Source organism: Leptolyngbya sp. GB1-A1 (assembly GCF_039962475.1).
Taxonomy (GTDB): Bacteria; Cyanobacteriota; Cyanobacteriia; order Elainellales; family Elainellaceae; genus Leptolyngbya_A.
In genome coordinates this window covers 114,529-172,199 of sequence record NZ_JAMPLI010000009.1, presented here as the reverse complement: position 1 = coordinate 172,199, position 57,671 = coordinate 114,529, and the positions used below count along the sequence as shown (strand labels likewise).

The 57,671-nt window shown below is 50.4% G+C and carries 38 protein-coding genes and 2 pseudogenes; 24 read left to right on the top strand and 16 right to left on the bottom strand.

Features of this window, described 5'->3' with window-relative positions:
* The first annotated feature begins 88 nt into the window (after positions 1 to 88).
* The 3 genes from NDI45_RS12180 (at position 89) to NDI45_RS12170 (ending at position 4,002) form a co-directional block, all read left to right on the top strand.
* Positions 89 to 2,245, top strand: coding sequence for an ATP-dependent RecD-like DNA helicase (locus NDI45_RS12180; RefSeq protein ID WP_348247495.1), 2,157 nt, complete (start codon positions 89 to 91; stop codon positions 2,243 to 2,245).
* 125 nt (positions 2,246 to 2,370) lie between these two features.
* Positions 2,371 to 3,198 (top strand): CPBP family glutamic-type intramembrane protease, encoded by an 828-nt coding sequence (locus NDI45_RS12175; protein WP_190791240.1) that lies wholly within the window; start codon positions 2,371 to 2,373, stop codon positions 3,196 to 3,198.
* 228 nt (positions 3,199 to 3,426) lie between these two features.
* The gene (locus NDI45_RS12170) at positions 3,427 to 4,002 is read left to right on the top strand and encodes a hypothetical protein (protein WP_190791239.1); all 576 of its coding nucleotides are present in this window, start codon (positions 3,427 to 3,429) and stop codon (positions 4,000 to 4,002) included.
* A gap of 466 nt (positions 4,003 to 4,468) precedes the next feature.
* Here NDI45_RS12170 and NDI45_RS12165 read toward each other — a convergent pair.
* Positions 4,469 to 4,603, bottom strand: a pseudogene (locus tag NDI45_RS12165) (IS1 family transposase); the annotation flags it as partial.
* A gap of 477 nt (positions 4,604 to 5,080) precedes the next feature.
* Between NDI45_RS12165 and NDI45_RS12160 the strand changes: the two are divergent.
* On the top strand, positions 5,081 to 11,119 hold the full coding sequence (locus tag NDI45_RS12160; protein WP_348247479.1) for an AAA family ATPase: 6,039 nt from the start codon (positions 5,081 to 5,083) through the stop codon (positions 11,117 to 11,119).
* Between the two features lie 9 nt (positions 11,120 to 11,128).
* On the top strand, positions 11,129 to 13,498 hold the full coding sequence (locus tag NDI45_RS12155; protein WP_348247478.1) for a response regulator: 2,370 nt from the start codon (positions 11,129 to 11,131) through the stop codon (positions 13,496 to 13,498).
* 307 nt (positions 13,499 to 13,805) lie between these two features.
* Here NDI45_RS12155 and NDI45_RS12150 read toward each other — a convergent pair whose 3' ends face one another.
* The 3 genes from NDI45_RS12150 to NDI45_RS12140 form a co-directional block, all read right to left on the bottom strand.
* Positions 13,806 to 15,248, bottom strand: coding sequence for a GTP-binding protein (locus NDI45_RS12150; protein WP_190794429.1), 1,443 nt, complete (start codon positions 15,246 to 15,248; stop codon positions 13,806 to 13,808).
* 270 nt (positions 15,249 to 15,518) lie between these two features.
* Entirely contained in the window at positions 15,519 to 15,998 is a 480-nt protein-coding gene (locus NDI45_RS12145; protein ID WP_348247477.1) for a DUF3291 domain-containing protein, read from the bottom strand.
* Positions 15,999 to 16,163: 165 nt separating this feature from the next.
* A complete protein-coding gene (locus NDI45_RS12140) occupies positions 16,164 to 16,994 on the bottom strand; it encodes an AraC family transcriptional regulator (protein WP_348247476.1) in 831 nt (276 codons plus the stop codon).
* A 150-nt stretch (positions 16,995 to 17,144) separates the two neighbouring features.
* Here NDI45_RS12140 and NDI45_RS12135 point away from each other — a divergent pair, with 150 nt between their 5' ends.
* Together NDI45_RS12135 and NDI45_RS12130 are read left to right on the top strand one after the other, a co-directional pair.
* On the top strand, positions 17,145 to 17,366 hold the full coding sequence (locus NDI45_RS12135; protein WP_348247494.1) for an SMR family transporter: 222 nt from the start codon (positions 17,145 to 17,147) through the stop codon (positions 17,364 to 17,366).
* Between the two features lie 123 nt (positions 17,367 to 17,489).
* On the top strand, positions 17,490 to 18,980 hold the full coding sequence (locus tag NDI45_RS12130) for a 1-acyl-sn-glycerol-3-phosphate acyltransferase (protein ID WP_348247475.1): 1,491 nt from the start codon (positions 17,490 to 17,492) through the stop codon (positions 18,978 to 18,980).
* Positions 18,981 to 19,106: 126 nt separating this feature from the next.
* On the opposite strand, the gene NDI45_RS12125 is transcribed toward NDI45_RS12130, so the two are convergent.
* Complete coding sequence (locus NDI45_RS12125; protein ID WP_348247474.1) at positions 19,107 to 20,891, bottom strand: ATP-binding protein; 1,785 nt, start codon at positions 20,889 to 20,891, stop codon at positions 19,107 to 19,109.
* 156 nt (positions 20,892 to 21,047) lie between these two features.
* Complete coding sequence (phnD, locus tag NDI45_RS12120) at positions 21,048 to 21,956, bottom strand: phosphate/phosphite/phosphonate ABC transporter substrate-binding protein (protein WP_190794434.1); 909 nt, start codon at positions 21,954 to 21,956, stop codon at positions 21,048 to 21,050.
* Between the two features lie 252 nt (positions 21,957 to 22,208).
* Between phnD and NDI45_RS12115 the strand changes: the two genes are divergently transcribed.
* Positions 22,209 to 22,850 (top strand): class I SAM-dependent methyltransferase, encoded by a 642-nt coding sequence (locus NDI45_RS12115; RefSeq protein WP_348247473.1) that lies wholly within the window; start codon positions 22,209 to 22,211, stop codon positions 22,848 to 22,850.
* A 4-nt stretch (positions 22,851 to 22,854) separates the two neighbouring features.
* On the opposite strand, the gene NDI45_RS12110 is transcribed toward NDI45_RS12115, so the two are convergent.
* The 4 genes from NDI45_RS12110 to NDI45_RS12095 all read right to left on the bottom strand — a co-directional run bounded on the left by NDI45_RS12110 (position 22,855) and on the right by NDI45_RS12095 (position 29,321).
* Entirely contained in the window at positions 22,855 to 24,729 is a 1,875-nt protein-coding gene (locus NDI45_RS12110; RefSeq protein ID WP_348247472.1) for an ABC transporter ATP-binding protein, read from the bottom strand.
* Positions 24,730 to 24,842: 113 nt separating this feature from the next.
* A complete protein-coding gene (locus NDI45_RS12105) occupies positions 24,843 to 25,226 on the bottom strand; it encodes a response regulator (RefSeq protein ID WP_190794437.1) in 384 nt (127 codons plus the stop codon).
* Between the two features lie 558 nt (positions 25,227 to 25,784).
* Entirely contained in the window at positions 25,785 to 26,582 is a 798-nt protein-coding gene (locus tag NDI45_RS12100; protein WP_348247471.1) for an alpha/beta hydrolase, read from the bottom strand.
* A 279-nt stretch (positions 26,583 to 26,861) separates the two neighbouring features.
* Positions 26,862 to 29,321 carry a GAF domain-containing protein gene (locus NDI45_RS12095; protein WP_348247470.1) on the bottom strand — a complete coding sequence of 820 codons (2,460 nt, stop codon included), beginning with the start codon at positions 29,319 to 29,321 and terminating at the stop codon, positions 26,862 to 26,864.
* Between the two features lie 1,016 nt (positions 29,322 to 30,337).
* Here NDI45_RS12095 and NDI45_RS12090 point away from each other — a divergent pair.
* From NDI45_RS12090 to NDI45_RS12075, 4 genes and pseudogenes are all read left to right on the top strand, one after another.
* Positions 30,338 to 30,847, top strand: a pseudogene (locus tag NDI45_RS12090) (M23 family metallopeptidase); the annotation flags it as partial.
* An 83-nt stretch (positions 30,848 to 30,930) separates the two neighbouring features.
* Positions 30,931 to 32,064 carry a glycosyltransferase gene (locus NDI45_RS12085; protein ID WP_190794440.1) on the top strand — a complete coding sequence of 378 codons (1,134 nt, stop codon included), beginning with the start codon at positions 30,931 to 30,933 and terminating at the stop codon, positions 32,062 to 32,064.
* A 24-nt stretch (positions 32,065 to 32,088) separates the two neighbouring features.
* A complete protein-coding gene (wbaP, locus tag NDI45_RS12080; RefSeq protein WP_190794441.1) occupies positions 32,089 to 33,531 on the top strand; it encodes an undecaprenyl-phosphate galactose phosphotransferase WbaP in 1,443 nt (480 codons plus the stop codon).
* A 9-nt stretch (positions 33,532 to 33,540) separates the two neighbouring features.
* Positions 33,541 to 34,881, top strand: a complete 1,341-nt coding sequence (locus NDI45_RS12075) for an O-antigen ligase family protein (protein WP_348247469.1) — start codon at positions 33,541 to 33,543, stop codon at positions 34,879 to 34,881.
* A 10-nt stretch (positions 34,882 to 34,891) separates the two neighbouring features.
* Here the strand turns inward: NDI45_RS12075 and NDI45_RS12070 are convergent, their stop codons facing one another.
* On the bottom strand, positions 34,892 to 35,344 hold the full coding sequence (locus NDI45_RS12070; protein ID WP_190794443.1) for a hypothetical protein: 453 nt from the start codon (positions 35,342 to 35,344) through the stop codon (positions 34,892 to 34,894).
* A 110-nt stretch (positions 35,345 to 35,454) separates the two neighbouring features.
* Entirely contained in the window at positions 35,455 to 35,979 is a 525-nt protein-coding gene (locus NDI45_RS12065) for a hypothetical protein (RefSeq protein WP_348247468.1), read from the bottom strand.
* A gap of 192 nt (positions 35,980 to 36,171) precedes the next feature.
* Here NDI45_RS12065 and ruvB point away from each other — a divergent pair, with 192 nt between their 5' ends.
* Positions 36,172 to 37,284 (top strand): Holliday junction branch migration DNA helicase RuvB, encoded by a 1,113-nt coding sequence (gene ruvB / locus NDI45_RS12060; protein WP_348247467.1) that lies wholly within the window; start codon positions 36,172 to 36,174, stop codon positions 37,282 to 37,284.
* A 397-nt stretch (positions 37,285 to 37,681) separates the two neighbouring features.
* Here ruvB and NDI45_RS12055 read toward each other — a convergent pair whose 3' ends face one another.
* Complete coding sequence (locus NDI45_RS12055; RefSeq protein WP_348247466.1) at positions 37,682 to 40,318, bottom strand: ELWxxDGT repeat protein; 2,637 nt, start codon at positions 40,316 to 40,318, stop codon at positions 37,682 to 37,684.
* Between the two features lie 343 nt (positions 40,319 to 40,661).
* Entirely contained in the window at positions 40,662 to 41,735 is a 1,074-nt protein-coding gene (locus NDI45_RS12050) for an FAD-dependent oxidoreductase (RefSeq protein ID WP_190794447.1), read from the bottom strand.
* 133 nt (positions 41,736 to 41,868) lie between these two features.
* Here NDI45_RS12050 and NDI45_RS12045 point away from each other — a divergent pair, with 133 nt between their 5' ends.
* The 9 genes from NDI45_RS12045 (at position 41,869) to NDI45_RS12005 (ending at position 51,104) form a co-directional block, all read left to right on the top strand.
* Positions 41,869 to 42,711: a hypothetical protein gene (locus tag NDI45_RS12045; protein WP_190794448.1), complete on the top strand. Its 843-nt coding sequence runs from the start codon at positions 41,869 to 41,871 to the stop codon at positions 42,709 to 42,711.
* 575 nt (positions 42,712 to 43,286) lie between these two features.
* The gene (locus tag NDI45_RS12040; RefSeq protein ID WP_348247465.1) at positions 43,287 to 43,796 is read left to right on the top strand and encodes a J domain-containing protein; all 510 of its coding nucleotides are present in this window, start codon (positions 43,287 to 43,289) and stop codon (positions 43,794 to 43,796) included.
* A gap of 357 nt (positions 43,797 to 44,153) precedes the next feature.
* A complete protein-coding gene (locus NDI45_RS12035) occupies positions 44,154 to 46,154 on the top strand; it encodes a GspE/PulE family protein (RefSeq protein ID WP_348247464.1) in 2,001 nt (666 codons plus the stop codon).
* 71 nt (positions 46,155 to 46,225) lie between these two features.
* Positions 46,226 to 47,341 (top strand): type IV pilus twitching motility protein PilT, encoded by a 1,116-nt coding sequence (locus NDI45_RS12030; RefSeq protein ID WP_190792263.1) that lies wholly within the window; start codon positions 46,226 to 46,228, stop codon positions 47,339 to 47,341.
* A 157-nt stretch (positions 47,342 to 47,498) separates the two neighbouring features.
* A complete protein-coding gene (locus tag NDI45_RS12025) occupies positions 47,499 to 48,734 on the top strand; it encodes a type II secretion system F family protein (RefSeq protein ID WP_190792264.1) in 1,236 nt (411 codons plus the stop codon).
* A 99-nt stretch (positions 48,735 to 48,833) separates the two neighbouring features.
* Complete coding sequence (locus tag NDI45_RS12020) at positions 48,834 to 49,418, top strand: hypothetical protein (protein WP_190792265.1); 585 nt, start codon at positions 48,834 to 48,836, stop codon at positions 49,416 to 49,418.
* A gap of 496 nt (positions 49,419 to 49,914) precedes the next feature.
* On the top strand, positions 49,915 to 50,124 hold the full coding sequence (locus NDI45_RS12015; RefSeq protein ID WP_190792266.1) for a DUF2997 domain-containing protein: 210 nt from the start codon (positions 49,915 to 49,917) through the stop codon (positions 50,122 to 50,124).
* Between the two features lie 65 nt (positions 50,125 to 50,189).
* Positions 50,190 to 50,588: a DUF1257 domain-containing protein gene (locus tag NDI45_RS12010; protein ID WP_190792267.1), complete on the top strand. Its 399-nt coding sequence runs from the start codon at positions 50,190 to 50,192 to the stop codon at positions 50,586 to 50,588.
* 72 nt (positions 50,589 to 50,660) lie between these two features.
* Positions 50,661 to 51,104 (top strand): ferredoxin, encoded by a 444-nt coding sequence (locus NDI45_RS12005; protein WP_190792269.1) that lies wholly within the window; start codon positions 50,661 to 50,663, stop codon positions 51,102 to 51,104.
* Between the two features lie 105 nt (positions 51,105 to 51,209).
* Here the strand turns inward: NDI45_RS12005 and priA are convergent, their stop codons facing one another.
* The gene (priA, locus tag NDI45_RS12000) at positions 51,210 to 53,774 is read right to left on the bottom strand and encodes a primosomal protein N' (RefSeq protein WP_348247463.1); all 2,565 of its coding nucleotides are present in this window, start codon (positions 53,772 to 53,774) and stop codon (positions 51,210 to 51,212) included.
* 1,051 nt (positions 53,775 to 54,825) lie between these two features.
* Here priA and NDI45_RS11995 point away from each other — a divergent pair.
* Both NDI45_RS11995 and NDI45_RS11990 read left to right on the top strand, forming a co-directional pair.
* Positions 54,826 to 55,986 carry an RpoD/SigA family RNA polymerase sigma factor gene (locus NDI45_RS11995; RefSeq protein ID WP_277879058.1) on the top strand — a complete coding sequence of 387 codons (1,161 nt, stop codon included), beginning with the start codon at positions 54,826 to 54,828 and terminating at the stop codon, positions 55,984 to 55,986.
* Positions 55,987 to 56,102: 116 nt separating this feature from the next.
* Positions 56,103 to 56,606, top strand: a complete 504-nt coding sequence (locus tag NDI45_RS11990; protein WP_190790820.1) for a GNAT family N-acetyltransferase — start codon at positions 56,103 to 56,105, stop codon at positions 56,604 to 56,606.
* An 11-nt stretch (positions 56,607 to 56,617) separates the two neighbouring features.
* Here the strand turns inward: NDI45_RS11990 and NDI45_RS11985 are convergent, their stop codons facing one another.
* A complete protein-coding gene (locus tag NDI45_RS11985) occupies positions 56,618 to 57,367 on the bottom strand; it encodes a HEAT repeat domain-containing protein (protein WP_190790821.1) in 750 nt (249 codons plus the stop codon).
* Between the last annotated feature and the right edge of the window lie 304 nt (positions 57,368 to 57,671).

Sequence of the window (57,671 nt, the reverse complement as noted above, 5' to 3'; positions counted from 1 at the left end):
CGGGAACACTTCAGCCGGGAATCCTTCAGCCGCTAAAGCAAAAGACGAAGCGGGTTCGTATCGTGCGCCCACAGAAGCGTTGCAGGGCGTGGTGGAGCGGCTGACCTTTCACTCCGAGGAGACGGGCTATACCGTGGCGCGAATGAAGGTTCCCCGCACCAGTGAGCTGATTACGATCGTCGGCAGCTTTGCCAATATTCAGGCGGGGCAGACGCTTCAGCTTCAAGGCATTTGGCGCGATCATCCGAAGTTCGGGCAGCAGTTTCAGGTGATGCAGTATCGAGAAACCAAGCCTGCAACGCTAACGGGAATCGAGAAGTATCTGGGAAGTGGGCTGATCAAGGGCGTTGGACCCGTGACGGCAAAGCGGATCGTGGCTCACTTTGGCTTGGAGACGCTGGAAATTATCGAACATCAGATCGATCGCTTGGTGGAAGTGCCGGGAATTGCGCTGAAGCGGGTCAAACTCATCCAGGCCGCCTGGGTCGAGCAAAAGTCGATTAAAGAAGTGATGCTGTTCCTGCAAGGGCACGGCGTTTCGACGACCTACGCAGTGAAGATCTTTAAGCAGTACGGCGATCGATCGATCGAGGTGGTGACAGAAAACCCCTATCAGCTTGCCAGCGACATTTACGGTATTGGCTTTGTCACGGCAGACACGATCGCCCGCAATCTGGGCATTCCTCCAGGTTCCACGTATCGCTATCGCAGTGGCATTTTGCACGTTTTGCGGGAAGCGGCGGACGAGGGTCACTGTTTTTTGCCGCAGGATGAATTGGTCGATCGCACGGTAAAGCGATTGGCAATTGCTGACCACCAGCCTGTTCCCGAAGAAATCGCGCCCCTGGTTGCACAGTTGGCACAGGACGGCGAACTGGTGATTCAAGACAGTTTAGACCGGGGGTATTTGTGCTATTTGCCCACCTTTTACGGCGCGGAGTTTGGCTTAGCCGAGCGATTGCGGCGACTGTTGATCGAGCCGGTTCAGGTAGACCTGCCGCGTGTGCAGCGTTGGATCGATCGCTTTACCGACAAAACCGGGCTTCAGCTCTCAGAGCAGCAGCGTCAGGCAGTCGAGATGGCAGCCCAGCAGCGCGTTCTGATTCTCACAGGCGGACCCGGAACCGGAAAGACCTTTTGCACGCGCACGATCGTCGCCCTCTGGAAAGCAATGGGAAAATCGATCGCCTTAGCATCTCCCACCGGACGCGCCGCCCAACGCCTGAGCGAAATGACCGGACAGGAAGCCAAAACGATTCACCGTTTGCTGGAGTTTGACCCATCGACAATGGGCTTCAAGCGCGATCGCGATAACCCGATTCCGGCAGAGGCGATCGTGGTGGATGAAGCGTCGATGCTCGATATCTTTCTGGCGAATTCGCTGATGAAGGCGATCGACCCAGAGGCGCAGGTGTTGCTGGTGGGCGATATTGATCAGTTGCCCAGCGTGGGTGCAGGCAATGTGCTGTCCGATCTGATTCATTCTGGCGAAATTCCCGTAGTGCGACTGACTCAGGTGTTCCGGCAGGCGCAAACCAGCCAGATTGTGATGAACGCCCACCGCATCAACCAGGGACAGATGCCGCAAGTCGAGCGAGTTTCCAATCAGCCGCGATCGGACTGTCTTTCGCTCAACGCACCTGAACCGCCAGACGGGGTGCAGGCAATCCGCGATTTGATTACCCACCTGATTCCCCCGCTTGGCTTTGAGCCCAAAGAGGTGCAGATCCTTAGCCCGATGACTCGCGGCGAAGTGGGAACTCGCAACCTGAATCAGGTCTTGCAGCAGCTCATCAACCCGCCCGGACTCGGTAAAGCAGAACTCACGCGCGGCGGCACAACGCTTCGAGTCGGCGATCGCATTATTCAGCAGGTCAACGACTACAACCGGGAAGTGTTTAACGGGGACTTGGGCGTGATTGAGGCGATCGATACCGATCAGCAGGAAGTGACGGTTTTGTTTGGCGATCGGCTCGTCAGCTATGATTACGCAGATTTGAATGAAATTGCTCTCGCCTTTGCCATCAGTATCCACAAATCTCAGGGCAGCGAATATCCGGTCGTGATCCTGCCCGTGTATATGCAGCACTATCTCTTGCTGTCGCGCAACTTGATCTACACCGGACTCACCCGCGCTCGGAAACTGGCGATCTTTGTTGGACCTCAAAAGGCGATCGGCTATGCGGTGCGGCAAGTAAAAGATCGAGAACGATATACGCTGCTGATGGAACGATTGCAGACGTAGGTGGGGAAGTGGGAAAATGAGGGGAAATTTGAGCAAGATTACGTTTTGGGTGGAGGCGGCTTTGCCGAAGCTTGAATAGAGCAGAATCTTGACAGAATCTATCGCGCTAGAGAAGATTTATTGCAATGGTTGCAACTGTTCCATCAAAATCGAAACCCTTGAACCGACGGATTTTTCTGACGCTCTGGCTTGCCGGAATTCTGGGCTCGATCGCTCTAATTCCCTATGCACTGACCCTTCAATCTGCTAATTTGGCAACGATTCAACTTCCGTTTTCGCTGCCTGTTGTCGTTGCGCTACAAATCGGACAATCCGCGATCGTGCTGGCAATTACGATCGCCGCAGGCTTATTCTTTGCCAATCGCATAGGGCTAGGGACACCCATCTTACGCGCTCTGCTTCAAGGAGAATCAGAAAGAGAGTCAGTGAGTGAGCGGGTCAAAGCGTTTGTGCTTCCGGCGATCGGTTGGGGCATTGTGGCATCGCTGGCGGTGTTGGGACTTGATGCGTTTGTGTTTGCGCCTGCTTTAGCTCAGCAATTGGGGCAGGCAAGCAGTCCTGTTGCAGCGGCGATTCAGCCTCCTGTATGGCAAGGGTTTCTTGCATCGTTCTACGGCGGCATTAACGAAGAAATTTATCTGCGGCTGTTTGTTCTTTCGTTGATTGCGTTCATTGGCAAGTTTATTGCTCATCGTGCCAATGGTCATCCGACGCGATCGATTTTGTGGATTGCGACGATCAGTGCAGCCATTCTGTTTGGCTTAGGACACCTGCCCGCAACCGCCGCGATTTTGCCGCTTACGCCGCTAGTGATTACACGAGCCATCTTGCTGAATGGATTAGCCGGAATTGGGTTTGGCTATCTCTACTTCACGTTTGGATTAGAGGCGGCGATGCTGTCTCACTTTGTTGCAGATATCGTTCTACACGGAATTGCGCCTCTGTTCCTGTAGAAATCGGCTTTACGCCATGGGCAATCTTCTCAGCTGGCTTGTGGAATGGTCGTCTTGCCCAAATTGGGCAGGCAAGATACCGAGCCCACACGCAATCTGTCGTCTGAGCTGTTAAATTGCAAACCGCTTTCACAAACCACCCTTTCAGCAGAGTTTATGGATCGTTGAGCGGCCAGGAATTGATATCATGCAGACGATCGCTATCTTGATTAAGCAGTGTTCAGTAAAATGATGAGAACAAACTGGCGAGGATATCGAATTGCAGCGTGGCTTGGAGAGCTTGTGCTGTTCATTGCAATTATTGCGGCGATCGCTCAGGGGCAGTGGAACAATGCGATCGCGCTGGCAGGATTCTGGATTGCGGCTCTGGTGTTTATTCTCACCGATGATAAGCTGCCGACCCTGTTTGATTTCCTGTTTGTGATTGCTGCCCTGTTGAATGCAGGCGGTTGGGTGTGGCGATTGTTTTATCAGCCTGGACCCTATGATGAAATTACCCATGCCTTCACTACCTTTGCGATTACGCTGGCACTGGGGTTTTTGGTGTATCGATCGATGCTGTCCGTGTTTCGCCAACATCCCTGGCTTTATGTGTTGACCGTTGCCAGTTTTGGAATTGCGATCGGTGCGATCTGGGAAATTATGGAATGGTCAGCCGGATTTATTTTTAATACTGAAGTGATTGGCGACGTGAACGATACGGTCACAGATTTAATTATGGATAGTTTAGGCGCAGGGTTTGCAGCAATGATTAGTCTTTGGGCACTGCGAGAACGCATCAGCCGACGATCGGTAAAGAGTTAGGCATCGGTTAGAAAAGGGAACCCCTGTAGGGCGGAGCGATGCTGATTCAAGCTATCCATTCAACCTGCGATGTTAGAGCTGAGATAAAAACGGGAAGAATTTGGCGATCGGGTCATTCCCTTCCACACCCTGCTGCTGTGCCCAAAACTCGCTGAGAAGGTGAATTTGCCGCAAGCCAACCACCAGATTCAGTCCGGGAATTGCAATCCACCAGACGGCGAGCGGTTTCTTCATGCCTGCATCCTGATAAATCCGGTTCACGGTGTGGTAGAGGCGAAACTGCACAATATAGATCCACGCAATGCCCAGCAGCGAAAACCAGCCAAACTCGCCCGACACATTGGGGTCAAACATTCGCAAGAGTTGAGGCACTGCCATCCCCAGCACAAACGGCAGCAAGCAAAGCGTTCCCGACCAGCCCGTGCCGTGGTAGCGACGCAGTTCTTCCTGAATAATCCACTTATAGGTAATAAAGCGTGTCGAACGTTTCCGTAAACGTTTGTTGGCAGGTTGGGCATTTGAAGCGTTGGGCACCCTTACGAGTCCGACCGTGTTGATAGATTTTGCTATGGTCGCAGAAGGGACAGCGTATAGCAGACACACTATCACGGCATTGCTTTTATTCTATCTATCCACACTTGTTTAGCGCACAACCCAGATTTGGGTACCTAAATCTGACAGTTTCTTCCCAATTCCTCGTCAATTGCTCTGGGATGCGAAGTCTTATGTCTCAGTTTCAGTAATCCAGTAGATCTCATTTCCGACCTTTGACCCACTCTAATTTACAGTCTCCTTGGAATGCCCTCACCACCTATCTCACACTTGTTTAAGGCATACCAACGTATAGCCTTCCCACCCTATCATCTTCAGGGCATAACTCTGTATTAAGGATTAACAAGTAAAGTATTATTGCTCCCACTACAGCTCCAAAGTATGCCATCTATCGTAGGAATAGAAATGACCGCTCTGCAACTGATTTCATTGCGTCTAAAGGCTAATCAAACTACCTTTGCTGCGTTGGGTACAGATAAAACTCGAGCACTAATCATCTACTCATATCATCAGTACAAAGAAGAAGATGAGTACTACGATCGCTGGCTATCACTTGCTCGAAGTTCTATATGAAGGAGACACTAACCGCGTTTACCGAGCTAAGACAGTGTCTAAGAGCGATCTAGAACCTACCTCTGTCATTATAAAAACACTGAGAGCTGAGTATCCAACAGTTGAGCAATTGACTCGATTAAGACATGAATACCAGATTCTGCAAGACCTAGAACCTGAAGAAATTATTAAGCCTTTAGCGTTAGAAAATAATGGTAACGGGCTAGCCCTGATTCTGGCTGATTTTGATGGCGAGTCGTTAGCTAGAGCGATCGCCACACGACAACTCAACTTAGATATTTCTTTACAGATTATAATTCACTTATCCTCAGTTCTGGCACAGATTCATCAGCAACACATTATTCACAAAGATATTAAAGCTGACAATATTCTGGTTAACACAACAACAGGTGCAGTTAGGCTGATTGATTTTGGTATTGCTACACATTTAACAAGAGAAAAATCAACGATTAACCACGTCAACGTTCTCGAAGGAACGCTCTCCTATATGTCTCCAGAACAGACTGGGAGAATGAACCGATCGATCGACTATCGCACCGATTTTTATTCTCTAGGCGTTACTTTCTATGAAATGCTGACTGGACAGTTGCCGTTTCCAGCAACCGATGCCTTAGAGATCATTCACTGCCACATTGCTAAAACGGCAGTCCCGCCTCATCTTGTCAATTCGGACATTCCAGAGGCAGTGTCCGATATTGTCATGAAGTTACTCGCCAAAACAGCAGAAGACCGTTATCAAAGTGCACTCGGGCTGAAGGCTGACTTAGAGATTTGTCTAAAGATGCTGGAAGCCTCTGGTGCGATTTCCCACTTCAAGGTGGGAGAGTTTGATTTATTTAGCCAATTTTCAATTCCAGAAAAGCTGTATGGGCGCGATCGGGAAGTGAGTTTGTTAATGAGCACTTTCGATCGCGTTAGTACTGGCAAAGCGGAAGCCATACTGGTTAAGGGTTACTCTGGCATTGGTAAATCATCGTTGGTGAACGAAATCCGCAGACCGATCGTTGGTGCGAGAGGATACTTCATCTCCGGTAAATTTGACCAATTTCAACGCAATGTTCCTTACTCTGCGATTATTACTGCCTTTCAGTTATTAGTGAAACAACTGCTGACTGAAAGCGAAACCCAACTGGCGCAATGGCGAACTAAACTTTTAGATGTTCTGGGTAACAATGCGCAAGTCATTATTGATGTTGTTCCAGACGTGGAATTGATTGTGGGCAAGCAACCCGCTGCTGTAGAGCTGGCACCAACGGAAGCACAAAACCGATTTAATCTTGTTTTTCAAAACTTTATCCGTGTTTTCTGCTCACCAGAGCACCCGTTAGTTCTGTTTCTGGACGATTTGCAATGGGCTGATTCTGCCACGCTTAAACTGCTTGCTGTGATTCTAGACGATGCAGAAACAGGCTATTTGTTTTTAATTGGAGCGTACCGAGATAATGAAGTCAGTCCAAGTCATCCCTTGATGATGGCGCTTGATTTACTACGCTCTAAAGCCGTTGTCATTCATGAAATTACCTTAGCTCCTTTAGCCCTCGCAGATATTAGCCATCTCATTGCTGACACGCTGCACAGTAATGTAAGTTCTGTTCAACCGTTGGCCGAATTAGTCATCCGCAAGACATCTGGCAACCCCTTCTTTGTCAACCAATTTCTCCAGACGCTATATCAAGAAAGCCTGTTAACTTTCACAACTCCATTGAATGCAGATAAACCTTGCTGGCAATGGAATATTACCCAAATTGAGGCACTTGATATTACTGATAATGTTATTGAGTTGATGATTCAGAAGTTGCGAAAATTACCTGAATCTACTCAGCAGGTGTTGCAGTTGGCGGCTTGTATGGGTAATACGTTTGACTTGCAGACGCTTTCAATTATTTATAAGCGATCGCCAGTTGACACCCATCAAGATCTTTTGCCAGCTATTGAAGAAGGCTTAGTATTACCAACCTCTGAATTAACGCTTGCATCTGAAGACCTGATTGATACACATCTAGTAAGTCTGGAATTTAGATTTCTCCACGATCGGGTGCAACAAGCCGCGTATGCACTGATTGATCAAAGTTTTAAGCAAGCGACTCACTTGCAAATTGGGCGTTTGCTTTGGCAAAACACGTCATCAGAGACGTTATCAGAAAAGATATTTGAGATTGTTGATCACCTCAACTTAGGAATTGAGCTAGTTACCGATCCAGTAGAACGAGACAGAATTTCTCAGCTTAATTTGATAGCAGGACAGAAAGCAAAGATAGCAATGGCTTATGTTGCAGCTGTTGAATATTTGCAAGCAGGGATTGAATTGTTAGTTGAAGATAGCTGGACTGATCAGTACGAATTAGCATTAGCACTGCACACTGAAGCAGCAGAGTCGGCATATTTAAGCAGTGATTTTGAAGCAGTACAGCGATTCGTTGACATTGTGCAAAACTGCGCTAAAACTTTATTGGAAAAAGTGAAAGTATATGAGATTCAGATTCAAGCTCATGTATTGCAGAACAAACTGCTAGAAGCAATTAATACGGCACTACAAGCCTTAAAGCTGTTGGGAGTGAATTTTCCCGAAAACCCAGTTCCATTTGATATTGGACAAGCACTCTCCGAAACTGCGGTGATTTTGAATGGGAGACGAATTGAGGATTTAGTCGATCTGCCTCAAATGAGTGATCCCTGCAAACTAGCAGCCATTAAACTTTTAGCAAGTATCTTTGCTCCCGCCTATATTGCTGCTCCTGCACTGTTACCATTGGCGGTGTGCAAACAAGTCGATCTATCAGTCCAACACGGTAATGCTCCCGTTTCTCCTACTGCTTATGCCAATTATGGTCTTCTACTTTGCGGAATTGTGGGAGATATTGACTCGGGCTATCAGTTTGGTCAATTAGCTTTAGATCTGCTGTCAAGATTAAATACTCAAGAAATTAAAGCTAAAACGATCGTTATTGTCAATATCTTTATCCGACCCTGGAAAGAACATCTGAGAAAAACGTTAGAGCCTTTGATGTCGGCTTATTCTATTGGGATGGAGACAGGAGATTTGGAATTTGGTGCTTTTGGTCTATTAGTAAACTCCTATTTTGCTTACTACAGCAGCAAAGAATTGACTGCCCTTGCAAGAGAGATGTCAATCAATAGAGATGCAATTGATAAAATCAAGCAAAAAACAGCACTCAATTATCACGAAATCTATTGGCAGGCTACCTTAAACCTGCTGGGGCAAAGTGAAAATCCTTGCCGTCTCCAAGGTCAAGCCTACGATGAACAAATAGGGCTACCACTACACGAGCAAGCAAACGATAGAGCAGCAATTGCTTACACCTATTTGAATAAACTTTTACTTTGTTATTTATTTGAAAATTACTCAGAAGCGATCGAAAATGCCGTAATCGAAGAAGACTATTTAGACGCAGTTATCGCAACACCCCATATTTCTCTCTTCCATTTCTATGATTCTTTAATTAAGCTGGCAGTATATTCTGATGCCCTCCAGTCCGAACAGCAAGAAATTCTTGGCAGAGTAAAAGCTAATCAAGAAAAAATGCAGAATTGGGCGCATCATGCCCCTATGAATTACCTGCACAAATTCTATTTAGTAGAGGCAGAACGGCATCGAGTTTTAGATGAAAAAGAACAAGCAATGGAACGGTATGATCAAGCTATTGCTTTGGCTAAAGAAAACGAATATTTGAATGAAGAAGCATTGGCGTATGAGTTGGCAGGTAAGTGTTATTTAGGATGGGGGAGAGATGCGATCGCTCAACTCTATCTACAAAAGGCGCATTATGCTTATCAGGTTTGGGGTGCTCAAGCTAAAGTTGAGCATTTAGAAGAAAAATACCCTCAATTTTTAACCAGAACTTCAGCTAAAAGCGGCACAAAAGCGACAATTCCTCAAAGAACAACAAATTATCCTGAAGCTAATCACAACCTGGACTTAGCCACCGTCATGAAAGCCGCGCAAGCTCTTTCAGGTGAAATTGTTTTAAGCAATTTGCTAACCACGTTGATGCAAATTCTGCTTGAAAATGCAGGTGCAGAAACAGGGATATTAATTCTAGAAAAAGACTCGAAACTCTTTATCGAAGCCACTGGGCAGGTTAATCAACATGAAATCATCGTTCAACAATTTATTCCTGTAGAGGCAAGTCAGCTACCGCTATCCATCATCAATTATGTGCGGCAAACGCAGGAGAATGTGGTTCTGAATGAAGCGACCCGTGAGGGAATTTTCACAACGGATGACTATATTCTTGATCGTCAGCCCAAATCCGTTTTGTGTGCGCCGATCGTTCATCAAGGTAAGCTCATTGGCATTCTCTATTTGGAAAACAATTTAACAACGGGTGCTTTTACAGCAGAGCGAGTAGAAGTTTTGCAGCTTTTATCCTCCCAGGCGGCGATCTCCCTTGAAAACGCCCGTCTTTATCAAGATTTGGCAGCCGCCAACACTGATTTGAAACGATCGCATGAACAGTTAGAGAATTACAGTAAAACTCTGGAAATGAAAGTAGAAGAGCGAACCCTACAGCTTCAGCAAGAGGTTCGCGATCGCCAACAGGCAGAAGAAATAGCCCAGTCTGCCAACCGAGCGAAGAGTGAATTTCTGGCAAACATGAGCCATGAACTTCGTACGCCACTGAATGGCATCTTAGGATATACACAAATTTGTCAAAAAGACCGCTCTTTATCCGAACTGCAAAAGAATCGCATTGCAATCATTCACCAATGTGGAGAGCACCTACTAACGCTGATCAATGATGTTTTAGATCTTTCTAAAATTGAAGCCCGTAAGATGGAGCTGTATTCAAGAGAGTTTCATTTTGCGGAATTCTTACAAAGCATCGTAGAGATCTGCAAAATTAAAGCTGAACAAAAAGGCATTTCGTTAACCTATCAGACACCATCTTCTCTGCCTAAGGTGATTCGGGCGGATGACAAACGCTTGCGCCAGGTCCTGCTAAACCTGCTTGGCAATGCCGTCAAATTCACTGAAACGGGAACGGTTGTTTTTAAGGTGGGTTATCACGAGCAGAAGATTCGCTTTCAAGTCGAAGATTCCGGTGTTGGCATTGCTGCTGATCAGCTTGATGAGATCTTCAAGCCGTTTCAACAGGTGGGCGAAAATAGCCGTAAGACAGAAGGAACGGGGTTAGGGCTAGCCATCAGCTGTCAGCTGGTTGAGATGATGGGAGGAACGCTTCAGGTCAAGAGTACCTTGGGTGTAGGTAGCACTTTCTGGTTTGATTTAGACCTAGTGGCGGTCCATTCATCGACAGATGCTGCTACCTCAAAGCGCACAATTACTGGGTTCACAGGCGACAGGCGGAAAATTTTAGTGGTGGACGACAAACCGACAAATCGCTCTATCCTTGTGAATCTCTTAGAGCCGATCGGATTTGACGTCATAGACGCTGTGGATGGTGAAGACGGATTGAATAAAGCACAGGATTTTCAGCCCGATGCTGTTCTGATTGACTTAGTGATGCCGAATCTAGACGGCTTTGAGGCAACCCGACAACTCAGGTTAATGCCAGCCCTAAAAGATACCGTTGTGATTGCAGTCTCGGCTAGTGTCTTTGAATTCGATCAGCAACAGAGTCTCAAGGTAGGCTGCAATGATTTTCTGTCGAAACCAATTCGAGAGGCCGACCTCCTCCAGAAATTGCAAGAACACCTGAAATTGGAATGGATTTACGAAAATGAGAGCGACATTCAAGAACCCTTTAAAGAGAGGGACCAGCAGGAAAATAGCCAAGTGAGTTCTGCCTCAGCTGTCCCTAACCTTTCAGTTGATTTTTCGATTCCGCCAGCAGAAGAGGTTGCTATTCTTCTGGATTTAGCCATGCGAGGAGATTTACGAGCCATCGCCAAACGAGTAACCCAGTTGGAGGAGTCAAACCAGCAATGGAGCCCTTTTGCTACCCACTTGCGGCAGCTTGCCAGAGGATTTAAAGGGCGACAAATTTTGGAATTTTTAAAGCAATTTTAGGAGGTGTTTATGAATACAGGAATTGCTGAGAAAGGCGTTATTTTAATCGTGGATGATACGCCCACAAATCTAGATGTGCTGCTCGACTTGCTGGAAGCCGATGGTTTCAAAGTGGTGATCGCTGAAGATGGGGAAAGAGCGATTGCTCTAGCAGAATATGCTCCACCCGACTTGATTTTGCTAGACATTCTCATGCCCGGAATAGATGGGTTTGAAACGTGCCGTCGCCTAAAGGCAAACTCAACTACGCAAGAGATCCCGATCATTTTTCTAACCGCTGTTAGCGATAACGTTGATAAGGTCAAAGGTTTAAATCTTGGGGCAGTTGATTACATCACTAAACCGCTAGATCATGAAGAAGTTTTAGCGCGAATCAATACTCACTTTCGGCTGCAAAACTTGACCAAGCGATTAACAGAGCAGAATGAGCGGCTAGAAAAGGAAATTCAACAGCGTCAGCGGGTAGAAGAAGAACGTGAGCAAGCGTTTAGAGCACTGCAGCGCAGTGACGCCCGGTTCAGACGTTTAATCGAATCCAATGTGATTGGCATTATTTTTAGCCTGGCAGATGGCAGTATTACAGACGCCAATGATGCCTTCCTCCAAATCGTTGGATACGATCGCGCTGACTTGAAAGCTGGGAAGTTAAATTGGCACGCAATGACACCTCCAGGATATGTCCACCTCCATGAAGCCGCACTGGCAGAATTAACCAATACTGGAGCGTTTAGTGCCTTTGAAAAGGAATATTTTCACAAGGATGGATACCGCATTCCTGTCATGGTTGGCGGGGCTTTGCTCGATGAATCTCAGGCAATCGTTGGTTTTGTCCTTAACCTAACTCAGCACAAGCAGGCAGAAGACAAGATTCGGGAACAGGCGGCTCTACTCAACATTACAACCGATGCCATTCTAGTACGAGATTTGGATAACAAAATTCAGTATTGGAACAAGGGTGCAGAGCATCTCTATGGATGGAACGCTGAAGAGGCGATCGACCAAAATGCGACTCAACTGTTGTATCGACCAGACTCACTCAAGCAACTCGAGGTTGCTCAAAGAAGTTTAATTGAATGTGGTACTTGGCAAGGCGAATTGCATCAAGTCAATAAGCAGGGCAAAGAAATTATTGTCACCAGCCGTTGGACCTTAATGCATGATGCCCAGGGGCAACCCAAATCTTTCTTGACAGTTAATACAGACATCACTGAAAAGAAACAGCTCGAAAGCCAATTCCTGCGAACTCAACGGCTTGAGAGTTTGGGTACCCTTGCAGGCGGCATTGCTCATGATCTCAACAACATCCTGACCCCTGTTCTAGCTACAGCACAATTGTTACAGTACAAGTTTCCCAGTGCCGACGAGCAGAGCCAGCATTTATTTAAAATCATTGAAATGAATACTAGACGTGGAGCTGCTCTTGTCAAGCAAGTCCTCCAATTTGCCCGTGGCGTGGAAGGGAAACGGACGAGCGTGCAGGTGAAGCATCTGGTCTACGAAGTTAAGCAAATTGCTGAGAAGACATTTCCAAAATCGATTGAGTTGCTAGCCTATGTGGAACCGGGGCTTTGGTCAGTTTCTGGGGATGCAACTCACTTACATCAAGTGCTGATGAATCTGGTCGTTAATGCTCGTGATGCGATGCCAAATGGCGGTACGCTCATCATCTCTGCTGCAAACGTGATTGTAGATGAACATTATGCCCGCATGAATCTTGATGCATCCATTGGTTCCTACATTGGACTTACAGTCAAAGATACAGGGACCGGAATGTCAGCTGAAATTACGGATAGAATTTTTGAACCGTTTTTTACAACTAAAGAAATTGGTAAAGGGACAGGGTTAGGACTTTCCACGGTGAGAGGCATTGTTAAAAGCCACGGAGGGTTCATTGATGTGGTTAGCAAGCTGGGAGAGGGCACTGAATTTAAAGTATTCTTACCAGCGATAGAAGCATCCGTTTCCCCACGAGTAGAACCTTCTAATCCGCCTAATGGAAATGAAGAATGGATTCTTGTTGTAGATGACGAGACAGAAATTTTAGCAATAACGAAAGCTTCATTAGAAGCCTATAACTACCGTGTGCTGATAGCGAATAATGGAATTGAAGCAATTTCGCTCTGTGCTCAATACAAACATAAGATTACTGTTGCCTTAGTGGATATGATGATGCCATCTATGGATGGTCCAACAACGATTCAGAACCTTCGGAGAATTAATCCGAGGATCAAAGTGATTGCCATGAGTGGATTTATGTCTAACGATAAATTGAGAGAAGCTAGCGAAGTTAAGGACTTTATTGATAAGCCCTATACCATTCAAGATTTGCTAGGAACGTTACGGGCTGTATTAGAACAACCTGTAGAAGCAGGAAATTAGGTTGTTTGGCTGACAGTGAATGTATGTCTACTGAAGGTTGGGTCGCAAAAACTTTTAAAGGCAAACAATTTCTATCGAAACTGTCAGATCTAGGTACTCAAATCACAGCTTTTTCCATCACTTCTCGGGTATGTCAAATAGATTGTGTGTGACCGGATTCTCTGCTGAACTCAGCGGGAAAGGTCTGCTTCCTCAAAGGAATATTAAGAATTGTACAGCTTCTCAAAATTCCCTCTGCTGAATTTGCTGCCGAAGCAATGGTTTTGGCAGCGGAAACACCCGGAAACCCACCGCAATCTAAGCCCGATTAAAGCCTGTTCAACGGTTCGTTCTGAAGGAGTTCCTGCCGCAGACGATAAATCACCGTTTCGCGATCGACCTGATTCAAAATCTCCTGAATCACCGTATCCGCGCCCAGCGGTCCCCAGGTGCAGCCTTGCTCCAGATAAACCTGAGCCGCCTTACCCACGCGATAAGAGCCGAAACCTGCCAGCGTTGCCTGCGCGACTGCTGTTGTGCCGTAGGTCATAATGCCATTGACGCTATCAAATGCCGTTGCCACTGCAGCCCCGCTTTTGCCCATGCCGAGCAGCACTCCGCTCCCCACTTCACCCAACAGCAAGCCACCCGAACTAAACAGAATTGCCTTCAGCAGTTTCCCCGCTTCGTAGCTGGTCATAGGTAGACCGTAGAGCTTAGCGAGCGCGCGGATCATTAGCAGATCAGTGACGGCTCCGCCCATTAGATCCAAAACGGCGATCGGGTTTGCGCCAATGGCGATCGCTTTCCACTTAGCGAACTGCCAAATCAGATCTTCAGTGGCTTGCTCGTGCAATTTCACTGTTTTGCGAGCGATCGAGCCTTCAGTTTCGCTGGCTTGCCGCAGTGCGTTGAGTGCCAGCAGGGATTTGCCTTCGCGATTGAGAATTTCCAGCAGCTTTTCGCGCAGTGGGTCAATTTGCGGTTCTGGTGCGTCCCACTCATACTCGACCCGTCCGTCAGGATACTCGACCCGAACTTCCATCGGTGCGGGTTCTGCCGAAACAAGGACAACGTCTTGCGGACTGAGTCGGGGTCTAAACTCGTCGCTGTCACCGCTTTGGACAAAGAGGGTTTGCAGCTTTTGGAAAATTGACTGGCGATCGACTCGCGGATACAGATCTACCTTGTTAAATACGAGGACGATCGGCTTATTTGCCTGCTGTAGATCAGTCAGTGCCCGGTATTCGGTGCGAGTAATGTCGCCTGCCACCACAAACAGAATGAGATCCGCCTGGTCTGCCACCTGTCGCGCCATGCTTGCCCGCGATTCGCCACCCACTTCATCTAATCCGGGCGTGTCAATTAGCTCAACGGGCATTCCCTCTCGAACCGACCAGTACACCGATCGCGGATATTGCGTTACGCCGTTGATCGGTCCCGTTTGCAGCACCTTTTGCCCCAGTAGCGCATTTACCACCGCCGACTTGCCGCGACTCACTAGCCCAAACACCGCAATCCGAATCAACCCTTGATCCAGCTTTTCCAGACTGGCCGTGAGGCGATCGAGATCCGTCTTCAGGGCTGCCTGTAGCTCCACGGGAGTTCCGGGTCTGCGAATTCGCAATTGCTGGGCATAGCGGCTAATTGCCTGCTTCAAGCTTGTATGGGCGCGATCGAAGTGAAAATCTTGCAGCCGAGCCGGAACCAGCCTGGTATGAGAACTGGCAGACGATTGAGCAGAGTCAGCAGAAGAACGGGGCGTTTCCATAGGAAAGGCGATCGAGATGAGAAATGTAGTTCTATTCTCACTCAGACCAGGGCTTTGGGGCGATCGGATAGTACGAAGGCGGGCGTAGAGAATGCCGTGATCTTGGAAGTTACAGCCTTGTTCAGGCTATTGAAGTACAAAAAATGGGGTGCAGGGGCACAGCCCCTGTGTGGGGGCGAAACCCCCATACCCCCCGTACCTTACGGGAGTGAAAAACGCCGTATCTCTGAGAAGTTAGAAGTTAATGGAGATGAGTGAAGTGAATGGAAATCAGTAATGTGAAACGATCGGCTGCGGATGGGGTTTGGCAAAAGTGAAGGCGGTTTCTGAGTCTCCGTGCTGCCAGAGATGGTCTAGCTTGGCTTTAGCTTCCTCGATCGAAGGAATGTGACCTGCGGGAATCCACCACATCGCGAAATGTGCCCCTGGATATTTCTCAAACCAGGCGCGGCGGCGCACAAAAAAACTACCGTGGAGACTCTGGTAAACATAGGTTTTAAGCGATTCTACATTTTGCCAAACTGATAGGTTCACCAGAATCTGGGGATCATCAAAGGCACGAATATTCGTTGCATTTCCATCGCCGTCTTTTAACCGCCACACAAATCCCTGGCTCTGATCGGCGATCGCGTTGACTGCATTCAGAGCATTTGCAAATTCGGCCATGATTGGGTCGTGAAGTGGAGCTTTCATCAGGGCAATGTTGATTTGGGCAAGATAATAAGCCTGGGATGAATCTTGAGAAGCCATCGGTTGAGTGAAGTGTAATGAACGATGACCTCAGTATTAAACCCTTTCAGAAAACCATCTTGAACGATATTGACATCTGCTTTCAGTATCTTTTTAGACGTGAATTGCTGCCCTGAAATTGATTGCTCTATTCCTGAAGCCCATTCCTGAAACCCATTCCGAAACCTATTGCTGAGAATAAATATGGCGATACTGTCCCGGCGTTACCCCTACGATTCGCTTAAAGTGGCGATTTAGGTGGCTCTGGTCTGCCATTCCAACCGCGATCGCTGTTTCTGCTGCCGACATTCCCTGCCGAAGCAGCTCTTTTGCTTTTTCTACCCGCACCTGAGTTAGATAAGTATAAGGGGGCATTCCGACTGCTTTACTAAACACTCGAATCAGATAAGAACGGTTGAGATGAGTAAGTTCCGCAAGCTGTTCTAAGGAAATATTGGTGTTGTACTGATCGTGTAGATATTCCTTAATTAAACCGATCGCCTGATGTTCCTGATTCGATTGAATCGATCGAGATTTGATACCTGCATGCTGAGTAATGATCAGCGATAGAACATCAATCAATAAACACTGCTGAGTGAACTTATCCTTTGAACATTCAAGGCTGTGCAGCAGCGAAGCGAATTTTTCTGCTAAAGACTGATTTTGAGCGACAGGAATTCTGAAATCAGGAAATCGATCGCCTTGAAGTTCACCTGCAATTTGCTCCATTAACTGCACACTGGGATAAAGCATCTGATAGGTGAGCGGTAATCCCTCGGCAGAATAGCCTGTATGAACCTCTTCTGGATTCATTAAAATCATGCTTTGGGGCGGAGCCAGATGAGTCGCACCTCGGTAATAATTGCCTCCAAGTCCTGCTTCGATTAAGCCGATCGAATAGGTAGGGTGAGAATGACGCGCATAGCGATAGTGAAGTGCCTGTGCCTGAAATAGGTCTAGGTGGTCGAACTCTGAAAATGATAAAAGTTTTGTGCTTTGCTGAATTCGATAACTCATCGCCTACTAATATCCGAGTACAGAGATAGATAGTTTTTGGTTTTCATACTATCGCAGACCGAATTGCAAATCAGTCTGGCGATCGCGTCCGAAATTTTTGCAATGGTCTGTCTCAAACTTGCGAATGGATTCATCAAGCCTGTTTATTGAATTGGCTCGGCGATCGGCTATCCGCTCTCTTTTTTCTGTTTTAGTTTGTTCTTAAAAGAAATTGAAATTAGCGTTGTCTATGCAGTGTGGTCTGGGATTGGCGTGACGGGTATATCCATTCTAAGTGTGCTGCTGTTTGGCGAAGGAATGGGGCTGGGAAAAGTAATTTGTATTGCGCTAATTACGATCGGCAGGGTTGGGCTGAATTTGGGCAAGGGGTAGGTCGGAAGGGAATGAACAACAAATTGAGACAGTGATCGATCGCGGCACAAAGATTGCCCCAGAAGCAAAACCAGCTTGCACAATAAAGACAGCACTAAAGACCGCACTGCTGGAGATTGTCCCTTGCCGAACTTCATCACCCAGGCTCAGCCACCGCTTGAGTTTCTGCCGCCAAACTACGATCCTCTGGTACGTCAAATGACTCATCTTGCTGCGCCTTCCTGGATACGCTGGCGTGAGCAGGTGGTAGACATAGAGGCAAACCAGGTCGAAACACTGGTGAAGCTCTACGAAGAATTTCAGGCGGGTAAGGTGCGCTTTATGATGGCGTTCCGGCATCCCAGCTCGAATGACCCGCTCTGTATGTTTCATCTCGTTTCGCGCTGCGTTCCCCGAACGGCGGCAGCAATGGGCATTCGGCTTCAGGCTCCGGTTCACTCGCACTTTATTTACGATCGCGGCATTCCCCTCTGGGCAGGTTCGCTCGTCTCCTGGCTCTATCCCCGGCTGGGCGGCACGCCGATTCGACGCGGCAAAGTAGATCTCTCTGGGCTGCGATCGGCACGACAGCTTTTTGCGGAAGGACAATTCCCGATCGCTGCCGCTCCTGAAGGCGCAACCAACGGACACAACGAAATCGTTAGCCCGATCGAACCTGGTGTTGCCCAGTTTGGCTTCTGGTGTCAGGAAGATTTGCACAAAGCCGGACGCACCGAGCGAGTGGTGATTTTGCCGATCGGCATTCAGTATCACTACGTCTCGGAACCGTGGGAAGCGATCGATCGCTTGATGACGGAGCTAGAGACAGACTGCGGGCTAGCGGGCGAAGTGGAGGCTAAGAGCGTTCCTCTCCCGGATGAGGCTAAACTCACTCCCGCTCAGGAACGTCAGTATCGCAGGCTGATTCGCCTGGGAGAGCATTTGCTGACGCAGATGGAGCAGTTTTACATCCGCTTTTATCACCGGGAACTGAAAGCCCCGACGACGCTCGAAGCGGGAACAGGCATGATTCCTACGCCTAGCGCGATCGAGGCAAGCGATCCAGCGAATATACGGCTTGCCATGCGGCTGCAAACCCTGTTAAATACGGCTCTTTCCGTCGCCGAGGAATTTTTCAAAGTCGCTCCTAAAGGAACGCTGACCGATCGCTGTCGCCGTCTGGAGCAGGCTGGCTGGGACTGGATCTATCGCGAAGACATCAAAGATATTGAGCAACTGCCGCCTGTGGAGCGAGGTCTAGCCGATCGCATTGCCGAAGAATCCGATTTGCGGCTGTGGCACATGCGCTTAGTCGAAACCTTCGTCAGCGTCACCGGACGCTATGTTCTCGAAAAGCCCACCGCCGAACGCTTTGCCGAAATGCTGCTGCTCGTCTGGGATACGGTCACTCGCCTGAAAGGAAAATTTCCGTTCCCCCGTCCTCGCCTGGGTAAACAAAAAGCCTTTATCACGATCGGCGAACCCATTTCGATCAGCGATCGATGGTCAGGCTATCAAACCAATCGCCGCCAAGCCGTCGCCACCCTGACTCAGGATTTACAGAATGCTCTGGAACAAATGATTTTCTCGCAGGACGAATCGTTTATATCAGCAGAGCAAATCCGTACTAAGTAGGTCATTGTCATTAAATGGCAGAGTAATTAAATGGCAGATTAAGCGGGGTTTGGGGCGAAGCCCTAAGGAGGGGATTGTGCCCCCTCCATCCCCATCTTCATCCATCGTTTAATTGCGCCCAGCTACTTACATGGATCGAATTGGAATTGTTATCACAAATTCCGTCCCTTTCCCCAGCTCAGAAATACACTCTAAACTTCCTCGGTGACGTTCAGTAATGATCTGATAGCTAATTGACATCCCCATTCCTGTTCCTTTACCCACAGGCTTTGTTGTAAAAAACGGATTAAATAACTGCTGTTGAACTTCCGAAGTCATACCCGGTCCATTGTCTTTGATCCAAACGGCAACTTGAATGCGATCGATCGCCTGAGTGCGGATGGTAATTGTGCGGGGCGGGGCTGCGATTTCAACGAGCGATTGCTGAATATTCCGTTCTTCTAGAGCATCGATCGCATTGCTCAAGATATTCATAAATACCTGATTGAGCTGTCCGGCGTAGCATTCAACCAGGGGCAAAACGCCATACTCCCTGATAACCTTGATTGCTGGATAATCAGATTTCCCCTTCAGGCGATTTTGCAGAATCATCAGCGTACTGTCCAGTCCTTCATGAATATCCACTTCTTTGATTGCGGCTTCATCCAGCCGGGAAAAAGTTCGCAGCGATTGAACAATTTCTCGAATTCGCTCCGCCCCAACCTTCATCGATTGCAGCAGTTTAGGTAAGTCGTGGCGTAAAAAAGCCAGATCAATGTCCTCTTCTTTGTCCTGAATTGCCGACGGGGGATTGGGCAGTTGGCACTGGTAAAGGTCCAGCAGTTCCAGCAAATCCTGGGTGTATTGACTGGCGTGGCTGAGATTCCCGTGAATGAAGTTCACTGGATTGTTAATTTCGTGGGCAACGCCCGCCACAAGCTGCCCCAAACTGGACATTTTTTCTGCCTGCACGAGCTGCAACTGGGCTTTCTTCACATGGTCAAGTGCCTGCTGAAGTTCCTGGGTTCGCTCCTCTACACGGTCTTCTAGCGTTTGACGGCTGAGTTCGAGCGCATGGGTGTACTCAGCCACTTTCCGAATCAGATTGTTAAAAGCAATTGCCAAAACCCCCACTTCATCCTGGCTGAGAACTGGAGCCTGCAACTGAAAATCTGACTCACGGCTGACTCGCTGTGCAACCTGAGTGACGGCTTCGATTGGTCGAGCAATGGCACGGCTGGTGTAGAGTGCTAGCAGAGCTGCGATGGCGGCTGCAACTGCCAGACCCGTCAGGATAATTTGCAGCCGCAGGGCTTCCGCAGTTTGTAGCTGGATGTCGGCATCATCCTGCTGCTTCTGCGCGGTTTCCAGGGCTTGATGTAATTGCTCTGCAAGCTGCTCAAACTTGACATCCAGCCTGATCGCGGGTTCTTGCCGCAGAGATGCCAGGAGGCTTTGTTGAGCAATTGGAATTTCCGGCTGAGTCAGGCTGCCTGGGTTGAGCTGCTGCCAAATCGTTCGCACCCAGTCAGCATAGGCTTCTGTGTTCGTTTCGTATTCTTCTGCCAGCTTTTTTGATCCAGTCGCCCCGATCGCCAAATTATGGGGATTGCGTTCAATAAAGGCGTTGAGTTCAGCGACCAACTCCTGTGCTTCGCGAACGCGAGTCAGAAATGCTGTTCGCTCAAAATCAAACCAGATTGAGTCTCCAAACACCATCACCAGGCGTTGGGGATGCGATCGAAGTTCTAAAATTTCGTGTTCCAGATTCGTCAGGAGCGATTGTTGCTTACGGGCGATCGCAAGCTGGGTCTGCGCCTGTTTCTGGTAATAGTCACCCACGATCAAGCCGATCGTTGCTCCCAGTGTAGCAACCCCAATCGCCAGCATATAGCCATAGCCAATTTTTCTGGCAATACCCGGTTGCGACACTCTAGCCCACCATTTACAAAGCGCATTCTGCGTGATTTCTGGTGAACTCGAATCAGCGCAGGGGTCAGAACGATGTGAAGCAGTTACCTCGTTGGGGGAGTTGGCTCTACCCGGTTCCCAAAATTTATGCATAACCAAAAACTAACGCCATTCAAATTAGCCCTGCAAAAACGCACCCTGTCCGATCGCTCGATAGACTTCGCGAATCATGTCGTAATCGACATCCTGCGCCTCAATTAATTTGGCTCCAGTAAACTTTGCACCATCCGCCGGGGCGATCGCTTCTAAAAGCTTGTCCTGGTTCTGAAACAACTGTTTCCGCATTTCTGCGACAAATTCGGCATCCAGCTTACTGCTCACCACAAAGGGATCAGCGGGTAAATCGGCTCCTTTGGTTAATAGCGGCAAATTGTTTGGAGTCAGTTGTTCAGATTCTAGAAACTGCTCGTATCGCCGAATTGAGCCTGCCCAAGCATCTACTTTGCCGTCTTTGAGGGCTGGAAGTCCTTTCTTGCCGATCAGCTCGATTTTGACATCGGTTTTAGGGTCTAGCCCGGCATCGATTAACAGCTTTGTTGGACCCAGATAGCCGCTGGTCGAACCCACTTCCCACATCGCGATCGTCTTACCCTTCAAGTCATTCAGCGACTGAATATTACGATTTGCCAAAACCGCAACCACCGGGTAGTACCTGTCGCGTTTAATGGCGGCAACCGGAACCGCATTCGTGCGGGCACGCATCACCACATATTCCGACGGACCCGTGAACACCAGATCGACCTGATCCTGCTGCAAAGCCGAAGCCGCCGCGATGTAGCTCTCAACCGGGAAAAACTCAACCTGGGTTGCCAGCGTTTGTTCCAGGACAACTCGCAGTGCTTCATAGTCCTTTTGCAGATCCTCGATACCTTTGACATCAGACACCGCAAAGCGCAGTTTTTCAGGCTTGCTCATCTGAGTTCCAGCAGATGGGTTGCCACTCGTGCGGTTTGGCTGTGTTGTTGCGGCTGTGCAACTGGAGACGACGAACAACGTAGAACAAACAATAAAGTTGCGTCGTTTCATAGGTTATGCTAAGGTTAAGAATAAAATTAATTCGCCTACACCATATCAAGTAAATTCCTGTCAGCGGGTATGTAAATGTACTCGTTTTTTAGGCGTTGCTGCTTCTGGTGCAAAACGCTTCAGCCCGTGAAATTGCTTAGCTCAAATCTGATAGCCTTCCTGACAAGCCGATTGGGACAAGCCTTTGCTCAACTCGTTTCCTGCAATAAGTTTTCTAAACTAGGAAGAGTAGAGTCATGATTATTGCCCCCGATGCTGCAACCCCCTCAACGCACCAAGCTGGATGAATCGGACGATCGCGAGTTTTACAGCGTGCCGCGATTTGTCACCCACGTCGATGAGCATTTTATTCAGCAGTTGACCGACCTGTACCGGGAACGGCTGAAGCCTGATACGCGCATTTTTGACATGATGAGTAGCTGGGTTTCCCATCTGCCGGACGAGATGAAGTTTGCTCACGTCGAAGGACACGGACTCAACGCCGAGGAGCTTGCCCGCAATCCGCGTCTGGATCACTACTTTGTGCAGAATTTGAACGACAATCAGCTTTTTCCCCTGCCTGATCAGCCCTTTGATGCCGTGCTGAATACGGTTTCCGTGCAGTATCTTCAGCGTCCCGAAGCGGTGTTTGCGGAGATTCACCGCGTTTTGAAACCGGGTGGGATTGCGATCGTCAGCTTCTCGAATCGGATGTTTTACCAGAAGGCGATTCAGGCGTGGCGAGATGGCTCTGAAGACGATCGCGTGGAGCTAGTGAAACGCTATTTCAAAGCGATTCCCGGTTTCAGCGAACCCGAAGTGGTGATGCGGCAGGGCAACGTTCCCAGTTTCCTGCAAATGTTGGGGATTGGCGGAACTGACCCTTTTTATGCGGTAATTGCTCAGCGCAATTGATCCACTACGATCGAATCCCGGACTGCACCCGCCATAAGCTTGCATACACGCCCTGTCGATCGATCAATTCCTCGTGTTTGCCCTGTTCGATCAGCCTGCCGTATTCCATCACGTAGATTCGATCGGCGTTGCGGATGGTCGAGAGGCGGTGGGCGATCGCGATCGTTGTGCGGTTTTGGGTGATCTGGTCGAGCGATCGCTGAATGGCGGCTTCGGTTTCGTTATCAACGGCAGAGGTGGCTTCGTCCAGGATCAGGATCGGCGGATTTTTCAGCACAGCACGGGCGATGGCGAGTCGCTGCCGCTGACCACCGGAAAGCTTTTGTCCCCGTTCACCGACGATCGTGTCGTAGCCCTGGGGCAACTGTTCGATAAAGTCATGGGCTTCGGCAATTTTGGCAGCGGCGATCGCTTCTGACAAGCTTGCGCTGGGGTCGCCGTAGATAATATTTTCCAGAACAGAGCCGTGAAATAGAAACACATCCTGACTGACCCAGCCGATCGCCTGCCGCAGACTATGCAGTTCCAGATCGCGAATATCGATGCCGTCCAGAGTGATGCTGCCCGACTGGATTTCATAAAGCCGCAGCAAGAGCTTTACCAGCGTACTTTTGCCCGATCCGGTAGAGCCAACGATCGCGATTGTTTTTCCGGCAGGAATATGCAGCGACAGGTCTTGAATCACCGGAGGACGATCGCGGTAGCCAAAGGTTACGTCTTTTAGCACCAGTTCACCGCGTACCGTGGACGTTGAGGCATGGAAGCCGTTGGCCGGATGCAGGCTTGGGGCAGGTGGCGTGGAACCGTTGCGATTGAGGGCAATTTCGCCAGAATGAATGGCGATTGGGGTATCGAGCAAGCCCATAACGCGATTGATCGAAGCCATTGCCCGCTGATACTGATCGAGCGTTTCGCCCAGCCGGGTGAGGGGCCACAGCAATCGCTGAATCATGAAGACCAGGACGCTATAAGTTCCCACTGCCAGCTTGCCTTCCACCGTTTGCAGACCACCAAACACCAGCAAAGCCGTAAATCCCAGCAAAATAATGATCCGAATCAGCGGTACAAAGGCAGCACTGAGGGCAATGGCGCGGCGGTTGCTTTGCTGATATGCCTCACTTTCTTGACGCAGACGATCGACCTCATACGCTTCGGTGGTGAAGCTTTTGATCGTGACAATGCCGCCCAGATTATTCGACAAGCGGCTACTGAGTAGGCTCACTTTCTCGCGCACGTCTGCATATCTCGGCGCAAGCAGTTTTTGAAAAGCGATCGACCCCCACAAAATAAACGGAATCGGCAGCATTGCCATCCACGCCACACTGGGAGCCAGGATAAAAAAGCCCGCCCCGATCACAAGCACTGTTGTAAGCACCTGCAAAATATCGTTCGCGCCAAAGTCAAGAAACCGCTCTAGCTGGTTGATATCGTCGTTGAGAATTGACATCAATCTGCCGCTGTCTCTCGCCTCAAAATACTCCAGCTCTAGCTCCTGCAAATGCTGGTAGGCATTGAGTCTCATGTCGTGTTGAAGCTTCTGCGCCAGGTTGCGCCATAGCCACCCGTAAGCATATTCAAAAATTGACTCCAGACTCCAGATAATAAACGTGAGAATCGCCAAAATCACAAACTGCGATCGAATGTTCACTATCCCCAGATTTGCCAGCCAGGAGTTTTGCTGATTCACTGCCACATCGACCGCCACACCGATCAGGACAGGAGGAGCCAGATCAAAAAATTTATTCAAAATTGAACAGAGCGTTGCCAGTCGCATCTGCAATCGATAGGGTCGCCCATAGTCCAGCAGACGGCGAAGTGGATGAACGGCAGGGGCAGGATGCAAGGCAGACAAATCAGTAGCAGGACGGCGAGGCTTCATTACAATCAGCGTTCCTTAAAGACATTGTTCTATTGTGCCGTCCTGATGCGGGGAATCAATGCCAAGAATCAATGGGGAAATCGATCGGGGCAAATAGCTACCGTCTTATCGTCCTATGTCTGTGCCCACTCCAGAGCAGCCGCAATCTGACAGCCAAGCTGAGCCGGATCGAAGGGTTTCTGCACAATCGCTCTGGCTCCTGCCTGAAGATAAATTTGCCGCTTTGAAGGTTGCGTTGCCCCTGTTAGCATGATGACTGGAATTACTCGCGTTGCGGGGTGCGTCTGGAGCCGTTTTAACGTCTCGACTCCATCTACCTCAGGCATCATTGCATCTAGAAGAATGGCGTCGGGCTGGGTCAGGATTGCTAGTTTCGTACCTTCTTCACCCGAAGCGGCGGTGACAACATCCCATGCTTTCATAAGGTTCAAACTTACTTGTGCAATTTCTCGAATGTCTTCTTCGTCATCGATGATTAAAATTCGCTTCGCGTTCATCAGCTTCCACTCAAAATCCTTTCTAGCAATTCTGTTATGGCTTGTGTTCCGGCGATCGTTTGTTAACGACGAGGAGCAGGGGTAGAGTACCCAGATTGGTTAGCCTTTTATCGTGATTGAGGGCTAACGATTGAGCGTGTCCTTCCACCTCAAGCTTTGTACTCAACCCATTTGAAGCTCTTTAAGCAAATCACAACAGTGAAATATTAGGCATCGCTGGATGAAGATGCGAAACAATGTTTGGGATCGATCGCAACGGCAACCCATCGAATGCAAAAAACCATCGTGGATACGCTGAAGTATGGCAGAACTCAGCCTGAAGCACAGATTTTTGAATTAGTTTTTTGAATTAGTTTACTGAAATCCGGTTATACAGCAGGCGATCGAAAATTTACGCAGTTCAATCCTGGCAGAACAAACAACCCTTGATAGAAATTTGCTGCCAACGGGGAGCGGCAATGAAACGCTGCTCGTTCAGCTTTTTCAGAATCTTATTAGCAATGCGATTAAATTTTCGCGTCCTGAAGAGCTGCCCCAACTAGGGAACCTCGTTTTATTTCACGCTGCCACCGCAGCACAAGCTTCAATTTCATGAATGAAATTCAGCACGATCGTCGTCATTTTTTCGGGATAGAGCAGTCCCCATTCGTGATAGCCTTCCTCCACGAGAACCTGACGAGAATCAGGAATCATTTTCGTCATCGTTTCAGCGCAGGGCAGCAGCGTGGTCAGGTCTTTTTTGGACCATAAAATAAGACTGGGAGCTTGAATCCGGGGCAGTAGAGGCGTGATGTCTTCCATTAGCGAAATCAGCAGTGCGCTGATCACATTTGGCAAATTCATCAGCAGATTGTTGGCAAACACTTGAGGAATGTCCACAAACTGAAGCTTCAGCTTGGGCAATGAAAGCTGCAACGGCATCTCGATCGATCGCCTCAGCAGCACTTCGGGAACCGAACCTGACGGAACTCCGGTACTGTCTATCAAACTAAGGCTTTTGACGCGATCGGGATAGTGCGCTGCCAGCCAAATGCTAATCCCGCCACCCAGTGAATGGCCGACTAAATGCACCGATTCCAGCTTCAGCAGATCGAGCAGTTCGATCAGGCGATCGGCAAAGCTCTGATAGCTGGTAAATAGCCGGGGATCGCTGGACTGATCAAAACTAGGCAAATCTGGCGCAACCAGCGCATGGGAACGCGCAAATAGCGACAGCACTTCCTGATAAGGTTCCGTCGAGATGCCCCAACCATGTAAAAAGAAAATGGGGGTCTGCTGATTTAGATTGCCCGCCGCTCGATAGAACAGCTTGCCCTGTCCGAGCTGAATAGAGTGTCCTCTGAGTTGGTCTTTCATTCGATTGCTTAAGCCGTGTTTCGCAATAGTGCTGTGATGAAGCAATACAGCCGTTTTCAGGCTGATGAAGTACAAAAGAAGTATAAAAAATGGGGTGCAGAAGTTTTACCCTTGGATGGGTGCGAAGCCTCCACACTCCCCATACCTTAAGTGAGTGAAAAAGGCTGTAATGCTTGTATGTATCAAAATAAGAATAATTTATTAAATGGACGAAAAACATCCAGCTTTAGCATGATGCCTTCCGATTCACGTAAAAGAGCATTCTTCCCCAAACGAGCTTTAGCCCGCTTCCCAGGCTGCGGAGGGGTTGGTCAAGTGTTTTTGCGATCGCTGCAGATATAATTCGGTTGCCGGATCAAAGCTCCTCAGCCGTTTTGCGTGTCTAAAGTAGTCGATCGCCTGTCCAAAGCAGCCGTTGCTGTAGGCAGTGCGCCCTGCCTGATAAAAATGCAGAAATTCCTGTGTGTTGGTATCAAGGGGCGATCGCCGATCGCCTAACAGCTCGTAGATCAAAACAGGTTTGGTTTTGCCTTTTACCCGAATCCGATCGAGTTCGCGTGCCCAGATTTTATCCGCGCAGAGGCGATAGGTGTATTCGCTGAGGATAATATCGCAGCCGTATTCTTTCGTGGTTCCTTCTAGACGAGAGCTGACATCCACGCCGTCGCCGATGACCGTGTAATTCATCAAGCGTTGGGAGCCAATGCTGCCCGAAACGACTTCCCCAGAGCTGATGCCAATGCCAATGCGGAGGGGCGGATTCCCTGCTTGAGTGCGAGCGCGGTTCAACTCTGCCAGTCGTCGGCGCATATCGAGGGCAGACTGAACAGCTTTCCAGGCATGGTTTTCGATCGGCAGGGGTGCGCCAAACACGGCCATCAGCGCATCGCCAATAAATTTATCGAGTGTGCCTTCAAAGTTAAACACCGCTTCCACCATCGTCTCAAAGTAGTGGTTTAGCAGCGACACCACTGCAGCCGCCTCCATCTTTTCAGTCAGGGAGGTATAGCCCCGAATGTCCGAGAAGAGGATTGTGACTTCTTTGCGTTCGCCACCCAGCAGCGCGTTTTCGCCCAGCGTGATTACTCGTTCTGCCACGCTCGGCGTCATGTAGCGATACATCGTTGCCTTCATGCGCTTTTCCTGGCTGATGTCTTCCAGCACAATTAGCCCGCCCCGCACCTGTCCTTCCGGGTTAGTGAGCGGATTCACTGTTAAATTAATGCTGTGTTCGATCGGCTGATGCCCCTGTGATTCAAACTGTTGCCAGAACGGGCTATTGCCCAGGTTCAGCGTTTGTTCGGGGACGTAGTGCTTCGCTCCGTAGGTGAGGCTATCGTGCAGGCGCATCTGAAGGTGATCGATCGGCACAACCTCCCAGACGAGCTGACCACTCAACCGTTGCTGCCATGCCTGGTGTTCCTGCCGTTCATGGTTTTGCCGCGATCGATCGCTCTGGGCGGATTCCTGCTTAGGAGCACCACAGCCCAGTAGTCGCAGAGCTGCCTCGTTAATTGTGACAACTTCGCCTTTAGTATTGGTTGAAATCACCGCATCCGAAAGGCTCTGCAAAATGTCTTTTTGATATTGCTTTTCCAGCAGCACTCGCTCGAAGAGTTGGGCGTTTTCCAGCGCGACCCCGGCTTGAATATTGAACGCCTGCATAAACTTTTCGTCTGAGGCGTTAAACGTGCCTTGGAGTTTGTTGATGAGCTGAGTTACACCAATCAGTTTGCCCTCAGAGTTATAGACGGGCATACAGAGAATGGTACGGGTGCGGTATCCGGTCTGACGATCGACGGTGGAATCAAACCGGGGATCTTCGTAGGCATTGGGAACGTTGAGCGATTGTCCGGTGGAGGCAACAAAACCCACGATCCCCCGATCGGCTGGAATGCGAATTTCGAGTAGGGTTTCGCCGTCTGCTTTTGCTACCTTTGACCAGAGTTCGTTGCTTTCGCGATCGAGCAAAAACAGGGTACTGCGGTCTGCCTGCATCAGGATGCGGGCTTCGGTCATGACAACGCGCAGGGTTTTTTCGAGGTCGAGGCTTTGCCCTAGCGAAGAAGTTGCCTTCAGCAAAGCTGATACGCCGCGCTGATTTCGAGCTGCGATGTAGAAAGAATTACAGCTTTCGAGAATAATGCCTATTGATTTAGCAAACTCGCCAAACAGACGTTCGTCCTGAGCATCAAATGGAGCGTCGCTTTGCTTATTGAGGAGCTGCACAACAGCAACCACCTGACCGCTCATGCTCAGCACGGGCATACAGAGAATAGTGCGGGTGCGGTATCCGGTCTGGCGATCGACTTCGGGGTTAAACAGCGGATGTTCGTAGGCATCAGGGATATTGAGGCATTCTCCGGTCACTGCCACCTGACCTGCAATCCCAGCTCGTAGGGGAACGCGGATCTCGATCAGCTCTCCGTCTGCGCCCTGAGCAACTTTTGACCAGAGCTGCTCCTTCTCTCGATCAACCAGAAAAATGGTGGTGCGGTCTGCGTTTAGAAGCTGCCCGATCTTCAGCGTAAATGCTTCTAGAATTTGCTCCAGCAGCGTTTCTAGCGTTTCGTCGTTGATTAGCTCGATTGCCTTGAGAAAGTGCTGAAACTCCCCAGTAATGCGCTCCAGAAGCTTTTGGAATTGCTCCAGGGGCAATGCCTGCATCCGCTCGGTTAGCCCGTGCGCCCGATCGACCTGAGCGAGGGCAGTCAGTAAGCTGGGGGAAACGTCACTCATGACCATTATTAATCACCACAGCGGTGCGGGAAAAGGCAAAACGTCAAATTACTTGTAAAGCTAGAATTACTTGTAAAACTAAGATTACTTGTAAAACTACTTAAGGAAAATTTTACTTTTCTTTTGCTTTAAGTAACTGTTCGTATCCATACTGATTAATCCTCTTTGTTGGATGACAGTCAACCGAAGATCCCCTGAGTTCACTAAGACTTTATTTGCGACCGGAGTGATTCGAGCGATTGGGTTACGGCAGTCGCAATAATCAACCGGCTTCAACCTTGCTCAACCTCTGGAAAATTTGTCAAAATCTGTCTATTCTTTGTAAAAGCCAGCCAAGTCTAGCGTTGTTTACCGGGGCCAATGCTCACATCTAGCACTTAAGTTGATTTCTGCTTTGATTTCTGCCTTTAAAGTTTTAGGGGCTGATTAAGCTTTTAGTGTCATCGGAAATCAATTTTTGCTAAGGTACTGTGTTGACGCTTCGGATTTTACCGATCGCAGTCGTTTCCGCCTGAATGTGCTGAAAGGCGATCGATCGAAACTTTTTCCTTGTGCGTGAATTTTTGACCCATTCCAGCCCCCTGTGCCGGAAGCCCTTGCAGATCCAGATTGCAGACCAGATTGCAGAAAGTTGATGACGCAGAAAAATGACGCAGAAAACAGTTAAACGCTATGCCAGGTTCTTTCTGCTGGCAGGAATTAGCCTCTGTACCCTGATCGCCCTCCAGTTTGGCGAAAAAATGGTCAACGCTTGGGACTTGAGCAATCAGCCGAATGTTGCTTTAGACAATCGCACCCCTGCCATTCAAATTCCGGCTCCTCCCTCGCAGGAAACTGCCCTAAATTTTGAGGTGCGACCTGCTTCGGGTTCAACAGTCGCGCAATCGCAGTCGCAATCACCCCAGCCACAGTCCCGATCGCAATCGCAGTCGGCTTCGCAGTCCTCCAAAGGGGTGATCGCCCTGAACTCGGCTAGGGAACCGCAGCAGGTCGCTCAGGTCAATCCGCAGCAGATCGCCACGGGCAACTGGTACGGCGCATCGTTTCCGGTCGAAAATTTCCAGGCTTATACGTCGCCTTTTGGCTATCGGCAGTCTGCAACGGGTGGCTACAGCCAGGAGTTTCACTACGGGCTAGATCTGGCAGCTCCCGAAGGCAGCTATATTCGCAATTGGTGGGCAGGCAAAGTGGTTGAAGTCACCGACAATACCAACTGTGGCAGTTCGGTGGTGGTGGAATCTGGACCCTGGACGCACATTTACTGTCACATGCAAGGTCACGTCGAAGAAGACGGCAGCGGACGCTACTTGCTCGATCGCGAAGGTGGACTACAAATCAAGCTGGGTCAAACCATCGGCGCAGGAGACCGAATCGGACGAGTCGGCATGACCGGACGCACCACTGGGCCGCATCTGCACTGGGGCTTGAAATACGATAGCAATTGGGTCGATCCGGCTCTTGTAATTCGGGCAATGTATGCCAATCAGCAGCAGGCAGCCAGCGTCAGCCGTCAGGGCATGCAGTAATCGATCGAAAAGCAACAAAACTTGTTGAAACCTCCTTCAACCTGGGACAATTTTTAAACAGAGCGTCGGGGTGGGAGGCAGCAGTGAAAGTTGCGATCGTGCATGAATGGCTAGTGACTCACGCTGGATCGGAGCGAGTCGTCGAGCAGATTTTGAGTCTCTATCCAGAGGCAGATTTATTTAGCCTGGTCGAATTTCTGCCGGAAGATTTGCGGTATTTTATTCGCAACAAGTCGGTTAAGACCTCGTTTATCCAGCGTCTTCCGTTTGCCAATCCTCACTTCCGGCAATATTTACCCCTGATGCCTCTGGCGATCGAGCAGTTTGATTTATCCAATTACGATTTAATTTTTTCTAGCAATCATGCAGTGGCGAAAGGCGTTTTAACGCGCCCCGATCAGCTTCATTTGTCTTATGTGCATACGCCCGTCCGCTATGCCTGGGATTTGCAGCAGCAGTATCTTCAAGGCGCAAACCTGAAAAGGGGAGTCAAGGCGGGAGTTGCTAACCTGACGCTGCATTATCTCAGACTGTGGGATCTGGCGACTGCTAACCGGGTCGATCACTTTATTGCCAATTCGCGCTATGTGGCGCAGCGGATCCGGAAAACCTATCGGCGGCAGGCAGACGTGATTTATCCGCCCGTCGCGATCGATCGATTTCGTGCCCCGTCCCAAAGAGAAGATTTTTACTTCACCTTGTCCCGGTTTGTGCCCTACAAGCGAGTGGATGTAATTGTGGAGGCGTTTACCCGTCTGGGCTTGCCGCTTGTGGTCATCGGGGGCGGAGCGGGCGAAAAACAGCTCCGGGCGATCGCAGGCAGAAATGTTGAAATTTTAGGACACCAATCGGAGGAAGCGATCGTCCACTATATGCAACGATGCAGGGCGTTTGTTTATGCGGCGGCAGAAGATTTTGGCATTTCGCTGGTTGAGGCACAGGCGGCAGGCGCACCCGTGATCGCCTACGGTAAAGGGGGAGCGGTCGAAACGGTGATTCCAGGCAAAACCGGGATTTTGTTTGCTGAACAAACGGTCGAAAGCTTAATGACAGCCGTGCGTCTGTTTGAATCGGGCAAATTTGCGTTTGAGATTGCTGATTTACAGCAAAATGCCGATCGTTTCTCAACCGATCGCTTTCGTCAGGCATTTTCTGAGTATGTAGCGCAAAAATGGTCAGATTTTCAGCAAGATTCAGCAGGAGATGCCCTAGAGTAGTGACGTGAGGAGTAATCGATTGCAATGCAGTTAAACCGAACGTTACGACCTGCCTTAGTGACGCTATCGCTCTCGACGCGATCGTTACCCACGTTTGCGCTGATGATTGCCTCAGACGTGCTGGCACTCTGCTTTGCAGCAATACTGAGCGTCTACCTGCATTTATTTCTAGAAGGACAGTTGCAGCCTACCCTCTACTGGCAGCTCTTTCCGACGCTGGGGCTATTTGTGCTGGCTTATGCAACGATCGGCTTGTATCCGGCGGTTGCGATCAGCCCAGTGGATGAAATGCGCTGGCTCAGTCTGTCTACCACGCTAATTTATCTGGCATTGGCAGCCACCCTGTTTATGCAGCGCGAAGGCGAAGTATATGACCGGGGCGTGTTTGTGCTGGGCTGGATGTTTTCGCTGGTGCTGGTTCCCCTGTGTCGCGGCCTGGTGCGATCGATCTTTGCGCCACAGCCTTGGTGGGGCTATCCGGTCGTGGTGCTGGGGGCAGGCAAAACCGGGGAAATGGTGATTCGGACGCTGAAGCGTCGTCCCGGAATCGGTCTGAAGCCTGTCCTGGTGCTGGACGACGACCCGCAAAAGCATGGTTTGCTGCACGGCGTTCCGGTAATTGGTGGAATGGCACTGGCTCCTAAGCTGGCACGCAAACGACATATTCCTTATGCGATCGTGGCGATGCCTGGAGTGGCACGACATCGGCTGCTATATGTGATTGAGCAATACGGCAGCGGCTTTGCCCATTTGCTGATTATTCCTGACCTGTTTGAGTTTGCAAGTCTGTGGGTTTCGGCAAAAGACATGGGCGGCGTTTTGGGGCTGGAAGTGCGGCAGCGATTGTTGTTGCCCGGACCCAGATTTGCCAAGTTTTTGATCGATCTGATTGCCACACTGTTGGGCGGGTTTATTCTGCTGCCGATGATTGTGATCATTGCGCTGTTGATCAAGCTCGACTCACCGGGACCCATCTTTTATGGGCAGACTCGTCTCGGTCAGCGTGGAGAGGAGTTCAAAGCCTGGAAGTTTCGCACAATGGTTCAGAACGCCGATCGGGTTTTAAAGGACTACCTGGAAGCCCATCCTGAAATGAACGAGGCATGGCAGCGCGATCAGAAATTGCGCTACGACCCGCGTGTCACTCGGGTGGGACGGTTTTTGCGCCGCACGAGCCTGGACGAACTGCCCCAACTCTGGAATATCCTGCGAGGCGAAATGAGCCTGGTTGGACCTCGCCCGATCGTTGAAGAAGAAATTCCACGCTATAAAGACAAATTCTCTCTTTATACCAAAGTCGTCCCCGGGCTCACCGGACTCTGGCAAGTATCGGGACGCAATAACATTACTTACGAAGAGCGGGTCAGCCTTGATGCCTACTACGTGCGAAACTGGTCGGTCTGGCTCGATGTCTACATTCTGGCGCGGACGATCTGGGTCGTGGTGACTGGGGAAGGAGCCTACTAGACTGAACGAATGACCGAAACGCCTTCCTCGCAGAACCGTTTGTTCGATCGCATTTTTCGCGGGTCGCTGGCTGGTTTTCTATACCTGTATGTGATCAGCATGGTGGGCATTGCTGCCTCAATGGGCTACGCGCTGACTCACGGTAAATCAGCCATCGATCGTCCAACGCGCAACAGTTTACTAATTTTGAGTGGGCTGCTGATGCTCAGTTCTTTGCTTGCCTACGATCGCGGCGAAGCCTTCCTCCAGCTCATTCACTTTCTGCCCTTTTTTCTGCTGTTTGCCGTCTTGCCCCACTTTCTTAAGAACGCAGAGCGGTTAGCACTCCTAACGACAGATTGGGTCATTGCCACGATTCCGATTAATCTTTATGCCGGTGTCGAGGCGGTTCTCAAGGCAGACGGATTACCCCGATCGCTGCGTCGAATTCCCTTTGTGCGTTGGATACGCTCTGCTCCTCATGCAGGTCGGGCAATGCTGATGTTTAATCACCCGAATTCGTTGGCGGTTTATCTGGTCGTGATTCTAGCGTTGGGGCTGGGGGTGTTGTATTACCAAAGCGTTTGCCAGTCATTCAAACCTGATAGCTCTCCAGGGGAAACTGCGCCGCCTCGATTGCCGTCCCTCCGCCAACGGCTGCTGTATGTCGGCACTTACTCCACGCTGCTCGGCATCTTCAGTTCGGGTTCTCGCAACGGTCTGCTAATCGCCATTTTGCTAATTCTGGTCAATAGCATTCTGAATCGATCGAATCGAATTGTCCTGATGGCTGGACTGATCAGCCTCACCGGAATCATGGCAGGCGCAATCGGCTTTGGCATTGGCGGACGATCGCTTTCCCTGACCTGGCTCGATGACTCCCGCTTACGGATTTGGCAAATCGCAGGCGGACTGATTCACGATCGCTCCTGGCTCGGCTGGGGGCTGGGCAACTTTAAGTTTTTGTATGTCGATCGCCTGCTGGCTCAGTTCCCTGAATGCGTGGCTCAGCGTCGCGTTTATCGCGTGATTCCGGTCGAATGCGCCGATGCAACTCATCCTCACAATTTCTGGCTGTTGCTGACGAGTGAAGCGGGGTTTCCCCTGGCGATCGGATTCACCCTGTTTATTGGCTGGCTATGCTTTCGGGCAGGACGGGCAATCTTCTCAGACGCGGCAAAAGATCCAAACCTGATTCGATCGAACCGTCAAGCCTTGCTCACAGGCTATCTACTGGCAGTGCTCGCCTTCAGTGCCTTTGCCCTGTTTGATGTCACCTATCACGACATCCGCGTAAACTTGCTCAACTGGCTGGCTCTAGGCGGGCTTTACACGCTTATCCCCAAAAGCAATCCTGCATCCCAATCCTGATCGAGTGCCCCTACTTGTCCTCCTTCGCCGCTAAAATCTCTTTTACTTCCCGCAGCAAAGCTTCCTCTTCAGAGCGAATCGCATCTAGCCGAGCGAGCAATTCTTGCAGCCGATTTTCGGGCTTCACTTCGGCTAACTCCACTTCTGAGATTGGTTTCACTTCGGATGGACGCTTGCCAAAGACAAACCGCACCAGCCAAACCAACCCCACGACCACCCAGCCTATCAAGCGAAATGGCAGCCCCAGCAGCGTCAGCCAAATGTTCTCCGTCAGCCGCCCGATCGCCTGAAGCAGCCCGGCAAACAAAAAAACGACCAGCACAAACAGCCCCACTAGCCACAACGGATGCTGCAACAGCCATTCTAGCCACGGATACTGGTCGAGCCATTCCTGAATCGGTGCAATCAGCGATCGCCAAAACCCTTCAACTGCCCGATTTCCCAATCCCTGCGTCCAGTCCATTCTCTGCTCCCCGACCTAACCCGCCAATCTAACAAAGGTCGTTTAAAGCCGCACCCCGCACCCTGTCCCCTCATCTCCTCATCTCCTCACTCATCCAGCCATTCACCCATCTACCCCGACACCTGCTCGATCGCCTCCCGAATCGCCAACCGCTGCTCCGTGTCATACTTCCATCGATTCAAAAAATCCTCATACTCCCCGCCGCCCGTTTCCGTAGCTGCCCGGAGCTGTTTCGCCTTTTGCTCAATTTCAGGAAGCTGAAGCTTTTGAATTAAGGCGGTTGTACGCGATCGAACCCGGTCCGATCCCTGCGCCATATCTAAATTGTCATTACGACGGTGAGTGATTGCCACCGCGGTAGACATTGCCAGGTTTTTCACCAGCAGATCAGCAGCGACTTCAGGTGACGTTCGTAGGGCACTGATTACTGCTTCGGTTGGATGGTCGGCAAGGGAGCGATCGTCCGTCAGATACCCCACAAAAAAGCCGCGTGCGCCGTCTACCGTCTGAACCAAAGCCGCAATTGTCTGTGCAATTTCAGCGTCAGATAGTGTACCCTGTTCCATGCGAGACACTAAAGCTTGAGTTAGCTCGATCGCTTGCTGAAAGGAAATATTGGCAGGAACGGCTAGCATAGGGTTGCTTCCTCATCAGTCGGGAACTTTCTCACTCAGGAGCTTTCATTGTATGCCGCAGACATTGGTATGCCGCAGATTTAGCGAAAAGCCTCTCTCACTTTGTTAAAAACGCTATAGAATTCAGTCAAGCCTGGAATAGTCCAGATGCACTAAATCCAGCGTGTCCCTCGGATAGCAGCAGTTCGCCCTATGGCAATTATTTCCTCTAAGCAACCTTCACCAGACAGCCCAAAGCCGGGTGGCTCGAATGGCAAAACCCGAGGCAGAGTCGTCGCTGCCCCGGATGACCTGCTTCAGCCCAGTGCCAGCCCAGAAGAAGCGGGTCGGCAAGAAGAAACCCTGCGTCCCCAAAAGCTCAAAGAATACGTGGGACAAAAGGCACTGAAGGAAGTGCTGGAGATTGCGATTAAAGCGGCTCAGGCACGGCAAGAGGCACTGGATCATCTGCTGCTTTACGGTCCGCCCGGATTGGGCAAAACTACAATGTCGCTGATTCTGGCGGCAGAAATGGGTGTGGAGTGCAAAATTACTACCGCTCCGGCTTTGGAACGTCCACGTGATATCGCTGGGCTACTGGTGACGCTGAAACCGGGCGACGTGTTGTTTATCGACGAAATTCACCGATTGCCCAGAGTCACCGAAGAAATTCTCTATCCGGCAATGGAAGACTTCCGACTAGATATCACCGTTGGCAAAGGACAAAGTGCCCGGATGCGAAGCATTCCGCTGCAGCGGTTTACGCTAATCGGAGCAACGACCAGGGTGGGGGCACTTTCCTCGCCACTACGCGATCGCTTCGGCATTATCCAGCGGCTCCAGTTTTACGAGCTAGACGAACTGACGCAAATTGTTTTGCGAACCGCCCAGCTTCTCAACACTCCCACCACCGAAGCGGGAGCCAGCGAAATTGCCCGCCGCGCCAGAGGCACACCCCGAATCGCCAATCGGTTACTGCGCCGTGTGCGAGATTTTGTGGAAGTCAGAGCCAAAGGAGCCACGATCGATCAACCCCTTGCCGCCGATGCGCTGGAACTATTCAAGGTCGATCCCTGCGGATTAGACCTGACCGATCGCCGTCTGCTGACCGTGATGATCGAAAATTTTGCGGGTCGTCCGGTGGGCCTGGAAACGCTGGCTGCTGCGACAGGAGAGGACGCTCAGACGATCGAAGAAGTTTACGAACCCTACCTGCTGCAAATCGGCTACCTTCAGCGCACCTCACGCGGACGAATTGCTACCCCTGCGGCCTGGAAGCATCTGGGCTACGAGCCGCCGAGTCAACAAATGGCGTTTCTGCGGTAAGAGAAGCAAACTCTATTGCCTGTGTACTAAATATGGGCATTAAATAACGGCTGTTTAGCTTGTGATGCTAGAGGCAGTTTAGAAAAGTCATTAATTACTGCTCGAACCGTCTCCCCCCGCGGGTCAATTCTGGGCAGGGTTCTGCTATACCCATTCCGCTTTTGCAATCCCTCTGTCCCCAACTGGCACAATTCCTCTGATTCAGGCGGGAAACACGATGATCGCGATCGCGCTTACCACTACGGATGAAACGCAATTTTCCAAGCAAGTTTATTAAATTAAAAAGGGAGATCAGCGATCGAAGCTCACCTCCCTTTTAAGTATCACTTTTGAGTATGACTGTGGAAATGCAGTAGAAATAAAAGTCTAGCTACAACAGGGGTACAACTTTGGCAGGCTAGGACGGAACAGGAATTCCAGAAAAACTCCAGAGCTCTGCACCGCGCTCGTTTGTCGAGGCAATAAAGAAAAGGCGACCATTAATGTTGGTGAGCTGCCCCGGAGTGGATGACCCCGTACTATTGACATCGAAGAAGCCCGTTCCGGCTGCGGTGCCATCGCTAAACCAAACTTCTGTGTCGTTATTTTGAGTTGCCACAAAGTAGAGCCGCGCTGCCGTACCCTGACCCACGACAGTCAAATTCTTGATATCCGTTACGCCATTGAATTTGCTGTTAACCGTAGACACTTTCTCTGCGGTAATTGCTGTTTGTCCATTCGTGGTTTCAGTCTTTGTCCGCCAGAGCGATTTCCCTGTGCCATCGTCTGCAATGAAGTAAAGCGTTCCGTTCAGATTTACAAAGTTAGACGGACTCGATGGGCCAGCCGGATTAATATCGCGTACCCGCACAGGAATCTGCGGTGTAGCAGCCTGCGAACCTACTGCCGTTTCAGCATTTTGCAGTGCCCATAGCTCTATGCCAGTATTACCTGCATTTGCTGTGAGGTAAAGCGTTCCGTTGATTTCAAACAGGTTGCTCGGATTTGAGTTGAGCGGTTCTGGAGGCAGATCAAATGCGGTGAGCGTGGTGCCGTCTGCATTTAAGCGGTAGAGTTCGGTTTGGGCTGGACCGTTGAGGGGAGCGCGAGCCTGGAAGAAAAGGCTATTGCCAACGGGTGTGAGGTGTTGCGGGTTAGAGGGATCGGCTCCTTGCCAGATGTCTTTTGCGGTACTGATCAGGGTAGAAGTGTTCGCATTTTGAATCCGCAGCAGTTCGTTGCCTGTGCCACTTGACCCCGTGCCCTCGCTGCCTGTGAAGTAAAGCGTGTTGCCCAACGCAGTCAGATTGTTGAATGACAGCGGGTTAAACGCAACATTGTTAGTGGAATCAACGACTGCCTTAATCGGGTCGCTTGAAGTGTCCGTTGCATCAACATAGAACAGACCTTTCGACGCGGCACTGGTTCCAGGTTGCCCAAAGAAGTAGAGACGGTTGTTAACGACGGTAAACTTGGTGGGGTTAAAGCTCGTGATTCCCGGCAGTTTATCCACAACGATTTTCGTTCCGGCGGCAGTTCCATCCGATCGCCATAGTTCCAGACCAGTTGCGCCGTTGTTTGCGGTGAAATAAAGCGTGTTGTTCACAGCAGCAAATTCACCGATCGCACTAAACTTGCCCAGTTCTCGGGTTCCGTCCAGCGTTCCGTCGCTGATCCAGAGCCCGTTACCCGTGCCGTCGTTTGCGGTGAAATAGGCAAAGCCGCCGACCGCAGTTAAGTTGGATGCACTAGAGCCAGAGCTACCAAAAGCAATATCGCGAGCCACACTGGGGAGTGACTGGGTGGGGCTGAGGCGAAGATTTAGCCGATAGGTTGAGCCAGTTCCAGCTTCTTCACCCGGCAGAACCTTACCCGGCAGAACCTTGAGAATAAAGGTTTTACCTGCGCCCAGCGTTCCCCCAAAGATTTCTGCGCTGGTTCCCGGTCGGTTTGAGGGCCCAATGTTTTTATCAGGAGCAGCATTGGGATCAGCAGGTTTCTCGTAAAGCTCGATATCGAGGTTGTCAAACAAGTCAACCATTTCCACCGTCAAGAATTGAGCTCCGCTGGACGGTGTGGTGAATTCATAGTAGTCTACGGGAGATGCTAAGCCGTTCCCTACATAGTTGCGGCGAGTCAATGTGGCATCGGCAAGTCCGGGAATCAAAGTCGCAGGATTCTGCTGATTGCTGACTCCATCGGTCTGGGCGGTAATGGTGAGCTGATAGTTTGAGTTTTCCCCCGCAGCTTTTTGATAAACCCGAACGAAATAGTTGCCCGGAGCCATTGACTGGAGGAACTGTTCTGGATTCGCGCCTACATTCGCTGAAGTCCTAACGATCGTGGTTTGATCTGCACCCAGAATTTGTAAATTGGCATCGCCCGTCAAACCAGCCAGATTAAACAGATAATCGCCTTTAGTTGCAATGCTGAAAGAGTAGGTCGTCTGCTGAGCTGTATCGCTCACTGCACCTGAAACCGGACTTGAGGTTGGAATAGTCAACGGGATTGGCACAGACGGGTCAGTTGGCGGAGGAGGCGAAATCGGGTCAGTTGGCGGAGGAGGCGAAATCGGGTCAGTTGGCGGAGGAGGCGAAATCGGGTCAGTTGGCGCAACCGGAGGCACGGAAGGCAGAATCAGAGTATTGGATAGTCTGAGCTGGTAGCTAGAGTTTCCCTGACGCTGCGTAACTCGCACAATGTAATCGCCCGACTCCAGTTCTGTACTGATCAGTTCATTGCGGTTACCACCCTGTCTGGATGCTCCGACAAGCTGCAAATTTCCCCGTCGCTGATTTCCTCGGAGTTGTCTAAAGTCGATTTTGCCAATGCTGCGGACAACTTGACGCAACGGGCGCGCCAGTCGATATAGCTCGATATTTGCATTGGTCTTTTTTGCAAGCCCTGTCAGTGCAAGGTCGACACGACTGCGTCCATTAACGCTAAAGCGATAAAGATCATCCAGGTCAGTTTTCTGCTTTAGAGAACCTTTGGCAGAAGAGCCAAGGAGTTTTGCTCCGCCCAGTTGGCTATCACGATCGGCTCTTGTTTGCATATCGATTGCCCAATTGCTTCTGCCCTAGCTTTCCCCGTGCCGCGAATAAACCTGTCATAACTTTGACAAATTCGCTTCGCAGTTCATAACTGCTTAATTAAGAAACAAAGAACTCCAAAAAATACGGAAAAAGCAGCGATCGTAATTTTACAGAGCAATATTAGTAATGGTTGCTGATAGTTAGCGGATGAACCTGGAATTCACGGATTGCATCTTGGCAGCAGTAAAGCAGTTGAGAGAAATCGTCAGGTGCGGGGTAAGTAAAAGGACAGGATTAAACCCAAAACAATTAAACCCAAAGCACTGAGAGCGTCCTGCGTCATTCGTTCAGCGACATCGCCCCTCAATTCTTATTAAGCATTGTCTCAATCTGCACGGCTGCGGCTGCCCCAGAGGCTAATGCGGTTTCTACCTGTTGTCCACCGCACCATTCCCCACAGCAGACGATCGGCAGCGGCACTCGACTGATCAGGCAGGATTCGGTGAGGAATTGCCTCACAAATGCATATCGCCAGCGGTGAACCTGAAGTAACTCCGCCGCGTTGAACCAGGGCATTAACCGCTGGGCAGCCCGATCGAGTATCTGTTGACCGATCGCTCGCAGATCCGGCGCATCAAAAATCTGTTCTGCAAAAGCAGCAGTGCTGTGCAGCACCAAAACGGGCTGAGTAGCGTTGGGGCGTTTGCTGCTGTCTAACCCAATCCATTTCAAAATCGGATCGCTCTCCAGCGTCAGGGCTTTCCAAACAACGGCTTGTAAGTCAGCCAGTCGCGCTGCGGGGTAAACGGCAATTGCAGTTATGCAGGGGTCAAACTGAACCGATCGCAGCTTGAGCTGCATTTCTTTTAATTCTTCTAATTCTTCAAAATCAGCGAACGCTTCGGAATCAGCGATTGGCTCCAGTAAGGCGAGTGCCTGCGGTGCAGGAATGGCAACTACCAACGATCGAGCAACCACCGGAGCAGCGATTGTCTGCTCAGCTTCGATCGTAAATTTCCAGCCCTGCCGGGTGGGAAAAATTGACCCCACTCGCTGATTTCGCCGCACATCTAGATCGATCGCCAGCTCTTTTGCGATCGCACTCATGCCCGCAGGTGCAATGTAGCGAGGCGAGGGTGTAGCATCGGCTCTGATCTGCCCAGAGGTATTTAGGGTATGAGCTACTTCTGTCCAGCGAGTTATCACGCCCGCGCTCAGTAGCCGATCGATGAATTCCTGCGATCGGTTGCCCTGCTCGTCCAGATAACGCAACCCGTGGTCGGCGCAGGTGTCGAGCAATCGTCGGGTGGCTGCTCTGCCGCCCAATCCGCGTGATTTTTCCAGCACAATGACCTGATAGCCTGCTTGCCGAAGTTGCTGGGCACAGGTTAACCCTGCTAGTCCTGCCCCAATTACAGCGACATCCACACTTTCCATTGATGTCCCTCGGATGAAATCCTCTATCTTTCAGTAGAATATGGGGAAATGGCTGTCAAATTATAGCCACTGAATTTACGATTAAAAATCTCTCAAAAATTACGTTCACGGGATGATGGAGGAGGGTGGAGCATTGGACGAATTAAGAGTGCCTCTGGAATTGGCAAACGACGAAGAACTCCATCTCCTAACCGAAATTCTATTTCGCCGTCGATTTAATCCGCTTGACTATGTTTACACGCCTCAGCCGATCGAAGTATGCAGCCAATCCCGCCAAGCGCAGATTGACGCGATCGAAGAACGATTTCGGTTTCTGGCGGCGGATGGTGTAACTGTGCTGCGCCGCAAGTCGTCGGATATCAGCTATCGCCAAATTCTGGTACGGGTCTGCCGCTATCTCAAGCTTCCCTACTCCCAGAGCTTCACCACCGAAGAGCTAGAAGCCGAGATTTTTTTGTATCTGCTGCACCGCGCCTGGGAAAATTTGCCTGCCTCAGAAAAACGGGTACTCAATGGCAAGATTCAGCAGGTGGTCAATGAATCGCAGTTGGCTCAGCAATTGCCTCGATCGCCTCAAAATGATCCGGTGGGCCTGCTGCTGAAGGGAGGCAGTGCGCTGGCGGTCAATTCTATGATTCGTCCCTGGCTGTTGCAGATTTTAGCCCGGCAGTTTGCGATTCACTGGGCAACGTATCAGGTCGCAAAAGAGGCGGTCGTCCACGGCGGAGCGGCAGTTGCAGCTCAAATCCAAAATCAGGCTGCGCTCCAGGTAGCATCCCGTGGGATGGCGGTTAACGCGGCTCGATATGGGGCTGCTCGTAGCCTGCTGGCGTTCGTCGGTCCTGCGTTGTGGATGTGGTTTTTTGCCGATCTGGGATGGCGTACTGTCGCAACTAATTACAGTCGTGTCATTCCGGTCATTTTTACCCTGGCACAAATCCGCCTCACGCGAATGGCAGATTTTCAACCTGCTTAAAGCAAGGTATGTTGGCGATAGAGAATCGTTAATCGCAGCGATCGCAGTTTCAGATGGTTTTGTTCAGATGGCTTTATTCAGGGTGTTCAGAACGAGTCCGACTAGAATACAAATTACTCATTAAGAAATGTGGGGAGTCTGCGCGCGTCGCTCGATTGACTTGAGAAAAGTTTGCGATCGCTTGATTCATCGATGGCTTAGTGAGCAAGTTAGCTTTATCAAGTTAGCTTTATGAGGAAGATGCTTCTGGATAAAAGACTATCTTTTTCTGGGGCTCCCCAAACCTTTTTATTCCCAGTTAAATTATTTTTGGGTTAAACAACGTATCGCTTGAAACGCATCTTTAAAGCCACGTTGACTGATGAAACTTTACTAACAAAATATTTGCGGAATCGCTCAATGGTGATGTAGTTCCTGAATTAACTTCACTGCTCTCCCCATAAGGAGAAATCGAATAATAAGAGCAAATTGAATTTCCTTTAGCTCTATGGTTTGGCACTTGCTTTGCTGTTACTTTTTAGAGTCGCTCTCAGAACCGAAACTTATTTAACAAGAAAGAATTTAGGAAGCAAGCGATGACAGAAACCTTATCTGAGAATCAGCGCACCACCACCTACTACGACCTGCTCAAGCTCCATCCTTCTGCTTCTCCGCAGCAAATTCGGCAGGCATTCCGAGATCTCAGTAAGCTCTATCATCCCGACACAACTTCCCTGCCCGCTTCGATCGCCACTGCCCAGTTTCAGCAGCTTAACGAAGCCTACGCCACGCTCAGCAATCCCGACCGACGCTTTGCCTACGATCGCAAAATTGGTTATTCTCGCTTCACCGTCATTCAGCCGCCTGCCGATCTGAATCGTCCTGTTTCTGCAGGCCGCAAGTATCGATCGTCTGCTTACCTCGACCCCACCGATCGCCCCCTGTCTGCTGGAGAACTGTTCGCGCTGTTTAGCCTGATTTTGACGTTTGCAGGTTGTCTGCTGATTGCCGTTGCCATTGCCTATGCGCGAGGTGGATCTGCGCTGCAAATGATCGACCCGCCGATCGGACAGTTGAGAACGCTGCTCTTCGCCCTTCTGCCCTGAGCCACACCACATCCTCAGCAGGTGTTGTGCCCCAATGCCCTCATGCTATAAAGACTGGCTCGAGGGAAACTGTCCGCATGCTTTGCAGTCTTACTGTGATCCAGGGCACAAGCTGATTCGATCGCTCCAGGTAAGATCCCTTTACCATCAGCATGGCAAATGCGTACCCTGTTGCCGACAGTTGCACGGGGCAAATTTATTTGTCGATAGAATGCCTCTCTGGTTTTTTGTGCCGCTCTACGCATTACCAAGATCATCATTACCAAGATCATCTCAAACCGTTTAATTCTGGTGTCTTTTGTGGGCACACTCTTATTTGTAGGGATTTCAGCTTTGTAGGGATTTCAGCATCAGCCTATGGCAAACTCCTCATCGCAGCGGCGTGCCCTGGTCGTCCAGCACAACTTTTCCCCGTTCAGCAATAAGCTGGTTCAGTCCGGCTACGTCAATACTGAGCAAATGCAGCAAGCTCTGGTAGAGAGCCGGAAATCGGGTAAACCGCTAACCGATGTGCTGATGACATTGACGGGTCAGGCTTTACCGCCCGATCTGATTCGCCAGTATAAGAAGCAGCAGCTTTTCGAGCTGAAAATTCTTTACGGCGTTGAGTCCCTCGACCCGGAACTCAGCCAGATCAATACCACCCAGATTGGCCAGCTCATTGAATCGCTCATTCCGGTTGATCTGTGCCGTCGCTATCGATTCATTCCTCTTTCGCGCAGCGATGATCCACCCTTTGTGCTGGTGGCAATGGTCAACCCGGATGACCTAGCAGCGCAGGACGACCTGAACCACATTTTGCGACCGCAGGGCTTAGCGTTACAGCGCATGGTCATCACGACCGAAGACTATCAGCGTCTCATTTCCCAATACCTGGATCAGCAGGTCGAACGCCAGAAGCAGCTTGATTTGGAGTCCAAAGTCGATGTCAAAGGCGATATCGAAAACCTGGAATATCTGGATCTGGAAGACACCGCTGATGATGCTGAGGCAAACCTGGATGCAGCACTTCAAGACCCGGAGGCTGCACCGATCGTTGCTCTAGCAAACAAAATTTTGGCGAGAGCCTTGCAGGATGGCATTTCTGACATTCACGTTGAGCCACAGGAAGAGTTTCTCCGCATTCGCTTTCGCAAAGATGGGGTATTGCGTCAGGGATTAGAGCCTTTGCCAAAGAAAATCATCCCGGCACTGACTGCCCGCTTCAAGATCATGGCGAACCTGGATATTGCCGAACGCCGAGTGCCGCAGGACGGTAGAATTCGCCGCTTGTTCGACAATCGCAAGGTCGATTTTCGGGTCAACACGTTGCCCAGTCGCTACGGCGAGAAAATCTGTCTACGAATTCTGGACAACTCGGCAACTCAGCTCGGACTCGACAAGCTAATCACCGACCCGGAAACGCTGCAGATCGTTCAAGAAATGGTTTCGCGTCCCTTCGGACTGATCCTGGTGACAGGCCCAACGGGTTCAGGAAAAACAACAACGCTCTACTCGGCTTTGGCAGAGCGAAATGATCCGGGCGTTAACATCAGCACTGCCGAAGACCCGATCGAATACTCGCTTCCCGGTCTGACTCAGGTGCAGGTGATTCGCGAAAAAGGGATGGATTTTGCCTCCATTCTGCGGGCATTTCTGCGGCAGGACCCGGATGTGATTCTAGTGGGTGAAACTCGGGACAAGGAAACCGCAAAAACGGCGATCGAAGCAGCCTTGACCGGACACCTGGTTTTAACCACGCTGCACACCAACGATGCTGCAAGCGCAGTGGCTCGTTTGGAAGAAATGGGCGTAGAGTCCTTTATGGTATCCAGTTCGCTCATTGGCGTCCTGGCACAGCGTCTGATGCGTCGCGTTTGTTCTGAATGCCGGGTTGCGTACCACCCCACGCCAGAAGAGCTTTCTCGCTTTGGGCTGTCGAGTTCGGCGGAGCCTGACTTGATGCTGTATCGGGCAACCAGTCTAAGCCATGAGGAAGTGCAGCAAGCTAGAGTCGCCGGAACGCTCTGCTCTACCTGCCACGGCGTGGGCTACAAGGGACGCTGCGGGGTCTATGAAGTGATGCGGGTGACCGAGCGAATCCAGACCCTGGTTACCGAAGGCGCACCCACCGAACGAATTAAGGAAGCTGCGGTCGAAGAAGGAATGAAGACGCTGCTAGCCTACAGTTTAAATTTGGTGCGGCAGGGATCAACCACGCTGGAAGAAGTTGAGCGGGTTACATTTACGGACTCAGGTTTGGAAGCAGAGCTAAAGGCAAAACGCAAAACTTCTCTGACCTGTCGCTGCTGTACCGCAGACTTAAAAATCGAGTGGCTGGACTGCCCCTACTGCACCACGCCTCGCTTCCAGGATTAATTGCTGCCCTTTTCCCCGGCTGAATTACAAAGACCTGCCAGTAGACGCACATCAATCACGGAGATAACCACATGGAGTTAATGATCGAAGATTTGATGGAACAGCTCATCGAGATGGGTGGCTCTGATTTGCACCTGTCCGCCGGGGTTCCGCCCTACTTCCGAATTAGCGGTAAATTAACTCCGATCGGCGATGAGCCAATGACCGCAGATCAATGCCAGCGACTGATCTTCAGTATGCTCAACAATACCCAGCGCAAAAACCTGGAGCAAAACTGGGAGCTGGACTGCTCCTATGGTGTGAAGGGACTGGCGCGGTTTCGGGTCAACGTCTACAAAGACCGGGGAACCTATGCCGCCTGCTTGCGGGCACTTAGCTCGAAAATTCCGAACTTCGATAAGCTGGGCTTGCCAGATGTGGTGCGCGAGATGTCAGAAAAGCCAAGAGGACTGATCCTGGTGACAGGACCAACTGGCTCCGGGAAAACAACAACCCTAGCAGCCATGATCGATCTGATCAACCGCACCAGAGCAGAGCATATTCTGACGATCGAAGACCCGATCGAGTTTGTCTATGAGCCAATCAAAAGCATTGTTCACCAGCGCCAGCTCGGCGAGGACACCAAGAGTTTTGCCAATGCGCTCAAGGCGGCTCTGCGGGAAGACCCCGATATCATTCTGATCGGTGAGATGCGCGATCTAGACACCATTTCTCTGGCTATCTCAGCGGCGGAAACCGGACACCTGGTTTTTGGAACGCTGCACACCAGTTCGGCGGCTCAAACCGTTGACCGAATTATCGACGTGTTTCCGGCCGAGCGGCAGCAGCAGGTGAGAGTTCAGCTCTCAAACTCTCTAGTCTCGGTCTTTAGCCAAACTCTTGTACCGCGCAAAAATCCTAAACCCAATGAGTTTGGACGAGTCATGGCACAGGAAATCATGGTCGTGACGCCTGCGATTTCAAACCTGATTCGTGAGGGCAAAACGTCTCAGATTTATTCAGCCATTCAGACGGGCGGTAAGCTGGGAATGCAAACCCTGGAGAAAGTACTGGCGGATCAGTATAAGTCTGGGTTGATTTCTTTTGAATCTGCCATGTCTAAAACCTCTAGACCCGATGAACTTCAGAGATTGATTGGTGCGCCGCCTGCGGGATCTGCAAAGTCAGGAATGGCTGCGGCTCACTAATCACGCTTCTTGATGCCCCGGCCGTTCTGGGCTTTCCCCAGTCCTGATTTAGCAAATTATCTCCCCCTGTCAGTCAAATGAATAGAACAGGGTAGGATCAACAGGACTGAGCAGAGCCGAAACGCTCAATCCTTGTCATTTCATTTGGTTGCGAACTATGCCTACCTACGTTGTTCGAGCGCGAGATACGAAAGGCAATCCCAAACGTGAACGCATTGTCGCTGAGTCTCCCAGCGATGCCCGGACAGCTCTGCGGGAGCGGGGTTTGTTCGTGCAGGAATTGACCGAGGATCGAGGGCTGCTTGAAAAGCTCAGCACCTTTAAGCTAGAAGACATCCAAACCGCCATGACCAGTGTGACGGTGAAGGATAAAGCGGTTTTCTCGCGACAGTTCGCGGTGTTGATTAATGCAGGTGTTGCATTGGTTCGAGGGCTGGGGGTGCTGTCTGATCAGTGCCCTAACCCCAAAATGAAAAAAGCCCTTCAGGAAGTCAGTGCAGATGTGCAGCAGGGAACCAATCTCTCGGACGCCATGCGAAAGCACCCAAGTTGTTTTGATGGGTTGTACGTGAGTATGGTGCAGGCGGGCGAGGTCGGCGGGGTACTCGACGAAGTCATGAACCGCTTGGCAAAGCTGCTAGAGGATGTGGCACGACTGCAAAACCAGATTAAGTCAGCGATGACTTATCCGATCGCCGTTGGTACTCTGGCAACGATTATTTTCCTGGGAATGTGTATCTTTCTGCTGCCCATCTTCGCCAACATTTTTGATGAACTGGGAGCGCAGCTACCCCCCTTCACGGCATTTATGATTGGGATTAGCAAATTTCTGAGAAGTCCCTATGTGCTGCTGCTGGTTGCTGCGATTTTTGCCGCCGCTTTTGCATACCGACAGTACTACAACACTAAAGTTGGGCGGGTGACAATGGATCGCTTCTTCCTGAAGATGCCGCTGTTTGGTGATCTAGTGCAGAAGACGGCGACAGCGCGGTTTTGCCGTACCTTTGGTGCTCTGTCGCGCTCGGGGGTTCCGATTCTGACTGCTCTGGAGATTGTGCGCGATACCGCAGGAAATCAGGTCATTGCTAATGCAGTTGATGAAGCAAAGCAGGAAGTCCAGACGGGCGGCATGATCAGTCTTGCCCTCCAGCGAGCGCAGGTTTTCCCGATTATGGCGATTCAGATGATTAGCATTGGGGAAGAAACCGGGGAAATTGATACCATGCTGATGAAGGTCGCAGATTTCTATGAAGATGAAGTCGAGCAAGCCGTAAAAGCACTCACCAGCATCATGGAACCGATTATGATCGTGGTGTTAGGGGGAATGGTTGGTTCGATTCTGATTGCAATGTATCTACCCATCTTCAGCGTGATGGATGCCATTAAAGGCTAACCTTCTGCTTTCGTATCGTCATCAACGCAATCGGTTTCTGCCCCTTTATGGGGCATTGTTGTTGCTGAAACTTTTGTTGCTGAGACTTTGCCCAAGCCTATGCCTGTTAAACAAGCTCAATACGAAGAACTTCTGGCGGAATGTAGCGATCGGCGGGGGGCGATCGAGTTGCTGAAGCAGCATCGCCCTTATCTAGAAATGATTCCCAGTATGCGACGACCGGATGAAAGCGTGATTACGCTGCCTCTGCCCCTAATTCGGACGCGAACTCGAGCGGCAACGGTGGGCGACTCAACCGCTTCTTCTAGTCAGACAGCTCAGTTACCCTGCGATCTGGCGATTCTGATGTGCGACCCAGAGTGGCGGATCAAAGCAGGTGGCGAAGTGATTGTCTTTATTCACCGTCCTACCGAAGATTTTTCTGATATGCTGAGTCGCTGGCGCAAAACCCAAATTCTGCTTGATCCGGGTTGTGAATGGGTGATGTCAGAGCAAGAAGCTCATTTGCTCAGCGAGGGATCTAACGAGAGCTACCCTCTGTTTGTGCTGTTTCCAGAAACACCCGATCGCATTCGGCGTGGACTGCGCGGCGCAGGTTTACCCTATGTTATGCAAACGGTCTATGCCCTTGAAGATGAAAGCCTTACTCTACCAACCGCAGAGGCATCTAATCTTGAAGAATAAACCGCCGCTTTGCGGATCCAATCTATATTTTTAGTCGCTGAAGTCATAGACATATTTCTATAAAGTAGGAGCATTCCTATCAGTCGAGCGATAGGGAGTTCTGAGGACTATAAGGGCAAAACTGAGATGCTCCTGAAAATTGGAGTAATTCAGCTTCTAACGAGCGTTACGTAATTTAACAATTCTTTAAGGTTCTTGAGTTCTCTAGAAAGGTAGAGGTAATGAGATTAATTTTTCTATCTCTAGGTATCCTTGACTGCTATGAGGAGTTAAGCGAAACTAACTTAAAGAGTTGAAGTAAAGCCTCAAGGGTCTACTAATATTTCTTACGTTTCAACTCAGATTTCCTGGTTTGGTCAACTTTGATGAAGCTTGGTGCTGAGTTGGGTAGCCGATAGGTTTATGGCAACTTTAGTGGGCTGCTGGCGGTTAGCGATCGACAGCGCAGGCTAGTTCATCTCATTCGAATGGTTCTTTTGAAAGCGGATAGGGTCGAATGGAGACGCTGGAATTCATCATTCATCCAGATGGTCGCGTTCAAGAAAAGGTGACTGGGATTATTGGAGCCTCCTGTGCCGAAGTGACAGCGGCGATCGAAGCTCAGCTTGGTCAGGTTATCAGTCAAGAAACGACCTCGGAATACTATGCTCAGCCTGTGCAGCAATCGATTTCTGCTCAAGCTCAAACCACTTTCGGCGAGTGGTAGATCCGCTTTTGCCGTTCAAGCAATAGTCCAAACCATAGTCCAAACGATTTTATACAAAGTTACCCATGTCTCACTTTAGCCAAATCAAAACCCAAATTCGTGATCTGACCTCGCTTCAGTCGGCGTTGACCGATCTGGGAATCGAGTGGAAAGCTGGTCCACAGCCTGTTCGCGGCTATCGTGGGCAGAGCCGGACCGCTGATGTTGTGATCGAGCAAGACAACGGTTACGACATCGGCTTTAGCCAGAATGATGCTCAGTATGAATTGGTCGCTGACCTGCAATACTGGCGGCAGCCGCTTTCGGTTGAAGGCTTTTTGAAGAGGGTAACGCAGCGATATGCTTACCACACAGTAATGAAGGAAACCGCTCGGCAAGGCTTTCAGCTGACCGAACAGCAGCAAAACCAGGATGGCTCGATTCGTCTGGTGCTGCAACGTTGGACTGCTGGCGCAGCCGTTTAATTGTTTCGAGGCACAATCCTAATTTCCGCGAGTTCTTTCTTGAGTGCGGATGCGATGACTGAATTTTCTCCGATGTCTGCGGCTTGGTCTTCTGATAGCCTCCCGACTGACTCCTCCGCTCCAAGCGGTTTTGAGCCCGAGCTGGGGGGACAGCTTCGAGATGCGCCTGAGCGAACTGGACTTGAACCCGAATTGGGCGGCGTAGTTCGTCAAAGAGGGGTTTATGTGGACGAAGTAACCTGCATTGGTTGCCTGCACTGCGCCCATGTTGCCCGCAACACGTTCTATATCGAACCCGATCACGGTCGCTCTCGCGTCATTCGGCAGGATGGCGATTCAGAAGAGGTGATTCAGGAGGCTATCGACACTTGCCCAGTAGACTGTATTCACTGGGTCGATTACACCGAGCTAAGGCGGCTTGAAGAGGAGCGGAAGTATCAGGTGATTCCGGTTGCGGGTTTTCCTGTAGATAAGGCAGTTTTAGCAGCGAAGCGACGGCAGAAAAAGAAGTCGTAACGCACTTCTATCGTCTTGGTTAAGGTCAGAAGAGTAGGTCATTGGGGAGCATAACGCTCCCTTTTTTGTTTTTGTCGCTTTTTGAAATTTTCGACTACAGTTCGACTACAGGAAGTTCAGCGGGTCCACATCGATTGTTAAGCTCACTCCGGTAGGACAAACCGATCGCAGTCCAGCAAAATCAAGCCTCATCTGGGAGTCGGGCGTGAGCTTGAGCAAAAGTTGCCAGCGATAGCGATTGGCAACACGGGCGATCGAGGCGGGGGCAGGTCCAAGCAGCTTGTCGTCGGGGTCGGAATAAATCGTGCGAAGATAGGCAGCGATTTCCATTGCAGTCTGCTGGACGATCGCTTCATCAAACCCGCTGAGCCGCAGCAGCAGCAGTCGTCCGTGGGGGGGATAGCTGAGCGCAGCTCGATACTCTAGCTCCGTTTGGACAAATGCCTCGTAGTTTTGTGCCTGCACTGCTTTAATCACCGGGTGCGGGGGCGAATAGGTCTGAAGCATGACTCGCCCTGGCTGTTCCCCTCGCCCTGCCCGTCCTGCCACCTGGGTGAGTGTCTGGAATGCCCGCTCGTTTGCCCGGTAGTCTGAGAGATAAAGCAAGCCATCTGCTGCGACAATTCCCACCAGCGTTACCTGGGGCAGGTCGATTCCCTTCGTGAGCATCTGGGTTCCCACTAGCACATCGGCTTCTCCCTGGCTAAAGCGAGTCAGCAGAGCGCGGTGTGCTCCTTTAGCGCGGGTCGTGTCGCTATCAAAGCGCAAACAGCGAAGCTGGGGAAACAGATGATTGAGTTCCTGCATAACGCGCTGTGTGCCGCTGCCGAAGTGTTTCAAATAAGGAGAATCACACACGGGACAGGTGCGCGGATGCCCTTGACCAAAGCCACAGTAGTGACAGCGCAAAGACTCATAGCCGCCGGGCTGAGGTTGGTGGTAGGTCAAAGAGACATCGCAGTGGGGACAGTCCAGCACATGACCACAGTTGCGGCAGGAGACAAAGGTGCTGTGCCCGCGTCGATGAATAAATAAAATTGCCTGCTGTTTCTGCTGCGGCAGTTCAGCAAGGGCAGACTGAAGCGATCGGCTAAAGATCGATCGATTGCCCTGGTGCAATTCTTCGCGCATGTCCACAACTTCGATCGGCGGCATCGGGCGGTCGTGAATTCGCTGGGGTAAGGAAAGATATAGAGTTTGGGTTCCGGGCTGTTCAGCGAAACCTTGAGCAACGGTTGAATGATTTGCCAGCCAGCTTTCCAGCGAAGGCGTTGCCGATCCCAGCACTAGAGGACAATTAATTTGTTCTGCTCGCCACTGAGCGACGGTACGGGCATGGTAGCAGGGCGCAGGCTGATCCTGCTTAAAGCTGCTGTCATGCTCCTCATCAAGAACGATTAATCCCAGCTTGGGTAAGGGCGCAAAAATTGCCGATCGCGTTCCGATCACCACTTGAGGACTGCCGCTGAGCATTTGCCGCCAGGTGTCGTAGCGTTCGCCGTCTGCTAGGGCACTGTGATAGACATAAACCTGCGAACCAAACCTTGCCCGGAATCGATCGGTTAGCTGCGGCGTCAAGCCAATTTCGGGAACCAGCACCAGCACCGATTTGCCACTCCGCAGTACTGGGTCGATCGCCTGAAGATAAACCTCGGTTTTGCCTGAACCTGTGACGCCATGCAGCAGCACCGTTGAATAGGTGCTTAAGGCGGTAATTTCAGCGCAAGCTTTTTGCTGGTTAGGATTCAGCTGCTTAGGTTGGTCGAAGGCGATTGTGCCTGATTCCCTTCGCAGCACTTCTCTAGCATGAATTAAAAGACAGCCTTTTTGCTCCAACGTTTTGATCACCGATGACGTAACCTGGCAGACTTGCAGCAGTTCGGTCAGCCACAGTTCACCACCGCTGCGCTTCAGCACGTCCAGAATTTCTTGCTGTTTAGGTGTCAGCGATATTGCAGGCAGATCGGCAACCAGAGTCACGGCACGTTGCTGTTTGGGACGAATGGGAGCAGGCGATTCTAAATAGCTTTCCACCCAGCCCCGACGCAGCAAATCGCGCAATCCTCGATCGGCTCCGCGCACCTGTCGCTGAAGATATTGCCAGGAATAATCGCCCTGTTTCTGCTGCTGAAGCAGTTCGAGCAATCGGCGAGCGATCGGCTGCAAGAATAAATCTGCCTCAGTTGGAATCGCTTCAGGTTTCAATCGGATGCGTCGCTGCGATCGTCCCAGTAATCCCGGCGGCAGGGCAACCCGGATCACCTGCATCAGTGGCGTGCAGTAATAGTCGGCAACCTGATTGAGTAACGACCAATATTCCGGCGGGAAGAAGTTTTGCGAGACGACTTCAGCGATCGATCGAATCGATGCCGCATCCAGGTCGGGAGGCTGACTAAGCAACCGAATAGCAATGCCGCCTACTTGCTGTGTCCCAAAGGGCACGCTAACCACATCTCCAGGCTGCACTTTGAGATCGTCAGGGATCTGGTAGGTATAGAGTCCCTGAGTTCCTGGACAATCCACCAGCACCTCAACCCACTGGAACGACCCGTAGGACACGTTTGCTTCAGCCGCAATTGGTAACTTTCCCGCAGCGGTGAGGGGGGTGTCAGGCATTGCAGCGACAACCCCAGTGGGGGAACTGCTTCGCAGTGGACGAACGGTTGGCATAAGATCAAGCGGCAGTGTTAAAGTAGCGCAGTAGTTGACGAATCACGCTGGATGTAGCAGAGTGTAGCAGTTTGGGGTGAGGTTGTTGCAGTTTAGCCAGTCTATCGAGATTTTGATACTGAAAAAACCGCAAATCTGCCTATAGATAGACACGCATCCAATTAGACTATGACTGACTTGATACATTATTCGGTCTTGCATCAGAATTCGGTCTTGCATCACTTGCATCAAAGGAGTTCGGGTGACTCAATTTGCCTTCTGCTCGATCGAACGGCAAGGGGTGAATTAAGGAAAGTGCTAATCTCCGATTTATTTAAGTTAACAAAGATGCCTCGTTTAGGCTTTGTAGAGCAACCTTTCTGCACGAATTGAAAAATAAAGACCATTGCTCTTGCCATTTGCCAGAAGCTTGCTATAGTAATCTCAACTTTACTCGCTCCGGTCAATGGCAACAGAATGAACGCTTTAGTAGTGTGATTCATTCAGCAGCGTTATAGAGCGCAACAATAATGGTGGGTGTCTCGGCTAAGTTCAAATTGATTAGGTTTTTGTTTGTCTATTTTCAGTAGAAAATTCGCGACGCAAGCACCGGTTCAAAAGGGCGCATTAGGTTACTCAGTCAGCAGTCAACAGCTTATTGCTTAACTCCCTCTAAAGTTAGGCTTAGCTCTGGCAAAGTTCCTGTAGATTAGCCTTAGCTAGAAGATATCGTGCGGAAAAGTTGAAACCCCTGTGGGGAGGGGCTTTAACCCATAATTAGCTTCTTAACGTGAGTAAACCGCATTTCCCTTGAAAATCTAATGGTTTGTAGGGTCAAATGGCTCGATCGCCCTTGGACAAATCCAGCAGGAAATAACAGTTCAAGATAGGAAAAATTAAATGATTCTTTAATTTGAAAAATAGTTTCAACTAAAACTTTTCTCGCAGCCTTCATTCGTTTTGTTAATTCTGTTACTTAAGCTTTTTATGAATTAAAGCTTCTCGCTTATCTCATCCTGCCCTTTGTAGCTTGTAATTTAGCTTGTAATTTCATCCTGACTCCGACAAACGCATGACAAATACTCTTATGGACATGACAGATTCCCTTCAGCTAATGACCTTTGACGAGCCCGATTTGCTGCATCAGACTCCAATTGACTTGCGATCGATCGAGCAGACCGAGTCGCAATCCACGGCAGAAAACGGCGGAGCCATGATTGAATTTGACTCTGAGGAAATCGAAGAGTTATTGACCAATCCTGCTTCGGGATACCGCAAAACGATATCTGACGATGCGGTGGGTGCTTTCTTTAAAGAAATGGCACGCTATCCGCTGCTGAAGCCCGACGAAGAAATCGAGCTAGCTCGACGCGTCAAGTTTCTGGCAGATGTGGAAACACTGCGAAACCGTTTAGAAAAGCAGCTCGGACATCCCCCGGTTAAATCAGACATCGCCGTTGCGCTAGAGCTTTCTGAACGGCAGCTCGAACATCGGCTGTATTTGAGCCGCGTTGCCAAGCGTAAAATGATTCGATCAAATCTACGGCTGGTGGTGTCGATTGCTAAACGCTATCTCAATCGCGGTGTCCCTTTTCTAGATTTGATTCAGGAAGGCGCACTCGGTCTCAACAGAGCCACCGAAAAGTTTGATCCCGATAAGGGCTACAAGTTTTCGACCTACGCTTACTGGTGGATTCGTCAGGGGATCACCCGCACGATCGCGAACGATGCCCGTACCATCCGCCTGCCGATTCACATCGTCGAAAAGCTAAACAAGCTGAAAAAAGCGCATCGGGAACTGCGGAAAGAACTCAACCGAAACCCCACCGAGACTGAACTGGCAGAATCCCTGGAAATGACCCCAGAGCAGTTGCGAAACTTGCAGCAGGTCCGTCGTCGATCGCTCTCGTTAAACCACCGAGTTGGCAAAGGCGAAGACACCGAACTGATGGAACTGCTGGAGGACAACAGCACCCAGTCGCCCGAAGCTCAAATGAGCGAATCGATGATGCGGCAAGAAATTTACTCGGTTTTGGGAGAAGTTCTGACCGAGCGGGAGCGGGACATTATTGCGTTGCGCTACGGCTTAACCACGGGCGAAACCCACACACTTGAAGAAGTGGGCGGCATTTTTAACTTGTCGCGGGAGCGGGTGCGCCAAATTCAGACTAAGGCAATGCGAAAGTTGCGTCGTCCTCAGGTGGCGGCTCGGCTCAAAAGCTGGCTGCGCTAAATCGGGAATTCTTCGAACAACAATCTTGGGCGGAACTGGGAATTTGTTTCAGACGATCGCGCAAACGCTAGCAATTGCTGAAATACTGGTTGAGGCGATTTGCAACCTGATCTCCCATGACTTCTGTTCAACCGTCTCAAACTGTTCTGATTCGTGCGGCACAGCCCGCAGACACAGCAGATATCTTTGCGCTGATTAAAGCTCTGGCGGAATATGAGAAACTGTCGCATCAGGTGACGGGCAGTCTTGATCTGCTCAAGCAGCATCTGTTTAGCGATCGTCCCTGTGTAGAAGCGATCGTGGCAGAGGTCGCCGGAAACTTGGTGGGATTCGCGCTGTTCTTCACCAACTATTCAACGTTCTTAACCAAGCCCGGAATCTACCTCGAAGATCTGTTTGTGCTGCCCGACTATCGCGGACTGGGCATTGGCAAAGCCCTCCTGTCTCACCTTGCCAAACTGGCGGTGGAGCGAGACTATGGGCGGCTGGAATGGAGCGTCCTCGACTGGAATGCTCCGGCGATCGGCTTTTACGAGCGGATGGGCGCAATGGTACTTCCCGACTGGCGAATCTGTCGCGTCACGGGCGAGGCAATCGATCGACTGGCACAGCAGGTTTAATCAATTCCCCCCTAAATCAACCCTTCCCGCTCGATCGTCTCAATCACCTGAAGCCCACGTGGATCGCCAACTCGCAGCATTGCTGAACGGGCATCTTCGCGCACGCCCATTTCCTCGTCTTCGGCGAAGGCTTCGATCAGGGCATCGATCGCCGTTGCATACACCACGTTTGAAGGCAGTTCGCGGCAAAGTTGACCGATCGACCAGGCGCAGTTACTTCGCACCGCCGCTACCGGATCGCGTCGCAGAGCTTCAATGAGAGGAGGCAGTGCGGTAATAATGGCTTCGTAGCCGATACTTGCCATTTGCGCCAGGGCACTCGCCGCCCAGAGCCGCACCGCAGAAATATCGGTTCTCAAGGCTCGCATCAAGGGTTCTAACGATCGACGATCGCGGCAGTTTCCTAGTGCCCAGACGATGCCTTTGCGGACATAGCCATTCCAATCGCGCTGAAGCTGATGAATCAACGGCTCTACAGCATCGGAACTGGGATTGCGCCCCAAGCCATAGGCAGCACTGACCCGAATCAGAGGACAGGCATCAGTAAGCAGGCAAATCAGAGCGGGAATGGCGCGATCGTCTTCGAGCTCGCAAAATGCACGGGCAGCCAGCATTTTCTGCTGGTTATTGTCAGAGTCCAGCAGCCGCAGCATCACGTCTGGATCAGGCTTTTCGGCTTCAGCGTCGATTGGCTCGATCGCATCTAGCGGATCAGTCTCCAGCTCAGCATTGAGTACGGTTAAGTCGTCGTTGTCATACATACTGCCACTTTACAGCAAAGCTTGCCCTGTCGTTTACGCTCGATCGGTAGGTCTATTCCGTCTGCTTAAACCAAAACGGTATATTGGAATCAGGCTAATCCGGCTCTGGTTGAGGTGATCTTTCCTGAGCAGGATGAGGCACTGTGTTGCGTCTGGTTGCAAATCTTATGATTTGTCTGCTAGCCGCCGCTTTACGATTTGACTGAGACCCCTTGCAAACCCAGCCGTTCTAAGCAACTCTGTGCAACAACCCTCCTGCTGACCGATTGCGAGTCGTGCGAAGCTTTGTAAGGAAGCTGCTTCT

What these genes read in the sequence shown, in the direction of transcription:
- NDI45_RS12175 (WP_190791240.1), top strand. Translation starts at nt 2,371, where the DNA reads ATGGTTGCAACTGTTCCATCAAAATCGAAACCCTTGAACCGACGGATT.
- NDI45_RS12170 (WP_190791239.1), top strand. Translation starts at nt 3,427, where the DNA reads ATGATGAGAACAAACTGGCGAGGATATCGAATTGCAGCGTGGCTTGGA.
- NDI45_RS12160 (WP_348247479.1), top strand. Translation starts at nt 5,081, where the DNA reads ATGAGTACTACGATCGCTGGCTATCACTTGCTCGAAGTTCTATATGAA.
- NDI45_RS12155 (WP_348247478.1), top strand. Translation starts at nt 11,129, where the DNA reads ATGAATACAGGAATTGCTGAGAAAGGCGTTATTTTAATCGTGGATGAT.
- NDI45_RS12150 (WP_190794429.1), bottom strand. Translation starts at nt 15,248, where the DNA reads ATGGAAACGCCCCGTTCTTCTGCTGACTCTGCTCAATCGTCTGCCAGT.
- NDI45_RS12145 (WP_348247477.1), bottom strand. Translation starts at nt 15,998, where the DNA reads ATGGCTTCTCAAGATTCATCCCAGGCTTATTATCTTGCCCAAATCAAC.
- NDI45_RS12140 (WP_348247476.1), bottom strand. Translation starts at nt 16,994, where the DNA reads ATGAGTTATCGAATTCAGCAAAGCACAAAACTTTTATCATTTTCAGAG.
- phnD (WP_190794434.1), bottom strand. Translation starts at nt 21,956, where the DNA reads ATGAAACGACGCAACTTTATTGTTTGTTCTACGTTGTTCGTCGTCTCC.
- NDI45_RS12115 (WP_348247473.1), top strand. Translation starts at nt 22,209, where the DNA reads ATGCTGCAACCCCCTCAACGCACCAAGCTGGATGAATCGGACGATCGC.
- NDI45_RS12110 (WP_348247472.1), bottom strand. Translation starts at nt 24,729, where the DNA reads ATGAAGCCTCGCCGTCCTGCTACTGATTTGTCTGCCTTGCATCCTGCC.
- NDI45_RS12105 (WP_190794437.1), bottom strand. Translation starts at nt 25,226, where the DNA reads ATGAACGCGAAGCGAATTTTAATCATCGATGACGAAGAAGACATTCGA.
- NDI45_RS12100 (WP_348247471.1), bottom strand. Translation starts at nt 26,582, where the DNA reads ATGAAAGACCAACTCAGAGGACACTCTATTCAGCTCGGACAGGGCAAG.
- NDI45_RS12095 (WP_348247470.1), bottom strand. Translation starts at nt 29,321, where the DNA reads ATGAGTGACGTTTCCCCCAGCTTACTGACTGCCCTCGCTCAGGTCGAT.
- wbaP (WP_190794441.1), top strand. Translation starts at nt 32,089, where the DNA reads ATGCAGTTAAACCGAACGTTACGACCTGCCTTAGTGACGCTATCGCTC.
- NDI45_RS12075 (WP_348247469.1), top strand. Translation starts at nt 33,541, where the DNA reads ATGACCGAAACGCCTTCCTCGCAGAACCGTTTGTTCGATCGCATTTTT.
- NDI45_RS12070 (WP_190794443.1), bottom strand. Translation starts at nt 35,344, where the DNA reads ATGGACTGGACGCAGGGATTGGGAAATCGGGCAGTTGAAGGGTTTTGG.
- NDI45_RS12065 (WP_348247468.1), bottom strand. Translation starts at nt 35,979, where the DNA reads ATGCTAGCCGTTCCTGCCAATATTTCCTTTCAGCAAGCGATCGAGCTA.
- ruvB (WP_348247467.1), top strand. Translation starts at nt 36,172, where the DNA reads ATGGCAATTATTTCCTCTAAGCAACCTTCACCAGACAGCCCAAAGCCG.
- NDI45_RS12055 (WP_348247466.1), bottom strand. Translation starts at nt 40,318, where the DNA reads ATGCAAACAAGAGCCGATCGTGATAGCCAACTGGGCGGAGCAAAACTC.
- NDI45_RS12050 (WP_190794447.1), bottom strand. Translation starts at nt 41,735, where the DNA reads ATGGAAAGTGTGGATGTCGCTGTAATTGGGGCAGGACTAGCAGGGTTA.
- NDI45_RS12040 (WP_348247465.1), top strand. Translation starts at nt 43,287, where the DNA reads ATGACAGAAACCTTATCTGAGAATCAGCGCACCACCACCTACTACGAC.
- NDI45_RS12035 (WP_348247464.1), top strand. Translation starts at nt 44,154, where the DNA reads ATGGCAAACTCCTCATCGCAGCGGCGTGCCCTGGTCGTCCAGCACAAC.
- NDI45_RS12030 (WP_190792263.1), top strand. Translation starts at nt 46,226, where the DNA reads ATGGAGTTAATGATCGAAGATTTGATGGAACAGCTCATCGAGATGGGT.
- NDI45_RS12025 (WP_190792264.1), top strand. Translation starts at nt 47,499, where the DNA reads ATGCCTACCTACGTTGTTCGAGCGCGAGATACGAAAGGCAATCCCAAA.
- NDI45_RS12020 (WP_190792265.1), top strand. Translation starts at nt 48,834, where the DNA reads ATGCCTGTTAAACAAGCTCAATACGAAGAACTTCTGGCGGAATGTAGC.
- NDI45_RS12015 (WP_190792266.1), top strand. Translation starts at nt 49,915, where the DNA reads ATGGAGACGCTGGAATTCATCATTCATCCAGATGGTCGCGTTCAAGAA.
- NDI45_RS12010 (WP_190792267.1), top strand. Translation starts at nt 50,190, where the DNA reads ATGTCTCACTTTAGCCAAATCAAAACCCAAATTCGTGATCTGACCTCG.
- NDI45_RS12005 (WP_190792269.1), top strand. Translation starts at nt 50,661, where the DNA reads ATGTCTGCGGCTTGGTCTTCTGATAGCCTCCCGACTGACTCCTCCGCT.
- priA (WP_348247463.1), bottom strand. Translation starts at nt 53,774, where the DNA reads ATGCCAACCGTTCGTCCACTGCGAAGCAGTTCCCCCACTGGGGTTGTC.
- NDI45_RS11995 (WP_277879058.1), top strand. Translation starts at nt 54,826, where the DNA reads ATGACAAATACTCTTATGGACATGACAGATTCCCTTCAGCTAATGACC.
- NDI45_RS11990 (WP_190790820.1), top strand. Translation starts at nt 56,103, where the DNA reads ATGACTTCTGTTCAACCGTCTCAAACTGTTCTGATTCGTGCGGCACAG.
- NDI45_RS11985 (WP_190790821.1), bottom strand. Translation starts at nt 57,367, where the DNA reads ATGTATGACAACGACGACTTAACCGTACTCAATGCTGAGCTGGAGACT.